At 56.8% G+C, this 42,871-nt stretch carries 47 protein-coding genes, 4 tRNA genes and 1 pseudogene; 29 read left to right on the top strand and 23 right to left on the bottom strand.

The features are described from left to right. The coding region (locus tag HY36_RS09285) for an antirestriction protein ArdA (protein WP_035551660.1) at window positions 1-208 on the bottom strand (208 nt) is incomplete at its 3' end. A gap of 422 nt (window positions 209-630) precedes the next feature. Between HY36_RS09285 and HY36_RS09280 the strand changes: the two genes are divergently transcribed. The 5 genes from HY36_RS09280 (at window position 631) to HY36_RS18135 (ending at window position 4,962) form a co-directional block, all read left to right on the top strand. Beyond that, entirely contained in the window at window positions 631-1,101 is a 471-nt protein-coding gene (locus tag HY36_RS09280) for a mobile mystery protein A (protein ID WP_035551657.1), read from the top strand. Beyond that, window positions 1,098-1,715 (top strand): mobile mystery protein B, encoded by a 618-nt coding sequence (locus HY36_RS09275; protein WP_035551656.1) that lies wholly within the window; start codon window positions 1,098-1,100, stop codon window positions 1,713-1,715. The genes HY36_RS09280 and HY36_RS09275 overlap by 4 nt, the downstream gene beginning before the upstream one ends. Window positions 1,716-2,115: 400 nt before the next feature. Beyond that, window positions 2,116-2,901 (top strand): DUF5131 family protein, encoded by a 786-nt coding sequence (locus HY36_RS09270; protein ID WP_035551654.1) that lies wholly within the window; start codon window positions 2,116-2,118, stop codon window positions 2,899-2,901. A gap of 16 nt (window positions 2,902-2,917) precedes the next feature. Then, a complete protein-coding gene (locus HY36_RS09265) occupies window positions 2,918-4,177 on the top strand; it encodes a three-Cys-motif partner protein TcmP (RefSeq protein ID WP_035551651.1) in 1,260 nt (419 codons plus the stop codon). After that, the gene (locus tag HY36_RS18135; protein ID WP_081806127.1) at window positions 4,177-4,962 is read left to right on the top strand and encodes a DUF4145 domain-containing protein; all 786 of its coding nucleotides are present in this window, start codon (window positions 4,177-4,179) and stop codon (window positions 4,960-4,962) included. Before HY36_RS09265 ends, HY36_RS18135 begins: the two co-directional genes overlap by 1 nt. Before the next feature lie 558 nt (window positions 4,963-5,520). Here the strand turns inward: HY36_RS18135 and HY36_RS18370 are convergent. Next, complete coding sequence (locus HY36_RS18370; protein ID WP_155841827.1) at window positions 5,521-5,697, bottom strand: hypothetical protein; 177 nt, start codon at window positions 5,695-5,697, stop codon at window positions 5,521-5,523. Between the two features lie 140 nt (window positions 5,698-5,837). On the opposite strand from HY36_RS18370, the gene HY36_RS09255 reads away from it, so the two are divergent. Together HY36_RS09255 and HY36_RS09250 are read left to right on the top strand one after the other, a co-directional pair. Next, window positions 5,838-6,740 carry a hypothetical protein gene (locus tag HY36_RS09255; protein ID WP_162175975.1) on the top strand — a complete coding sequence of 301 codons (903 nt, stop codon included), beginning with the start codon at window positions 5,838-5,840 and terminating at the stop codon, window positions 6,738-6,740. A gap of 197 nt (window positions 6,741-6,937) precedes the next feature. Beyond that, window positions 6,938-7,780 (top strand): hypothetical protein, encoded by an 843-nt coding sequence (locus HY36_RS09250; RefSeq protein WP_035551642.1) that lies wholly within the window; start codon window positions 6,938-6,940, stop codon window positions 7,778-7,780. Here HY36_RS09250 and HY36_RS09245 read toward each other — a convergent pair. Further along, a complete protein-coding gene (locus HY36_RS09245; RefSeq protein ID WP_035551640.1) occupies window positions 7,777-8,241 on the bottom strand; it encodes a hypothetical protein in 465 nt (154 codons plus the stop codon). The genes HY36_RS09250 and HY36_RS09245 overlap by 4 nt on opposite strands. 276 nt (window positions 8,242-8,517) lie before the next feature. On the opposite strand from HY36_RS09245, the gene HY36_RS09240 reads away from it, so the two are divergent. From HY36_RS09240 to HY36_RS09230, 3 genes are all read left to right on the top strand, one after another. Beyond that, entirely contained in the window at window positions 8,518-8,979 is a 462-nt protein-coding gene (locus tag HY36_RS09240) for a recombinase family protein (protein ID WP_051602667.1), read from the top strand. Window positions 8,980-9,507: 528 nt separating this feature from the next. Further along, the gene (locus HY36_RS09235; protein ID WP_035551638.1) at window positions 9,508-10,623 is read left to right on the top strand and encodes a hypothetical protein; all 1,116 of its coding nucleotides are present in this window, start codon (window positions 9,508-9,510) and stop codon (window positions 10,621-10,623) included. Between the two features lie 76 nt (window positions 10,624-10,699). Next, complete coding sequence (locus tag HY36_RS09230) at window positions 10,700-10,987, top strand: hypothetical protein (protein WP_155841825.1); 288 nt, start codon at window positions 10,700-10,702, stop codon at window positions 10,985-10,987. Between the two features lie 192 nt (window positions 10,988-11,179). Here the strand turns inward: HY36_RS09230 and HY36_RS18365 are convergent, their stop codons facing one another. Next, on the bottom strand, window positions 11,180-11,524 hold the full coding sequence (locus HY36_RS18365) for a hypothetical protein (protein WP_035551633.1): 345 nt from the start codon (window positions 11,522-11,524) through the stop codon (window positions 11,180-11,182). 115 nt (window positions 11,525-11,639) lie between these two features. On the opposite strand from HY36_RS18365, the gene HY36_RS09220 reads away from it, so the two are divergent. The 6 genes and pseudogenes from HY36_RS09220 to HY36_RS18880 all read left to right on the top strand — a co-directional run. Next, on the top strand, window positions 11,640-11,936 hold the full coding sequence (locus HY36_RS09220) for a hypothetical protein (RefSeq protein WP_035551630.1): 297 nt from the start codon (window positions 11,640-11,642) through the stop codon (window positions 11,934-11,936). 197 nt (window positions 11,937-12,133) lie between these two features. After that, window positions 12,134-13,738: a type IV secretory system conjugative DNA transfer family protein gene (locus HY36_RS09215; protein ID WP_035551628.1), complete on the top strand. Its 1,605-nt coding sequence runs from the start codon at window positions 12,134-12,136 to the stop codon at window positions 13,736-13,738. Between the two features lie 23 nt (window positions 13,739-13,761). Next, window positions 13,762-13,995 (top strand): hypothetical protein, encoded by a 234-nt coding sequence (locus HY36_RS18525; protein ID WP_162175974.1) that lies wholly within the window; start codon window positions 13,762-13,764, stop codon window positions 13,993-13,995. Window positions 13,996-14,021: 26 nt separating this feature from the next. Continuing rightward, window positions 14,022-14,453, top strand: a complete 432-nt coding sequence (locus HY36_RS09205; RefSeq protein ID WP_035551623.1) for a hypothetical protein — start codon at window positions 14,022-14,024, stop codon at window positions 14,451-14,453. Between the two features lie 165 nt (window positions 14,454-14,618). Continuing rightward, window positions 14,619-15,017, top strand: coding sequence for a hypothetical protein (locus HY36_RS09200; protein ID WP_035551621.1), 399 nt, complete (start codon window positions 14,619-14,621; stop codon window positions 15,015-15,017). Then, window positions 15,014-16,009: pseudogene (locus tag HY36_RS18880) on the top strand (recombinase family protein); the annotation flags it as partial. The gene HY36_RS09200 and the pseudogene HY36_RS18880, both read left to right, overlap by 4 nt. A 57-nt stretch (window positions 16,010-16,066) precedes the next feature. Here HY36_RS18880 and HY36_RS18645 read toward each other — a convergent pair. Together HY36_RS18645 and HY36_RS09180 are read right to left on the bottom strand one after the other, a co-directional pair. After that, window positions 16,067-16,315 carry a hypothetical protein gene (locus tag HY36_RS18645; RefSeq protein ID WP_035551608.1) on the bottom strand — a complete coding sequence of 83 codons (249 nt, stop codon included), beginning with the start codon at window positions 16,313-16,315 and terminating at the stop codon, window positions 16,067-16,069. Between the two features lie 265 nt (window positions 16,316-16,580). Continuing rightward, a tRNA-Thr gene (locus HY36_RS09180) sits at window positions 16,581-16,655 on the bottom strand. A 79-nt stretch (window positions 16,656-16,734) separates the two neighbouring features. Here HY36_RS09180 and HY36_RS18605 point away from each other — a divergent pair. The 9 genes from HY36_RS18605 to HY36_RS09140 all read left to right on the top strand — a co-directional run bounded on the left by HY36_RS18605 (window position 16,735) and on the right by HY36_RS09140 (window position 26,988). Next, window positions 16,735-16,875, top strand: a complete 141-nt coding sequence (locus HY36_RS18605; protein WP_164473914.1) for a hypothetical protein — start codon at window positions 16,735-16,737, stop codon at window positions 16,873-16,875. Next, window positions 16,872-18,077, top strand: coding sequence for a cytochrome P450 (locus tag HY36_RS09175; protein ID WP_051602666.1), 1,206 nt, complete (start codon window positions 16,872-16,874; stop codon window positions 18,075-18,077). Before HY36_RS18605 ends, HY36_RS09175 begins: the two co-directional genes overlap by 4 nt. Before the next feature lie 66 nt (window positions 18,078-18,143). Further along, window positions 18,144-19,424: a UDP-N-acetylglucosamine 1-carboxyvinyltransferase gene (gene murA, locus HY36_RS09170; RefSeq protein ID WP_035551605.1), complete on the top strand. Its 1,281-nt coding sequence runs from the start codon at window positions 18,144-18,146 to the stop codon at window positions 19,422-19,424. Window positions 19,425-19,444: 20 nt separating this feature from the next. After that, entirely contained in the window at window positions 19,445-19,894 is a 450-nt protein-coding gene (locus HY36_RS09165; RefSeq protein WP_035551602.1) for a DUF2948 family protein, read from the top strand. A gap of 2 nt (window positions 19,895-19,896) precedes the next feature. Next, entirely contained in the window at window positions 19,897-21,201 is a 1,305-nt protein-coding gene (gene hisD / locus HY36_RS09160) for a histidinol dehydrogenase (protein ID WP_035551599.1), read from the top strand. Beyond that, the gene (locus tag HY36_RS09155) at window positions 21,198-21,683 is read left to right on the top strand and encodes a UPF0262 family protein (protein WP_035551596.1); all 486 of its coding nucleotides are present in this window, start codon (window positions 21,198-21,200) and stop codon (window positions 21,681-21,683) included. Before hisD ends, HY36_RS09155 begins: the two co-directional genes overlap by 4 nt. A 109-nt stretch (window positions 21,684-21,792) precedes the next feature. Beyond that, window positions 21,793-23,577, top strand: a complete 1,785-nt coding sequence (locus HY36_RS09150; protein WP_035551593.1) for a carboxylesterase/lipase family protein — start codon at window positions 21,793-21,795, stop codon at window positions 23,575-23,577. A 174-nt stretch (window positions 23,578-23,751) separates the two neighbouring features. Next, window positions 23,752-25,176, top strand: a complete 1,425-nt coding sequence (locus HY36_RS09145; protein WP_051602668.1) for a DUF1593 domain-containing protein — start codon at window positions 23,752-23,754, stop codon at window positions 25,174-25,176. Between the two features lie 102 nt (window positions 25,177-25,278). Beyond that, window positions 25,279-26,988 (top strand): class I adenylate-forming enzyme family protein, encoded by a 1,710-nt coding sequence (locus HY36_RS09140; protein WP_035551589.1) that lies wholly within the window; start codon window positions 25,279-25,281, stop codon window positions 26,986-26,988. Between the two features lie 93 nt (window positions 26,989-27,081). Here the strand turns inward: HY36_RS09140 and HY36_RS09135 are convergent. The 4 genes from HY36_RS09135 to HY36_RS09120 all read right to left on the bottom strand — a co-directional run bounded on the left by HY36_RS09135 (window position 27,082) and on the right by HY36_RS09120 (window position 28,523). After that, window positions 27,082-27,158 (bottom strand) — tRNA-Arg (locus tag HY36_RS09135). A 21-nt stretch (window positions 27,159-27,179) separates the two neighbouring features. Continuing rightward, window positions 27,180-27,488: an ETC complex I subunit gene (locus tag HY36_RS09130; protein ID WP_035551586.1), complete on the bottom strand. Its 309-nt coding sequence runs from the start codon at window positions 27,486-27,488 to the stop codon at window positions 27,180-27,182. Window positions 27,489-27,516: 28 nt separating this feature from the next. Continuing rightward, window positions 27,517-27,593: transfer RNA gene (locus HY36_RS09125), tRNA-Pro, on the bottom strand. A gap of 54 nt (window positions 27,594-27,647) precedes the next feature. Then, window positions 27,648-28,523, bottom strand: coding sequence for an acyl-CoA thioesterase (locus HY36_RS09120; RefSeq protein WP_035551583.1), 876 nt, complete (start codon window positions 28,521-28,523; stop codon window positions 27,648-27,650). Between the two features lie 137 nt (window positions 28,524-28,660). Here HY36_RS09120 and HY36_RS09115 point away from each other — a divergent pair, with 137 nt between their 5' ends. After that, window positions 28,661-30,484 (top strand): long-chain-acyl-CoA synthetase, encoded by a 1,824-nt coding sequence (locus HY36_RS09115; RefSeq protein ID WP_051602665.1) that lies wholly within the window; start codon window positions 28,661-28,663, stop codon window positions 30,482-30,484. 3 nt (window positions 30,485-30,487) lie between these two features. On the opposite strand, the gene HY36_RS09110 is transcribed toward HY36_RS09115, so the two are convergent. From HY36_RS09110 to proB, 3 genes are read right to left on the bottom strand one after another with little or no spacing between them, the layout of a single operon-like run. Beyond that, a complete protein-coding gene (locus tag HY36_RS09110) occupies window positions 30,488-31,957 on the bottom strand; it encodes a RimK family protein (RefSeq protein ID WP_035551579.1) in 1,470 nt (489 codons plus the stop codon). Further along, the gene (locus tag HY36_RS09105) at window positions 31,954-32,421 is read right to left on the bottom strand and encodes a GNAT family N-acetyltransferase (RefSeq protein ID WP_035551577.1); all 468 of its coding nucleotides are present in this window, start codon (window positions 32,419-32,421) and stop codon (window positions 31,954-31,956) included. The genes HY36_RS09110 and HY36_RS09105 overlap by 4 nt, the downstream gene beginning before the upstream one ends. A 6-nt stretch (window positions 32,422-32,427) precedes the next feature. Next, window positions 32,428-33,546 (bottom strand): glutamate 5-kinase, encoded by a 1,119-nt coding sequence (gene proB / locus HY36_RS09100; protein ID WP_035551669.1) that lies wholly within the window; start codon window positions 33,544-33,546, stop codon window positions 32,428-32,430. A gap of 106 nt (window positions 33,547-33,652) precedes the next feature. Here proB and HY36_RS09095 point away from each other — a divergent pair, with 106 nt between their 5' ends. Further along, window positions 33,653-33,886: an MJ0042-type zinc finger domain-containing protein gene (locus HY36_RS09095; protein ID WP_035551574.1), complete on the top strand. Its 234-nt coding sequence runs from the start codon at window positions 33,653-33,655 to the stop codon at window positions 33,884-33,886. Here the strand turns inward: HY36_RS09095 and obgE are convergent. The 4 genes from obgE to HY36_RS09075 form a co-directional block, all read right to left on the bottom strand. Then, the gene (gene obgE / locus HY36_RS09090) at window positions 33,883-34,920 is read right to left on the bottom strand and encodes a GTPase ObgE (RefSeq protein ID WP_035551571.1); all 1,038 of its coding nucleotides are present in this window, start codon (window positions 34,918-34,920) and stop codon (window positions 33,883-33,885) included. The genes HY36_RS09095 and obgE overlap by 4 nt on opposite strands. A gap of 17 nt (window positions 34,921-34,937) precedes the next feature. Then, window positions 34,938-35,453 carry a GNAT family N-acetyltransferase gene (locus HY36_RS17800; protein ID WP_051602664.1) on the bottom strand — a complete coding sequence of 172 codons (516 nt, stop codon included), beginning with the start codon at window positions 35,451-35,453 and terminating at the stop codon, window positions 34,938-34,940. Window positions 35,454-35,578: 125 nt separating this feature from the next. After that, complete coding sequence (rpmA, locus tag HY36_RS09080) at window positions 35,579-35,848, bottom strand: 50S ribosomal protein L27 (RefSeq protein WP_027838753.1); 270 nt, start codon at window positions 35,846-35,848, stop codon at window positions 35,579-35,581. Window positions 35,849-35,887: 39 nt separating this feature from the next. Next, entirely contained in the window at window positions 35,888-36,535 is a 648-nt protein-coding gene (locus tag HY36_RS09075; RefSeq protein WP_035551565.1) for a 50S ribosomal protein L21, read from the bottom strand. Between the two features lie 184 nt (window positions 36,536-36,719). Between HY36_RS09075 and HY36_RS09070 the strand changes: the two genes are divergently transcribed. Together HY36_RS09070 and HY36_RS09065 are read left to right on the top strand one after the other, a co-directional pair. Further along, a tRNA-Ser gene (locus HY36_RS09070) sits at window positions 36,720-36,809 on the top strand. A gap of 136 nt (window positions 36,810-36,945) precedes the next feature. Next, a complete protein-coding gene (locus HY36_RS09065; RefSeq protein WP_035551663.1) occupies window positions 36,946-38,217 on the top strand; it encodes a DUF6538 domain-containing protein in 1,272 nt (423 codons plus the stop codon). A gap of 208 nt (window positions 38,218-38,425) precedes the next feature. Here the strand turns inward: HY36_RS09065 and HY36_RS09060 are convergent, their stop codons facing one another. From HY36_RS09060 to HY36_RS09035, 6 genes are all read right to left on the bottom strand, one after another. After that, window positions 38,426-38,737 carry a DUF736 domain-containing protein gene (locus tag HY36_RS09060; RefSeq protein WP_035551562.1) on the bottom strand — a complete coding sequence of 104 codons (312 nt, stop codon included), beginning with the start codon at window positions 38,735-38,737 and terminating at the stop codon, window positions 38,426-38,428. After that, entirely contained in the window at window positions 38,737-38,976 is a 240-nt protein-coding gene (locus HY36_RS09055; protein WP_035551559.1) for a DUF2274 domain-containing protein, read from the bottom strand. The genes HY36_RS09060 and HY36_RS09055 overlap by 1 nt, the downstream gene beginning before the upstream one ends. Next, window positions 38,973-40,232 (bottom strand): TrbI/VirB10 family protein, encoded by a 1,260-nt coding sequence (locus tag HY36_RS09050; protein WP_035551557.1) that lies wholly within the window; start codon window positions 40,230-40,232, stop codon window positions 38,973-38,975. Before HY36_RS09050 ends, HY36_RS09055 begins: the two co-directional genes overlap by 4 nt. Continuing rightward, window positions 40,229-41,236 carry a P-type conjugative transfer protein TrbG gene (gene trbG, locus HY36_RS09045; protein WP_035551554.1) on the bottom strand — a complete coding sequence of 336 codons (1,008 nt, stop codon included), beginning with the start codon at window positions 41,234-41,236 and terminating at the stop codon, window positions 40,229-40,231. Before trbG ends, HY36_RS09050 begins: the two co-directional genes overlap by 4 nt. After that, window positions 41,233-41,931, bottom strand: coding sequence for a conjugal transfer protein TrbF (gene trbF, locus HY36_RS09040; protein WP_035551551.1), 699 nt, complete (start codon window positions 41,929-41,931; stop codon window positions 41,233-41,235). The genes trbG and trbF overlap by 4 nt, the downstream gene beginning before the upstream one ends. Window positions 41,932-41,936: 5 nt before the next feature. Further along, on the bottom strand, window positions 41,937-42,871 hold a 935-nt coding region (locus tag HY36_RS09035), incomplete at its 5' end, for a P-type conjugative transfer protein TrbL (RefSeq protein ID WP_035551549.1).

The following is a 42,871-nucleotide window of genomic DNA, read 5'->3' as shown; positions in this document are numbered from 1 at the left end:
CACTCAACAGATGCGACTTTCTGGTCGCACCGTGAATTGCCCACTCTTCCGCCTCTTCAATCGGTGAGTCTTTGAGCATGTCTGAGACGAGCGCCCAGATTGCTGCGGCGCTTTGGTTGGCGTAGATCCAGCGCCCGTGCAGGTGTCCGTTATTGTAGCTGGCTAAGCAGGCGACATAGATTCTGATTTCATGTGTTTGGTCTTTCATTTCACTGATCTCCCGTAGGGTATGGGTTGCACATGCAACCGACGCCTCGTGGCGAACAGCGGGTGTCCAAGCGGAGTGGAAAATCGACGGCGGGCGCAAGGGCTTTGCCCTGAGCCTCGGGAGACCGTCTATTTTTTGCGAAGTGCGGCGAGGGCAGCGCCCTAAGCCCTTGCGCGAGGGATGGACGCCCAATGGCCAAGACCCTTGCGGGCTTGGTTCACGACAACCCGGGCTGGAAGGCGCGCCAGGATGATCTAATCGTGACTGATCTTTGCAAGTGCGATCTTGCGAGCCGCTTTTTTGTTTACATATATAAAGACATAATGGCCGTGTGTGTCTATAAATAGATTGACAAATAAGGTTGACTTGTCTATAAATATACGAACAATTGTGTATGATCTACAGCCATAAATGTGAACGCTATGAGTGTAAAAGACATCGCCAGAAAGCAAATGCTGAGCCGGATCAATGAGACGGCTGCTGCGCCTGTGGGGCAGCTTCATACCCCGAAAGAGGGGTGGATTTCCTTTGTGAGGAAAGCATTGGGCATGTCCGGCGCGCAGCTCGGCAAACGCTTGTCCCTCTCACGCGGACGCATCTCTCAGGCAGAGAAGTCCGAAATTGAGGGCGGCGTGACGCTGCGCTCGATGCATGAGATGGCTGAAGGTCTTGGCTGCCGTTTTGTCTATGCGATCATACCGGAAAGCGGTGATCTTAAGGATGTTATCGAGGCGCAGGCCCGCAAGAGAGCCACTGCGCTTGTGAAGCGCGCGGCAACGCACATGGCCCTGGAAAAACAATCCTTGAGAGATGAGCAGAACAAGGCCGAGATTGAGCGTTTGACCAGAGAGCTGATCCAGAATCCGCCTTCCAACTTCTGGGAGGCGGAATGAACGGAATACTCGGCGAACCCGATGGCGCAACACCGCTTGATCCTGACGAATTGGAGGGATTGAAGTTCGATCACATCACAACGCGCGGCGAATTGGATGAGTTAGAGCAGGCCAATATTCAAGCCGGCCTGTTGTGGCTTGGACGCCGCCGCAAAACCGATATCCTCACGGATGATTTTTTGCGCGAGCTTCACAGGCGGCTCTTTGGCGATGTTTGGGGATGGGCGGGAACATACCGCTTGCGGGAGAAGAATATCGGCATTGATCCGATGATGATCGGGGTGAGTATTCGCCACCTCCTGGGCGATGCTAAATTCTGGGTCGAGAACACCACCTATCCGCCTCTGGAAGCGGCGGCGCGTTTCCATCACCGCCTTGTGCAGATTCATCCATTTGCAAACGGAAATGGACGCCATGCACGGATAGCGGCAGATACCTATCTAACGGAGTGTTTTGAGCATGCGCCGATAGATTGGGAAAACGGTGCAGACCTGACCAACAACAACGAAAGACGGGACGCCTATATCGCGGCGCTCCGCGCTGCCGATGGTCACGATTACGACCCGCTACTGGAATTTGTCGGGTGTGGTGATTGTAACAACGACAATGGTTGATGGAATGGTAGATGGATCAACGACCTCGATGTTGACGTAGTCAATGACTTTTCACCATGCAATTTCACAAACTACTCAGATGGCGATGCTTCGACAAGTGAGCGCACAAGGTCTCTATACGCACATTTTTCTCCTTTGAGGATGGGTTGGACATGAAACCTTGGCTTGTGGCGAACATCGGGTATCCAAGCAGAGTACAAAACCAACGGTGGGCGTAGGCGCTTAGCGCCGAGCCTCGGGGTTCGTCTATTTTTAGGAAGTGCAGTGAGGACAGGTCCGGAAAGAAAATTATCGAATTGCAATGAGAGAAGCAAGCTGGTACAAATAGTGAACGTTTGGTCGTGGTTACAGAAATGTTAACGGAAAGAGAAGATGCTAAGGGCTTTGTTGGGAGGTCAGCATGGCGGAATCGCAAATTGAATGGACAGACTCGACTTGGAACCCAGTTGCAGGCTGTTCGATCATGTCTAGTGGTTGCACGCACTGTTACGCTATGCAGATGGCGAAGCGTCTGGAGGCAATGGGTGTCTCAAAATATGAAGGCCTGACGCGAAAGAGCGGTAAACGCACTGTATGGAATGGTGTGGTTCGCGAAGATCATAGCGCTCTCCAAATTCCGAGACGTTGGAGAAAGCCAAGAAAAATCTTCGTAAATTCGATGAGTGATTTGTTTCATCCTGAAGTGAGCGAAGATTTTATTCGGAAAGTTTGGGATGTGATGGAAGATACACCTCGCCATCACTACCAGATTCTCACTAAGAGACCTGACCGCATGGCCGCGATACTCTCTGACTGGGATCGCCCATCCTTACCGAATGTCTGGTTGGGGACAAGTGTTGAGAATAAAGAGGTTGTCGAACGAGTTGATTACCTGCGGGAAGTTCCCGCAGCTATACGATTTATATCTTTTGAGCCGCTGATTGGTTCAGTAGGCAAAGTTAATCTGAGCAGTATTGATTGGGCGATTGTCGGTGGAGAAAGTGGTCATGCTGCCCGCCCAATCAAAACTGAATGGATCGATGAGATTTATGAGCAATGCCGCGATGCGAAAACGGCATTCTTTTTTAAACAATGGGGTACTTGGGGGGCTGATAACAAAAAACGCTCCAAGAAAGCAAATGGACGTTCTTATCGTGGTAGGACGTGGGATGAGATGCCCACGGCGGTCCTCGTAGCAACATCATAACAGGATTGAGGGGCGAGTGGTTGCAAAAGTATACGAGTGGGAAGATGGCGCTGAGCTTGATGAACACTCCAAGCGTAAACACAAAGTACTCAGAGAGTATTTCTCTGACTACCTGCGCATTCGCTGTCAAAATCCGAACCAAGAGCGATTTCGGATGGCAATCGTGGATGGTTTCTGCGGTGCAGGGAAATATCGATGCGGCGCGCCTGGCTCACCTCTCATTTTTCTGGAAACCCTCTACGCTGTGTCCAATTCCCTAAATATTGAACGAGCGGCGCAAGGCTTAAGAGCTATCCAAATCGATGTTCTTCTAATCCTAAATGACGCGACTCCCGGCGTTGTTGATCTTTGTAAGGAAAACATTGCCGGACAGCTCGGTGAAATCAGGGAACAAGCCGACAAGCTCAATATTGAGGTATTTTATCTGAGCCAGGAGTTCGAGGTAGCATATCCGAGCATCAAGGCCACGATTGAAAATCGTGGTTATAAGAACTCTGTTTTCTTTAATTTGGATCAGTGCGGACATAGTCTCGTTGAGCTTGATACAATTTCAGACATTCTGACTTCTTTTGCTGCGCCAGAAATTATTCTAACGTTCATGATACAGGCGCTTCTTACCTATCTTCCAAAAACAGATCAGGACGCTTTGCAAAGGCGGCTAGAACGATTTGGCGTTAGCGTACCTTCCATAGACAACGTGGAAGAGTGCATGACTAATCAAGCATGGTTAGGTGCTGCAGAACGTACCGTTTACAATGCAATGTCGCGCTTTGGAGTCTATGTCAGTCCCTTTTCGATTAACAACCCCACTGGGTGGCGTTACTGGCTCATTCATTTCGCGAAGAAAACCCGAGCGCGACAAGTCTACAATAACATCCTTCATAGAAACAGCAGTGCGCAGGCCCACTTCGGACGTGCCGGCTTGGATATGCTGCATTATGATCCGAATGAGGATGCGACCTTGTACCTTTTCAAAGATGAGGATCGCAAACGCGCAACCGAGCAACTTTATGATGATATTCCAAGGCGTCTGGCCAATTCAGGGGACGCTATCCAAGTCGAAGACTTCTATCAGGATATCTACAATCACACGCCCGCACATTCGGATGATATTCATCAAGCTATAATCAAAAGTCCGGACTTAACCGTTATTACGCCCAATGGAGGGGAGCGGCGCGTTGCAAATACGATTCATCCTGGCGATACGCTCAAACTTAAGCCGCAGCGCAGCTTTTTCAGCATCCTCTTTCCAAACGGCAAGGCGGATAAAGAGTGATGTTTGATCGATCCCTTTGGGCCGAGCGCTACACAACCGTACCAAGTTGGCCTTGCCCGCGATGCGCTATTGGTCAACTTCAGCTTGTAGAAGGCAGCCTTGTAAATGAAGAAACAGGTTGGTCATCTACAGCACATTCACACGAGGCATGGGAGCCAGACTGGATCGAGAAGAGATACTCAGCACATTTGAGGTGTTCTGATGCTCAGTGCGGTGAGAGAGCTGTAGTCGTCGGCACTGTGAAATGTGATCTTGATTACGGATATGACTATGATGGCCAAACAACGATGGAGGTCGTGGAAATATTCTACCCGGAATTTATCCACCCAAGCCCATCTCTCATTGCGCTCGTAGAAGAAACGCCAACGGATGTTTTTGAAGAAATCCAGAGGGCCTCATCGTTGATTTGGATCGATACGTCTTCGAGTGCAAACAAGCTTCGTCTTGCCGCTGAGCGGGTTCTAACTGCGCTGAAAGTTAACCGCACAAAAATCCAAAAGAGTAAGCGTAGGCCGCTGATGTTGAACGAGCGTATCGGATTGCTTGGACCCCAGTATGCCGAAATCGCCGATCTACTACATTCAATTCGCTTTCTTGGAAATCACGGAAGTCACGAGAGTGCGGTGAGCGTAGATCGTAGTGATTTGCTGAACGCTTTCGAGATTATGGAACATGTGATTAGTATTGCGTTCAGCACCAAAGCCAAGCGAGTAAAAGCAGCTGCGAAGGACATAAAGAGGCGGAAAGGCAAGCCACCCGTACGCAACAAGAAGTCGACCTTATAGGCCTTTGTCGCTTGCGTTGTGTAATTGCTTCAAACCGATGTGCAATAGAAATTCTGTTGGGTATCGGGTCACGAAAGACCTGATCGGTATCCAATTCGCGCAGGGTTGGTCTCAATAAAATTGTCGCGCTGAAAGCGTCTCCATGAAATGGTCAGGGTTTCCAAAGGGGCTTGAAGGCTCCTTGGTCGATGGGTGCAGGGAGAGCGAAGTCTCCTGCTCGGGATCAAACGACGAAAGCGTTTGTCATGGGGTCTTTAGGGGTAGCACGAAGGCTCTCCTGAATGGCGGGTGTCGGGGGCCAAATGCCCTGACGAGTGATTGAACGGCGATACGTTCTGATGGCTCTGGATGGGTTTGTCCCCAGGAAGAGCCAGGGCCGGAGGGATGCAACGGGAACGCGCAGCGGGTTCCCTTGCCAAGGTGTCTGGTATTACCAGACTACACCTTGCGCATCACGCAAATGCCAACCCCGTGCATTGTACTACCAATTTGAACTCTGAACCCTGTCCCACGCACCGAACCGCTTATGACTTCGCCTTCAATACCGATATTCTCAGACTATAGATCGTCATTCGATTTCAGTTTTGCTTTTGCAGCCTGTCTGATCTCTTCCGGCGTCCTTTTAGAAAACCCGCTTTCCTCGGCTGCGATGAGTCGCGCCCGCAATGCTTCTAACTCGGCAGTCCGCTTTTTTTGCTGCTCGCTGATAGCGCTGTTCTCTTCGCTCATGCTCATTTCCGGCCCTCCTTGGCCGTAAGATAATTACCAGTTCATCCCACCATATCTCATGCGCTGTTGGAAAGAATTTCGTGCTTCTGTGGATGCCTTTGCGCGCATGATGGAAGTCTCTCCCCTCAATCAGTTATCATCACCGGATGAGACGGAAACTCAGCAAAGAGCTAAAACGAACAGGGCTGACCCTTCGGGAATTCGGGCATATGGTGGCCCGCAAATATCGCAAACATGTAGAAGCGGAAACGGTCAGGGCGCTTATACAAGAGCAAAGCTCTCAAATTTCCTCCAACGCGTTTGAAGCTCTGCTGTCGATTCTGTCTGCGCTGCCCGATAGACCTGCTCATGTTCCGAAATCGACATACAGCAAGGCATCCAGGCGTATCTCTTTCAATGAGGATATGCGGGTACAGCTCATTGCCGAACTTCAGCGCACACAGATTGTAATTTCTGATCTTGTCAAACGGCTTAAGCATGAGCGGGACCGCAAAGCCCTTGCGCATCGCCTTACGCGATGGAAGCGTGGCACGGTAGACACGGTTCCCGAGGATGAATGGTTGTCGGTGATAGAATATCTGGGAACAATACCGGATGCGATCAAATCTACCCCGTCTGTAACGCCCGTGGAATCGCAAAGCGTGGAGGTGGTGCGTTCCATGCCGCCGATTGCCAAGCCGGCCGGCGCGCAAAAGAAAGCGGCCCTGACGAATATGGATGATACGAGAGCGGTTCCCGACCTCGCCCTCAATGATGTAGGCCCTGCTAAACCCAGAGCGCGCATGAAACGCTATCGTCTCGGGGAGAGCTTAAAGCGGCTCGGCTATATCGTGATTTCCGACGAACTTTATAACCGTCTGCATGAAGAGCGAAAACGCACGCTTCTCTCACCAAGGCGGCTTCTGGCATCGGCAACGCGGCCCCCGCCGGATCTAACCTCAAAACAGGTTCGGGATTGGTTCCTGGGCAATACATTGGCTGCGGAGAAAGAGCATCTGGAGTGGGTGCTTAATGCTTACGCCGATCTGCCGGATGCCAATGATGTGTAAATAGATAAAAGTTGAAATAAATCCAACGAAATATTTACATATTACTAAAAAATACTCCCTATACTGACTAGGAAAGCGAAATGGTGCTGTGCATCAAAGTTCGCTTTTACTTGAAAATTATACAATCGAGCGCGTGAAAAGCCGCTTAAAAAGCCGACAAGCCCGATAAGAGGCAGGCATGGGGAGATATGTGTGGGATGGCAACGCCGGAAAGCAAAATAGAGGAATTTAAGGCCGTAGGCGCGTCGATCGCGGAGCCGATAATTGGAGCGATGGCACCGCCACCGTTAGAAACGCTTGTGAATGCATTTGCGGTGGCGCATGGCGGCGAAAGCCAGCTCTTCCAAACAAACCTTGTGCGTCAGGTCTGGGCGGGGATTATTGATCCGTCACAGATGAGTATCCGTGTGAACGGCGTGGACGCAGCAGCGTTAGCCGCGCAGGTGCAGGCATCAGAGGCCAAGCGGGCAACTGATAATCATATGTTCCTCATCACATTGAGCCAATTGAAGGACGCTATCGAGCGAATGGAGGCTCAGGCTGATGAAATGGAAAAAGGCTTTGAAGAAAAGTACGGGGATAGTTGGCGCGAAGATCTCGCTCTTGAGATTCTGGATGAAGACGAAATCCCGCAACGCATGGATGGTGAAAGCCTGGAGGATTATCGTGAACGCGTAGAACAAGCGCTCATCGATGAGATGATTGATGAGAACGGAAATATTAAGCCGGAATATAGGGATCATCCAAAATACGGAGATCGCGCGGAATGGGCAAAAACGCGTTGGGATATCAGGCAGGCTGAAATCGAAGCGCAGCAGCTGGAAGCGACCTATAACGACCCTGCAGCGACCGAGGCCGAGCGTACAGCAGCGCGTGAAAGCGCATCTCAGGCGGCTGTGAGGCTTGCTAAGCACAATGCCTCCGATGAGGACGTTGCGGCAGAAATGGATGCTGAAATGGATGCCAATACCGATAAACACCTTGAGGTGGCTCCGGCGCTTGATGCGAACAGCTTTATGTCACTGACAGGTCAGACCTAATCGTATGACACCTCAGATATGCTTGCAGTCTGAAGTAGCTCTTGATTGGTTTGAAGATAACGGGCAGCCTTTTGAGTTGAGGGAATTATCTCATCAAGGTTGAGGGGGCCTTCGAATACGTCATCGTAATACAAAGCAAAGCCAGTATGCGGAACGTCATTTTGTTCGAAAAAGAACTCAATATCTTCTATCCCCCCACTGTTCGCAATGTTTGTGAGACCTGTCCTTAACTGCTCAGGTGTGAGGTCGGTTTCAGTTCCCATGTAAACCGCAACACCGATACCCTCCGGATGAATCGCATTCCACGCGGTTGCGGCATTGTCTGCGTTTTCAACATAGCTGATGGTCGTGGCGGCCACCGCTGTTGTTGGCGCTGCGGGGGGAGCATCGTCGGCATGCGCTGCGAAGGGAAGCGACGACGCGGCGAGTGCCAGTAATCCTGCTTGTGCTGTTCGTTTCATGGGCAATAGCCTCAAATTCCATCGGGCTACTGCGCTGTAATCATTTGCAAATTCCGGTCAGAAAAGGACCGTTTTTCTTGCAAGGCAACTGAACTTTGTGTTACGTTCCGTATTGAATAAGAAGTCTTTGATTTAATTGGACTTCACAACAAGTGCGGGTCGTTGCGAATCGTAACCGTGCAAATTCAACAAAAACGGTCGTTTTTTCGGGTGTGTCGCCAGCGTTGCTTTGGTGGCCGCTGGCGTCGTTTCACATGACAAACAAGGACGCCCGAAATGACAAAGACATATGGCTATTACCGCGTCAGCACGGCTGACCAGAATCCTGAGCTGCAAATCAATGCGCTTAAAGATGCGGGTTGCTGTGAAATCCTCGGTGACATTGGGTTCTCCGGCGCGAAGACATCACGCCCTGCATTTGACGAGATCATGAACAAGATTGGCGAAGGCGATAAGCTCGTCGTTTGGCGGCTGGATCGCATGGGCCGCTCGCTCCGACATTTGGTGGAGGTCAATGAGACATTGGCTGAACGCGGGGCGCAGTTCGAGAGCCTGACCGAAAAGCTGGATACCTCAACCCCGATGGGGGAGTTCGTGTTTCATATCCTCGCTGCCGTAGCGCAGCTTGAGCGGCAGATTATTCGGGAGAGAACATTGGCGGGGTTGGCCGTCGCCGCCACGAAGGGGCGGTTTCCTGGGAGACCACGCAAAGATGAAAGGTGGCGCATGGCGGCTTAAACCCCTTCCATGATATTCCGATATGTTAGACACGCGCTATCGACAAATTAGAGGTCAAGATGAGTGACAAAAAGAACCAATCTCGTAGCGAGACATCGGGATACACGGTCCAGCATATTGAGACGTATACGCTTGTTGCTGGCGAGGCTTATAAACCGTGGTATGATGGATGGCAGGGAAAGAGAGTACGGCAGCGTCGTAGTCATGGACCCTGTGGATTCGTTGCGGTTTTACTCAAGGAAACACCAAAGCTCTACATCGCTACGAAAGAGCCGAATGAAGACAGCCCTGTGCATTATAGGATGCATCTAAAGAAGGAACGTTTTCACGTCGAGCCGTGCGCGAATTGTCCAGATTACTGAGAAGCCACATAGGGGCGCTCAAATGTTTCAAAGCGAAATACGAATGATTGCTTGCGCCCACAATTTCAGCTTTTAATCGCCAACACTCAAAAAAAACCGATAATTCAGGTTCTTTTTTTGTGGGGCGGCCTGATAGTCTCCGATTCCGGTCATTGGAGGTTGATGGATGAACATAGAAAACAGGGCCACGCTTTCCAAAGAGTCTTTGGCAACGCTGAACAGCGACCTCTACGATCTGAGCAACAAACTGTTAGCTGCGGATTTGGCCGGCTTGAAACGCTACGGAAAACTCACGGACTCCGAACTTGCACATCTGGTATCCAAGGCCTCGAAGTATACATATCGCGCAAACTCAAAAACCTCCAGCGCACCAAACATTGCGGAAGCAACAATCAAAACCTTCCTTGCTGGCAAAAGGCGTCCACAGAGAAGGATATCGAAGGCGATTCTGGATTTTCTTAGAACATCATTCTCAATTCCACAGCAGGCGTACGTTTTAGATAGCTCACTCGTCTTTCAAGCTAAATCTGAGTCCAGACGTTTTCAGACAAGCCATGCTAGCAAAAAATTGCTGAAACTTGCATCCGGATGGCTCTTGTTCGATTCCGGAATTCGTTCGAACGCATCTGCAATTCAACTAATTCATTTAGAAGACTGGAACGTAATTTTATGTAGGGGGATTCTTGTCTATGATGAAAATTGGGACGCCACTCAAAAATTCTACTTAACTGGTTTTGCGACCGTCACAAGAAACCACATTGTGTTGAATTTGGCGGATCATGAACTCAATAGCTTCATTATATATATTGACGTTTCCATGGGGCCTTTTGATCTTGATGATCAGGTAAGCCAAGAACCCTACTTTGCGATAAAGCAAGTTAGGATGGTTGCCCCTTCACATTACCATATATCAAGAACTCCGATATTTATGAGTCCGAGGGATTTTGAATCGCGCTTACAGTATATTGAAAAATTATCAGATGCTGCATGCAATGAATTCATGCCCATGAAATTTATTCATGTTGGCCCCGTCGAGGCCAAAGTATGCGTGCATTCTGCCGAAATTGACATGGGAACCGCAATTAATAACACCTTCCCACTACTTGTTTCGAATTCACAAAAGCTGCCACTCGAAAATAGAAACACGAAACTCGATGGGATGCTTACTCATAGAAAATTATCTGTTCTGATTCGGCGTGTCGAAGCCGAAATTCGGAGAGACTTCAGCGCAAGAAGTCGAGTATTACAGCAGTTTCCAGAATCGGATATTTTTATTCCCTAGGCAGAATAAACTAGTCCGTATAAAGATCGGTATGTTATACTGAGGCATGGACGTTAGATTTTGCCAGTTATTTCTTATGATATCAAATCGAGAAAATGAGAAATTTCAAAAAAGTATAATATTGCCTGATGATTTGAGGAAAGCAGATCCGTATTTTCAAGGTAGTCTTTTGCAAGAATCCATCAGAAGCGGCAATAGAGAGCTTTTCGAATGGCTTTTGCTTCAAGATGGACATGACTTTGATGTCGTTGATGCCAACAGTAATTCTCTGTTGGATATCTGCGACATGACAGGGCGCTTGGACTGGTGGCCGAAAATTCTTGAATCTTGGGAGCGTCCTGGCGAGCCAATGCCATCTCCTTAAAAAGACAAGAAACTTCCTATGGTTTTTTCTTAGCCCTCCATGTGAGTTTGATTTTATGGATCAACAAGAAACTCAGCGTGGGAGTCTAATTTGAGCATGTGTGTTGGATGTATTTCGAGGCAATACTGCAAGCGTCTAATTTCACCGATTTTCAGAGATGATGAATTACGGCGTCCATTCTTTCAGGCTGACTTAAAAGCCTTCCTGCTCGTCTACACATTCAAGCACCGCCTTTGCTTTAGCCAATGGCATGAACATCTGTGTGGGTTGTATCGGGACTACAGAGGATGGATATCTGACCAGGCTGGCGATGAAGTTTTTCTGGATATGGAAGTCTTCGAGCATCCCAATATCCGTGAATGGTTTCGTGACTACATCCGACCAGTACCGCTCGGCGTGAGGCCCCGATTGCGCAGAGAAAGCAAGGAACGGGTTCGCACCCTTGCTACCATTATGCGAGCCTATCATCCCGAAGAGGCGATGATGTGGGGCGTCCGCGCGGCCAATGACAATTAGTGCGAAGACGATCTTATTCAATGTCCTCAAATTGGAGCGCTTCGGCGCTCTTTTTTTGTTTATCGCCCTGACCGCGGGTTAGCGGCTGATACCTCTTTCGTCGAGCCAAGTTGCTCGGCAATCGAAAGGGACTGCCATGCTCACAAATGAGAAACACAAGGCCGCTGGGCAGTCGATCTTTATGGGATCGGTTGTTGGGTTGGCCAATACGCTTGCGGCGGTTGCGACATTTATTGGTGCGCCGCCGTTGTACGGGAGAACCGTGGAAATTGTGCAGGATTTTACGTCCAACAATTACGGCCACGGATATCAAGACGTAACGGCTTTCGCTTGGGGCGTGGTTTGCGCTGCACTCGTTTTCTTCGTCTCCCGCGCATCAATTTCAACCGCGTTGGTAATGGGCGGTCTCGCGCTCGCCAGCCGCATGTTCTGAAAAGAAAGGAGGTAAATCATGGCTAAATACGAACACGACCGATCAATCCACCTGTTCAAGAAAAAGAAAAATGACAACGGTTGGATGTGGGCCGTCGGCATTGTGGTCTTTCTGATCATTCTCGCCGCTGCGTAAGCGGGCAATTCAACTCATCAGGGCCGCCATTTTGGCGGCCCTTTTCTTTTGGAGACACCACAATGAAATTACGAGACAACCAAGCCGAACGTTTCGGCTCAGCCGCTTTTAGCATTGAGCAGGATCTCCGCCGTGCCGGTATGCTCAAGCAACATCCGCACTCGCTTCTGATCGGATTCTTGGGCAATGCGCCAATTTGGTATAGTGGCGCTGGTGGGCTGCTTCTGATTGCAGGCGCGCGGGGCGGAAAATTACGTGATTTGCTTTCCTATAATCTGTGTGCGGGCATCCACTCGCCTTCGATGCTTGTGCTGGATATGAAGGGCGAGCTGGCCGCGATTAGTCAAAATCAGACTGTGGACCAAAAACACTGCATCTATTGGAACCCTGCGGGCTTGCACGGCTTGCCGCAGCATCGGATCAACCCTGTCGATTTTGTGCGTATTGGAAGCCCTAGCCTGATCTCAGATGTCAAAGTATTGGCGCATAATCTTATCCCGCCTTCTGTGCGTTCGAATGCCGACTATTTTGAAGGGCGGGCGCGCGAATTTCTCGAAGGTATTATCCTGACACTGGTTCGATTGCATGGCGTTTTGACCTTCAAGCACCTCTATGATGCCGTGAATCTCATTCCAGGGGGCGGCGAGAAATGGCTCGATTTTGCGTTCGAGATGAGCCAGTCAGGCTTTGCGATCTCCGAGCGTATCGAAGAAGAGATTGCCAATGCGCGCGTGGATGGCGCAAGCACAGGCTATCAGGGGATTGTGGGGGAACTCTTCAAGGCACTATCGCCGCTATCTGATCCCGTCCTTATGGACGCTGTTTCTCCGCCTTTTGATTTTTCGATGGAGCAACTGTGCAGCGAGCAAGCGGTGCAGCTCTATATCATGCCACCTGCCGAATTTATCGAGCCGTGGGCGCCCGTGATCAAAGCCTTGTTCGTGGCGGGGATGATCTATAAGGCACGCATGCCGCAAGCCCCGCGCCAGACATGGATTTTGGATGAGTGCGCGCAGCTAGGCGGCTTTCCTCTGGTGGAGAAGCTGTTCACTTACGGCGCAGGGATTGGCATCCGTCCGTGGGCGGTGCTTCAATCCGTCTTTCAGATGGATCGTTTGGGTGGCGGCGCAAAAAACATCATCACTTCAAGCGCGCAAATCCAAAGCTACTTCGCTGTTCGTGATATCGATACCGCGCAGGCCGTGTCACGCATGCTTGGTTCGCAAACGCTCGAATATGATGATGAGCTGATGCAACAACGCGCGCGCCATGCCAAGCATCAGGCGATGCAGTCATTGATAAACGGCGGCGACCCCTTTGCCGCAGGCATGAGTATGGCGCATCATGCGCGGGAAGCGCAGCAAAAGAGTAAACAGCACCGCTTGCTCCGTACCGCCGATGAAGTGCTGAACACGCCTAAAGACCAGCAATATATCTTCACGGATGATCTTCCCAAGCCACTGCTTTGTAACCGTAAGCCCTATTACGAGCAGCGTTTCATGGCGGGGCGCTATCACCCCAATCCGTATCACCCTCCGCAGACCCGCGTGCGTGTTAAGACCCGCTGGGGCCATGCTTGGCGGCGTGTCGTCACAGAACCCGTGCCGGAGCGTTTTGCTCACTATCCGCAATACGCAAACGGCCTCTGGTCCCGCATTGAAGACTAATCCTCATTCAAGGAGCCATAGAATTGAGCCACCCGAAAATGGTCACATCTGCTGAAGCGGATCGGCTTGAGAGGCATCGCGCCGTGCCGGATGCGATTCCAACGCTTACACCAGGCGGAAGCCTCCAATACCAAACCGACTATGACATGCAGCGCATGCGGGAGCGAAGGATTGCTTTCATCCGCACTCGTTTGGCGCAGCAATCGGAGAAGAGCCACCGCGATCACAGGCAGGCTGTTTCTCACGACCCGTTTTAACCCCACCCACTCAATCAGGAGACATGATGAAAGAAGACAAAGCAAACACCCCTCAGAACAGTGAGAGTGCCCCCAATTTTGTTTTGCGTGATGGCGCGTTGCGCAGCGCGACATGGAGAAGCGAGGGAGAGTACGGCCCGCTTTTTAATACCCGTATCACCAAGCTCTATCGCGATGAGGATGGCAATCCCCGTGAGACTGCAACGCTTAACTCGAAAGACCTTCTTCAAGTCAGCGAGCTTGCCCGTGAAACCCATCGGGAAGTGCTGATGCGCAGGCGTGCGCATTCTCAAGAAAAACAAAAGTCAGAAACGAGAGATGAACAACGGGATTTTGCCGAAGACTGGCATGATGAGGAAAGCTCCCGCCAGGACATTGCGCGCGAGCGTTTCAAGGAGGAGCGCAAGCCCTCACGCGGCGCACGCCGTGCTAAACCGCGAGATAGGGCGGCCCGCTGAGAAGCGGGCCTAAAGCCACTTAGATTCTTCTTGCCAAAATTCAAAAGTGAGCGTATGTTCACTTTATGTTCTTTTTGCCCTTGGCGATCCCGTCACAGTGCAACGCAAGAAGAGGAAAGGACGAAACGAATGAAATCACCCTAGACGACAAGGACAACAAAAACGATGGCAAAGGACCACGCAAAGGAGACTATTCACCCACCTCCGCACAAAGAGGGTAAGACACGCGCAGCGGTAGGCGCGGATAAGACAATTCAAAGCGATACGAAACGCGTTGAATTTGACTACGACAAGTATGCAGACTTCTTGGCTGACGCCGATTTGAGCGAGGCCCAGAAGCTGGAACTTCTTCAAGCAATCTGGAACATCATGAGCGAGTTCGTCATGCTCGGATTTGGTGTTCATCCTATTCAGCAAGCCTGTGGAAAAGTCGATTTTGAGGACACGGCGCCCCCAAAGTCGCGGTCAATTCTGCTAGGCTCTGAGCATAAGCACCTCATAACTGAATTTGATGATGTCGCTGCTCATTTGGATGAAGCGGCTCAGGAAGGAGTCGAGGCATGACCAGAGCGCACTACCATTCAACCAAACCACAAAAGGCTGTCATTTACTGCCGTGTTTCGAGCAAGTCTCAGAGTACGGAAGGAAGCGGTCTGGATTCACAAGAGCATCTTTGCCGCGAGCATGCCGCCAGTAAAGGCTATGAGGTCGTTGCTGTCTTTCCTGACGATATCAGCGGCTATGGTGATTTTATGAAACGCCCCGGCATGGTGGCGCTTCTCAAGTTTCTCGATGATAATCCGTTCGATAATTTCGTGGTCATCTTTGATGATCTGAAACGCTACAGCCGCGATACGGAATTCTATCTCAAGCTCAAACGTGAGATGGAAATGCGCGGAGCTATCCGCGAATGCCCGAACTTCAATTTCGAAGACACGCCGGAATCCAAATTCGTTGAGACCGTGCTTGCGGCTCAAGGGGAGTTGGAGCGCGAGCAGAACCGCCGTCAGGTTCTCCAGAAAATGAAAGCCCGTGTAGAGCAAGGCTATTGGGTGTTTCACGCGCCTAAGGGCTACATCTATCAAAAGGCCCAATCTGGCGGGAAAGTGCTTGTTCCTGATCCTGTACTTGGCCCGATTGTGAAAAGCGCTCTGGATGGGTTTGCATCAGGCCGCCTTGGTTCGCAGGTCGAAGTTCAGCGCTTCCTTCAATCTCAGCCCGAGTTCGCTGCGCAGTCTCCCAAAGGGCGTGTGCGCCCGCAGGCCATCGTCCGACTTCTCAGCAACCCCGTCTATGCGGGGATGGTCTATGCCAAAGTCTGGGGCGTGTCGTTGCGTCCAGGCAAGCATGAAGGGCTTGTCTCGCCCACAACGCACCAGAAGATTTTGGAAATTCTTGAGCGCGGTGTCTATGCGCCCTCGCGCGTTGATACGACCGAGAAATTTATCCTGCGCGGGGCGGTAAGCTGCGCCTCATGTGGCAAGCCCATGACGGCGGGACACTGCAAGGGCAAGACCAAGACCTATGCCTATTTCTGGTGTGCGCAGAAAGGTTGTGATCAGCGCAGCAAGACGATCTCACGCGATAAGATGGAAGCTGAGTTCACGGACCTCCTAAAAGAGCTGCAACCCACTCAGTGGCTTCTGAGGCTCGCTGAGGCGATGTTCAAAGATCTTTGGGACCGTGAGAACAGGCAGGCGCATGAGCGCGTCCTTGCCTATCAGAAAGAGGCGGACGCGGCTGAGGCGGAAATTCAGGCGCTTGTGGACCGCATTGTCGAAAGCTCGAACGCGCGTGTTATCTCGGCTCTGGAGCGGCGGATTGATGCCGAAGAGCGCCGGAAGATCATCGCGCTGGAACACGCCAGAATAGGCGTAAAACCGTTGATACCTATGGAGAGAGTTTTTGAACTCTCCCTGAAGTTCCTGAAAGCCCCGTATTTACTATGGGAATCGGGGCGGCTGGACCTGCGCAGATTGGTGCTGAAACTGACGTTTTCGGAGCATTTGCGCTACCGCAAAGGAGAAGGCTTTAAACCCTCACCCTTGTCGTTACCATTCAATATTTTCAATGAGTTAGGAGAGAAAATGGCCCAAATGGAACCCGCTGTTGCGGGGAGTGATGCAATGGTGCCGCGAGGGAGAATTGAACTCCCGGCCTCATCATTACCAATGATGCGCTCTACCACTGAGCTACCGCGGCACATTGCAGGAATGGAAAGCGGGCTTTAGCTTATGCTGGCAGACATGAAAAGACCGTTTTGCCGCGAAAAGCACCTCACATGACAGACAAGCCAAACGAACAGGAAAAAGCCGCACGCCGGGCCGAGGCGTTGAGGGCCAATTTGCGCCGGCGCAAGGCCGCGACTCGCAAGGAGAAGGCGCCCTCGGCGACAAAGCCAGACAGCGGTGAAAAGGGGTGAGCCTTCCGCTCAACTCGCAGGCCTATCTGCGTGCGCCGCAGGATTTCCTCGTGCCTGCGCAAGGCGAAAGCTTGTTCATCACTCAGAAACTGCCCTTTCTGGGCCGCTGCACGCTGGTGCTGGGCCATGCGGAGTGCCAGGAATTCCTGAAGGATTCCGACCGCTTTGCCGTGGACGCGCGCAATGCGGGCGCGGACTCGCCCTTTGGCATGAAATTCCTGCCGAAATCCCTGAAGCGCCTGTCAAACAATCTGCTGTCACTCGACGATCCGGACCATCGACGGCTCCGGCGCTTGGTCGACCAGCCTTTCCGGCGCGTCTCCATTGATGAGCTGAAGCCGCGTATTCGTGAGGCTTGTGACGGGTTGGTGCATGACATGGTCAAATCAGGAGAGCCGGATTTGGTAGAAGGCCTGTGCCGACAACTACCCTTGATCGTGATCTATGACCTGCTGGGTTTTTCGGGAGCGCTGCGCGAGCGTCTGGACTCCCTGCTTCAGGGCCTCACAGCGACCGCGAACATCTTCAATGTGCTGCGTGGACTGACCCTGCTCGGCCCGGTCCAGCGTATGCTGGAAGACGAATTCGAGCGCGTGCGCCGGGAGCCGGGGCCTGGACTTGTGACGGAACTGGTCCATGCAGAGGCGGATGGCGAGCGCATGAGCGACGATGAGCTTGTCGCGATGGTGTTCGTCCTCTTCATCGCTGGGCACGAAACGACAAAGCATCTCATCTCGACCGGGCTGTATACGTTGCTCACGACGCCGGGGGCGGCGGACGCTTACCGCGCGATGGACGAGGATGGGCGCGGCATCGCTGTGGACGAACTTGTCCGCTATTGCGCGCCGGTTCAGATGACCAAGCCGCGCTACGCACGGGAAGACACGGAATTTCACGGCCTGCACTTGAAACAGGGGGATCGGCTGGTGGGGATGCTGGCTGCGGCAAATCTCGATCCCCGCGTCTTTGAAGACCCTGTGTCGCTAGACCTGACGCGCCGCCCGAACCGGCACATGGGATGGGGCGGCGGCCCGCATATCTGTCTCGGCCTGCATCTGGCGCGCGCCGAGGCGCAGGCTGCGTTCGACTGCCTTCTGGACGGATGGCCGGGTCTGACGCTGGGCGTTGATCCAGACAGGTTGAAATGGATCCCGCGATCCGGCCTGCGTGGCCTGAAACAACTGCCGGTAATATTTGGATAAACTCTGTGCAGCAGATGCCACATTCAGGCCCTTCCAAAGCCGCGAAGCGCTGTATAAGGGCAAGTCATGGATAGATTGCACATCAAGGGCGGCGCTCAGCTGAACGGCCGCATTCCGGTTTCCGGCGCGAAGAACTCCGCCCTGAAGCTGATGGTTGCGTGCCTGCTGACCGATCAGCCGATCACGCTCACCAATATGCCAAACCTCGCTGATACACGCTTTCTGGCGCAGCTGCTGGAGACGCTGGGCGTGGAAGTGTACTGGCCGAAGGGCGAGTCGACCTGCCATCTGAACGCCGCCGAGCTGAAAAGCACGATCGCGCCTTACGATCAGGTCCGCAAGATGCGGGCGAGCTTCAACGTGCTTGGCCCGCTTATCGCGCGGTCTGGTCACGCCACGGTATCGCTGCCGGGCGGGTGCGCTATCGGCGCGCGACCTGTGGATTTGCACCTTCAAGCGCTGGAAGCCATGGGTGCGGATTTGCGGGTTGAGCAGGGCTATGTGAAGGCGGCGGCCATTCACGGCCTGAAAGGCGCGCATATCAATTTTGCCATGCCAAGCGTTGGCGCGACCGAGCATGCCATGCTGACGGCGACGCTGGCGCAGGGCGTGACGGTCCTTGAAAACGCGGCTCGCGAGCCGGAAATCGAAGACTTGGCGAATTGCCTCAATTCGATGGGCGCCAGGATTACGGGGGCGGGCACGTCCAAGATCCGTATCGAAGGTGTCGAGACGCTTGGCGGCACTACCCACGCCGTGATGCCGGACCGGATCGAGGCTGGCACGTTTGCGATGGCAGCCGCGGCTGCCGGCGGGGATGTCACGCTTGAGGGCGCGCCGGTTGCTGCGCTCGGTGCGATGAATGCGAAATTGCGCGAAGCAGGCGTTACAGTTGAGGCGGATGAAGAGGCCGGCACGTTGCGCATCGTACGCAACGGATCGCGTCTGAAATCCGTCAGCGTGTCGACCCAGCCGCACCCCGGTTTCCCGACTGACTTGCAGGCGCAGTTCATGGCGCTGATGAGCCTTGCCGATGGCACGAGCATCATTCGCGAGACGATTTTCGAGAACCGGTTCATGCATGCGCCGGAATTGTCTCGCCTTGGCGCCGACATAACTGTACGCGGGCAGGAAGCTGTCGTGAAAGGGGTGCCGCAATTGACCGCTGCGCCCGTCATGGCAACAGATCTGCGTGCTTCAGTCTCACTCGTGATTGCGGGGCTTGCCGCAGAGGGGGAGACTGTGGTGAACCGTATCTATCATCTGGATCGCGGATTTGAGCGACTGGAAGAGAAACTTAACGCCTGCGGGGCGAGCATTGAACGCCGGTCCGAGGATGAAGACTGAGAACTGATCAAGGGGCGCTGATGGCCGACCAAACTTCACTGAGACTCCTCGCTGAGACAGCGGAGGATTTGGAAGTCATTTCGGCCGCCATTCAGGACAGCGTCGTGAAGGCCGGAAACCTGAAATATGAGTCCCGGCGCAACCGATTCACATTGGAAATCAACAGGTTCCGCTGGGAAGCTGGCGCGAAACGGGGCGATGGCGAACGCGTGCGTTCCCTGTTGGCGTTCGATGGTGTGATGGGGGTGAAAACCCGCGCCGTGAACAAGATCGACCCGGAAATGATCCTGTCGCTGCTTCAGGTCAGCTTTACCCCGGCGGATGAACCGCCGGGCGGGAAGGTGACGCTGCTGTTTGCTGGTGATGGGGAAATCGAACTGGACGTCGAAGTTCTGGATGCAACCCTGCTCGACAGTGACTATGTGTGGCCGACGCGCCATCTGCCCAATCATGAGCGGCGCCGGAGATAGACATGGTCCGCAGGTTTTACGCCTCCACTGATGCCTTTAATGGCGAATTTGCCCAATTCCTCGAACAGGAACGCGGCACAGGCGCCGATGTGGCTAAAATCGTGGCGGATATCATTGCAGACGTGCGCAAGCGCGGCGGTGAAGCTGTCGCGGAATACACGGCGAAATTTGATGGCTTGCAGCTGGATCCCTCCACGCTGAAGTCGGACAATGTAGATCTGCACGCGCTGGCGGCTGAATGCCCGCAGGATCTGCGCGACGCGATTGATTTCGCGCATGATCGTATCGCTGCCTATCATTCGGCCCAGCGCCCGAACGACCACAAATTCACCGACGATGCCGGGGTTGAACTCGGCTGGCGCTGGACCGCGCTGGAAAGCGTTGGCGTTTACGTGCCGGGCGGGCGGGCCAGCTATCCGTCATCCGTATTGATGAATGTCGTTCCGGCCAAGATTGCGGGAGTGGATCGCATCGTAATGGTCGCGCCAGCCCCGAAAGGCGAATTGTCGCCCGCTGTCGCCTATGCGGCGCTGAAGGCTGGCGTTGAAGAGTTTTACCCGATGGGCGGAGCACAGGCCGTGGCGGCACTGGCCTATGGCACGTCCAATCTTGCGCCAGTCGACAAGATTGTCGGGCCGGGAAACGCTTTTGTCGCTGAGGCCAAGCGCCAGGTCTTTGGGCGAGTGGGTATTGATACGATTGCCGGGCCTTCAGAGATTCTCGTCATCGCAGACCACACGGCGAATCCGGACTGGGTGGCCGCAGACCTGCTCTCGCAGGCAGAGCATGATCCGAGCAGCCAATCCATTCTGATTGTTGTGGATGAGGCTGTGGGAGATTCTGTGGAAAAGGCTGTGGAAAACCAGTTGAATTCCCTCGCCACAGGTGAGCGAGCGCGGGAGAGCTGGACAAATAATGGCGCCATCGTCGTGGCGCCTGATCTGGACGCTGCAGCAAGCATTGCCAACCGTATCGCTGCCGAGCATCTGGAGCTCTGCATCGAGGATCCCGACGCGCTTCTTCCGCTGGTACGTCATGCGGGGGCGGTGTTCCTCGGCCACCACACGCCGGAAGCGCTGGGCGACTATGTCACCGGGTCAAACCACGTGCTGCCGACCAGCCGCGCCGCGCGGTTCTCGTCCGGCCTGGGGCTATATGACTTTTTAAAACGGATGAGCGTACAGCGGGCCGGGCCGCAAGGCTTCGCTGCGATCGCGCCAGCCGCCTTGCGCCTTGCCGAGGCCGAGCGCTTGCCGGCGCATGCGCGATCCATTTCCATCCGAACGAACCGGGACGCCGACGGGTGAGTTCGGACAGGCTCATCGGTGTCGATATCGACGATGAGACCCTGGGCGCTTCCGGCCCGGACGCTGAGCATGAGCGCCGCGTCGCCATCTTTGACCTGTTGGAAGACAATCATTTCAAGGTGATCGACAAGGATGAGGGGCCGTATCAGCTCAACCTCTCCAAGGCCGAACGCCGGCTCGTCTTCGCCATCCGCAACGAAGCGGGCGAAGATGTTCATACCTTTATCCTGTCGCTTGGCCCGTTCCGGGGCGTGATCCGCGACTATTTCATGATCTGCGATAGTTATTACGACGCGATCCGGACGCAATCACCTCACCAGATCGAAGCTATCGATATGGCACGGCGCGGCATTCACAATGAGGGGTCTGAACTCCTCGCCGAGCGCCTTGAAGGGAAGATCGACGTCGACTTTTCCACGGCCCGACGCCTGTTCACGCTGATCTGCGCCCTCCACGCCGGACAAACCCGCGCCGCGGGATAGGGCGCGCTCACAGAAACATTGCAATTGAAATGTTTTTGGCTATCGTCGCGTGAAACGATGATGGGAGGAATATGCAGTGCTGAGACCTGCTTTTTGGGCGGGCCTGATAATGGCTTGCGCTCTTTTGGTTGCGTGCGAGTCCGCGGCGACGAAAGGCTACACCGCCTCGCTTGACCGCGTACCTCAGGCCTCAACGATCCGGACGATCGCGCAAGGTGAGGTGATTGGCACATTTGGCGCGGCGGATACGATGGCCTGGTATGGAATTCCATTTGCTGCGCCGCCGGTCGGAGAATTGCGCTGGCGCGCGCCGCGTCCGGCGGAAGCTTGGGCAGGCCGATATGAAGCTACCAAACCTGACCGCGAATGCGTTCAGTACAGCAATCTGTTTGGCAGCGCCGATGCGGACTGGACACTGACTGGCTCGGAAGACTGCCTCTATTTGAACGTTTGGGCGCCATCGGATGCGGGTGACCGGCCTTTGCCGGTGATGGTCTGGATCCATGGCGGCGCGAACATTGGCGGCTCGGCGGGCATGTATGAAATGGGCCATCTGGCGACGCAGGGAGATGTGATCATCGTCGCCATAAACTATCGCCTCGCCATGCTGGGCTGGTTCGCGCATCCGTCCCTGGTCGCGACGGCGGAGACCGATCTGGACCGATCCATGAATTTCGCGCTGCTGGATCAGATCGCTGCGCTGGAATGGGTGCAGGAGAATATTTCGGCTTTTGGGGGCGACGCTGAAAATGTCACAGTGTTCGGACAATCAGCAGGCGCGTTCAACATCGCTGCGCTGATGAGTTCGCCCCTCTCCGATGGCTTGTTCCACAAGGCAATCATGCAGAGCGGCGGGTTCCAGAGCGCCGCCTATGAAGACGCGGTGAGTGGCTCCGCCAGCAATCTGGCGAATAGCGTTTCAGCCGACACCTTCATTGAGGCCATGGTGGAGGCAGGCGGGTTGCCGCCTCAGAACGAGGTGACGCCAGAAACGCTGGCCGAGCATTTGCGCGCGCTTCCCCTCAAGGACATCTTCGACACCTACCAATCCTTTCCGGCGGCGATGGACATGCCCGGCCTGATCAGTCCCGTGGATACCGCGAATGACGGGATCGTCGTACCCGAAATGGGCATTCAGGCCGCTCTGCGTGAGACAGGCGGGTTAAGGGACCTTCCATTGCTGATCGGCACCAATCGCAATGAACTTCGCGGGCTTGGTTTTGCAGACAAGGAGATGATGCGTAGTCTGTTCAACCTTGCCTTCTGGCCAAGGGACAAGGGCGTTTACGCCGCCTTTGGGGATTATCCCGATACGGTCTGGGCGTATCACGGCGTGCGCGCACCTGCCGAAGCCTGGGCCTCTGTGCGTACAGCGCCGGTTTATACGTACCGCTTTGACTGGGACGAGCAGGGAAAGAAACTGCTGACAGATATCAGCTTTCTTGTGGGGGCTTCACACTCGCTGGAGATGCCCTTCATCATCAATGGGTTTGACCAGAAAGAGACAGACCCGGCTGGCATCTTTTTCTCGAAGAAGAACAAGGCCAGCCGCGAGACGCTGTCGGCACAGATGATAGAATACTGGTCCGCTTTCGCGCACCATGGTGCGCCGGGGCGGGGCTTGTCTGGCACTTTGCCGCGCTGGACCGCGTGGGCGGAGTCTCCGGTAGAGCAGAGCCTGATGCTGCTGGATGGCGAGAAGGATGGCGGCGTGCGAATGGGGCCGGCCACCCCGACCCCGGACACTCTGTTTGAGAGCTTTCTGAGCGACTCACGCATGAAGACGGATCATCAGCGCTGTAAGACGGCGAATATGGTGATCGACATGGTCAGCCGCGTGGGTGGCACGCTTGATGATTGGCGAGAGTTTGTCGAGGAAAGTTGCGAACAATAGAATTCGAACAGCAAGTTGAGCGAGGAAAGGGCCACGGCCTGGTGCCTTGCAAAGAGAGCTTCATCCGATAATGATACCGCTATCATAAAATAGCGGAGGATTGTCATGGTGAAGCGTATTCTGGCGGGAATGGTAGGGCTTGCGTCCGGTTTGGCGCTCGGCGGCTGCAACGCGATGGGAGAGGCTTTGCCGACTGCCGCGCCGCTGGAAGCGCCGACGGAGGCCGCGCTGGAACAGCACCGGGTTGTGATCCTGACGGATATGGAAGCTGATCCGGACGATACGCAATCCCTGATCCGCCTCTTGCTCTACGCCAACGAAATCGACATCAGGGCGCTGGTCGCCACGACTTCCATCTGGAAGCAGGAAAATCTCCGCCCGGACTCTATCCGTGCCACGCTGGGAAAGTATGGCGAGGTCTATGACACGCTGAGCCAGCATGCCCCGAACTATCCAACCGAGGCAGAGCTGCAAGGTCTCGTGATGAATGGCCAGCCCGGCTACGGAATGGAGAGCGTCGGGACTGGCCAGTCGACCGAGGGGTCAGAGGCGATTATCCGCCTGCTGGAAGAGGAAGATGCGCGACCGCTTTGGATTTCCGTCTGGGGCGGGGCCAACACGCTGGCGCAGGCGCTGCATGATATTCGCGAGACGCGCTCAGAAGCAGAAGCTGCGCGGATGATTTCAAAGCTCCGTGTCTATACAATCTCTGATCAGGATGACAGTGGCATCTGGATCCGCAGGGAGTTTCCAGACCTGTTCTACATTGTCAGCCCCGGCAAGTATGATCTCTCTACCTGGACAGCCATTACCCGTTCGTTCCCCGGCTTTGAAGATCACATCTCGAACCAGTGGATTGCCGAAAACATCCAGCAGGACCACGGGCCGCTCGGCGCGCATTATCCTGATGTTGTCTGGGGCATGGAAGGCGATACGCCGGCCTATCTCTCACTGATCCCGAATGGCTTGAATGTGCCGGACCATCCGGACTGGGGCGGCTGGGGTGGCCGGTATGAGCTTTATACACCGAGCGCGGATGAGATTGGTGTTGGCCCCGGAAAACTCGGATCGGGCGGTGTGCCGCTGGAGCCTGAGCCGCGCCCGATCTGGACGAATGCGACCGACACCTACACGCCCTGGGTGCCGCAAAAGGATGGCCGTGCTATCGGCCCGTCAGATGAGACGTATGAAGGCAACAAGGTTACGCTGCTGCGCTGGAAGAGTGATTTCCAGCGCGACTTCGCGGCGCGTATGGATTGGACCATTTCCGATTATGAGGACGCCAACCACCCGCCTGTGGTGAAACTGGCCCATGAAGCGCGGCTGACGGCAAAATCAGGCAAGCACATCGGTCTGGATGCCTTCGGCACGTATGATCCCGATGGCGACAGCCTCAGCTATCATTGGTTCAACTATGCCGAGGCGGGCACGCTGGAGGCGCCCATAGACATGGGCCATGCGGTGAATGATTTCGATGTCTGGTTCAAATTGCCGGAGGTAGAGCAGACGGAAACAGCCCACTTCATTGTGAAGGTGACGGACAAGGGCACGCCCGCTCTCACCCGCTATGCGCGTGTGATTGTCACAATCGTGCCTTAAGCTGAGGAAAGTTCAGGTAAATTGGGCATATCTTGCCCTTGCGTCCGGTCTTTGTGACGCAACGACAATGTGTATGATCGGACAAAACATTCCGGAGGAAACATGCACTACACTGAACTCCTGAAAGCACGGGAAGAACTGACTGGCCCCGGCGGCGAATTCGAGATCGTCGAGGCGGAGGTTCTGGGCAACCGGCTCCGCGTCTACAAGAACGCTCCGCCCAGTGTGCGGGAAGTCTGGCTGTCGACACTGCAATTCCCTGAGCGGGACTACCTCGTTTACCAAGATGAGCGCTGGACCTACGCCGACGCGCATCGCGATGTGGCGTCTGCCGCGGCGTGGATGGCCGAGCAGGGCGTGAAACCGGGCGACCGCGTGGCGATTGCGATGCGCAATTATCCTGAATGGATGTTGCTCTACTGGGCCTGCGTGGCGACGGGTGTTGTCGTTGTCGGCATGAATGCCTGGTGGACGCCAGAGGAAATGGACTACGCGCTGAAGGATTCCGAACCCAAAGTCCTTTTTGCGGACTCAGAGCGTCTGGAACGCGCCCTGTCCATCGATGGCGTAACGGACCGGATGAAAGTGGTCGGCGTTCGCGCGCCGGACGCGCCTGCGCCTGTGATCCAGTGGTCAGACGTGCTCGCGCATGGTGGGGATCTGCCGCAAGTGACCGTGGACCCGGATTCCGACGCCTGCATCTTTTACACGTCCGGCACGACCGGGTTCCCGAAAGGCGCGCAGCTGACACATCGTGGCTGCGTCTCCAATTTGCTGAACATGGCGTTCTCGGCAGCATCGACCATGCTTGCCACGGCTCGCGCGACTGGCGAAATGCCACCGCCACCGGAAGAGGCACCCGTACCGGTGGGCCTGATCACCACGCCGCTGTTCCACGTCACGGCCAATAATTGCGCGGCCTATCTGATCACGGCGGCGGGCGGAAAGATCGTGCTGATGTATCGCTGGGATGCCGGTGAAGCGCTGAAACTGGTGGAGACCGAGAAAGTCACGGCGATGAGTGGCGTGCCGATCATGGCGCGGGAACTGATCAACCATCCAGACTTCGCCACGACGGATACATCCAGCCTGCAGACACTTGGCGGCGGCGGCGCGCAATTGCCGCCGGACCTGGTCCACAAGATTGATTCCTCGGTTGAAACGGCTCGCCCGAATACCGGCTATGGCATGACTGAAACCTGCGGCATCATCACATCGGTGTCGGCGGACTTCTTCATCGACAAGCCGGACAGTGCTGGCCCGGCCATGCCGAACTTCGAGGCAAAATGCGTCAACGAGCTGGGCGAAACCCTGCCTCAGGGCGAGGTAGGCGAGCTTTGGGTGAAGGGGTCTTCCGTCATCAAGGGCTATATCAATCGTCCCGAGGCGACTGCTGAATCCATTACGGATGGCTGGCTGCACACAGGCGACATTGCGCGTATCGACGAAGATGGCTTCATCTTTATCGTCGACCGGAAGAAAGACATGGTGCTGCGTGGTGGCGAGAATGTGTATTGCGCCGAGGTGGAAGCCGCCGTCTATCGCCATCCATCAGTCGCTGAATGCAGCGTGTTCGGTGTGCCGGATGATCGTCTGGGCGAAGAGGTCGGCGTGGCCATCGTGCTGAAGCCGGGCGAAGACGTTTCCGCCGACGCCCTGCGCGAACATTGCGCCGGCATCATGGCGAAGCACAAGGTGCCGCGTTATGTCTGGTTCCTCACCGCACTTCCACGCAATGCCAGCGGCAAATTCGTGAAGCGCGATCTGAAGGAACAATTGACCAAGGATCTCGACAGCGCGCAGGTGAGCTGACGCCTGAACGATACTGAGAGACCACGACAGGGCTCCCGATTTCGGGGGCCTTGTCTCGTTTTGGAGAAAGTATTGAGCCAGATCGCAACGCAATGGCGACCCCGGCAGGATTCGAACCTGCGACCGTCCGATTAGAAGTCGGGTGCTCTATCCAGCTGAGCTACGGGGCCGGAACGCCGCCGGCGGGCACCCTAGTGTGTCCAGGGCTGCTTGCGATTTGCGTCGAAATTAGCGCTGTAGGACTTTACAAGCCGTTTCCGCTCCTCAGAGGGCGTGACGGTGAAGGTGAGGCCTTCGCTCTTGGCGTATTCGATGGCCTGTTCCTGTGTGTCGAAGGAGAGGCGGACCTGGCCAGACGTGTCGTCGATGCTGGTCCAGCCCATGACCGGGTCGGCAGAGCGCTTCGCGTCATTCTTCACGAATTCCAGCACCCAGGCCTTGGTCTTGCCGCGTCCTGAGGTCATCGCGCTTTTGGCGGGCTTGTAAATACGCGCTTGCATTGATCGACCTCACCGCTGCGAAAGTGAATGGTCGGAGCGAGAGGATTCGAACCTCCGACCCTCTGGTCCCAAACCAGATGCGCTACCAGGCTGCGCTACGCTCCGGACTCCCGTAATAATGGGGTCGCGCTATGGCGCAAGCCCCTTTCGGCTGTGAATTCAGTCTTTTGTGCGCAAGCGTCGCACCAGACCCTCTTGTGCAACACTCGCGACGAGGTCTCCGGCCATATTATAGATCATTCCGCGGTTCAGTCCGCGGCCTTTACCGGCGAACGGGCTGTCCATGGAGTAGAGGTGCCATTCATCGAACTTGATCGGCGCATGCAGCCACATGGCGTGGTCGAGGCTGGCAGACATCAATTCCTTGTGGTTCAGCCAGGTAATGCCGTGCGGGCGATAGCTGGAGCTGAGCAGGCTCATGTCAGACGCATAGGCCAGCAGGCAGTGGTGCAGGGCAGGCGGTACATCAATGGGGCGGCTGACGCGGAACCACAGATTATGGCGGTCATCCGCGATTTCTGGATGAATCAGGTCCAGCGGGTCTACATCGCGGATTTCGATATCGCGTTCGCGGGTGAAATCCTCGCGCATTGCCTCCGGCACCTTGTCGAGAATCTGCATGCGGCGTTCGCGCAGCTCTGGCAGTCCTTCCGGGCCTTCCACGTCCGGCATCTTGTGCTGGTGTTCCCAGCTGTCCTCGTCGGTCTGGAAGCTGGCGGCCATGTTGAAGATCTGCTTGCCATGCTGGATCGCAACGACGCGCCGCGTGGTGAAGCTGCCACCGTCGCGCGAATGGTCGACCTGATAGATGATCGGCACGGTCGGATCGCCCGGCCGGATGAAATAGGCATGCAGCGAGTGACAGGTGCGGTCGTCCGGAACGGTGCGATAGGCCGCGACAAGTGACTGCGCGATCACCTGACCGCCGAATACGCGCTGGCTGGCCCGCTCATCAGGGCTCTGGCCCCGGAACAGGTCCAGTTCCAGGCGTTCAATGTCCAAAAGGGCCAGAAGGTCTCCGACGGGGTCTGCCATGCGAGGGTCTCCAGATTGTGTTGGATGGAGCTAGCAGAGGCAGGAATGGATGCAAACTGTGCAAGTGCGCGCGTCCATTCGAATTTTGACCTTTCTGGTCACTACATGTTCACCACATTCGGGTATTGCCAGTTATTATGGTTAATGCTGCCTCACTCCGCACCGCCGTGCCGTTCCACGATTCCTTTTCCCAGATGAAGCGGGATCTGGATTTCCTGCGCATGGCGTATCGCATGCACAAGTTGATTGGCGATGTGACGCCAGAGACTGAGCAGCTGGTTGCGGATGATTTCGAGACTAGTGCGGACAAGTTTGCGGCCAATGTCGCCTTCCGGTTTGAAGGCGGGCTGACGACCTATGCTGAGTTCGACGCGCAAGCGAACCGCATCGCGCACTGGGCGCTGGCGCACAATCTGAAAGCGGGTGACCGTGTTGCGCTCTGCATGGAGAATTGCCCGGATTATGTGGCGATCTGGGTTGGCCTCGCAAAAGTTGGCGTGGTCACAGCCCTGATCAACACACATCTGGATGGCGACGCGTTGCGCCATTGCCTGACCATTTCCGAGGCAAGCCACATCATTGCCGGGGCGACTCGCGACAAGGCGGTCACGGAAGCTTCCGCCACGATGGACGGCCCGCCACAAGTCTGGACTTGGGGCGGGGAACATGGCGAAGACATCGCGGCCATGCTGCCAAGCCTGTCGGCCGAGCGGCCATCACGTGACCTGCGCGCGCATCTGCGCGGCAAGGATGACTGCCTCTTCATATATACATCAGGCACAACGGGCCTGCCCAAGGCGACGAAAATCACCAATTCCCGCCTGCAGATCATGATGCGGACCTTTATTGCGCCTTGCTACACAGGGCCACGTGATCGCGTTTACATCACGCTGCCGCTCTATCATGCGACGGGCGGCGCGTGCGGTATTGGTCAGGCGCTGATGACGGGTGCAAGTGTCATCCTGCGTCGGAAGTTCTCTGCGACCGCTTTCTGGGACGATGTCGTGGATGAGGGCGCAACCTCGATTGTCTATATTGGCGAGCTTTGCCGATACCTTCTGAACCAGCCGGTTCATCCGAAGGAGCGTCAGCATCGCCTGCGCACGGGGTTTGGCAACGGCCTTCGCGCTGAAATCTGGACGGAGTTCCGTGAGCGGTTCAACATTACCAATCTGGTCGAGTTTTATGGCGCGACAGATGGCAATGTGAATCTCATGAGCATTGACGGCACGGTCGGTGCTGTCGGCCGCATTCCCAAATGGTTGAAGGCGCGCTTCGATCATGTCGAGTTCGTGAAATACGACCTTGAGAAAGAAGATGTCGTTCGCGGTGAAGACGGATATGTGATCCGTGCGGCAGCGAACGAAGTGGGCGAGATGCTTGGCCGCATGTCCGACGAGGAATTCGAATTCGCCGGCTATCATGACCCCAAGGCGACCGAAAAGAAAATCCTGCGCAACGTGTTCGAGCAGGGCGACCGCTGGTTCAGAACGGGAGACCTCATGCGCAAGGACGAAGACGGCTACGTCTATTTCGTGGACCGCACAGGCGACACGTTCCGCTGGAAAGGCGAGAACGTCTCTACCAGTGAAGTCAGCAATGCCCTGTCACGCGTGGAGGGGATCGCCACCGCCAATGTCTATGGCGTCGAAATTCCCGGTACAGATGGCAAGGCAGGAATGGCCGCCATCACGCTGAATGGGGATGTAGACTTCGAAAGCCTGCACTACAATCTGTCAAACAGTCTGCCGGCCTATGCCATCCCGATATTCCTGCGCATCCAGCGCGAGGCAGACACCACCGGCACCCTGAAATTCCGCAAGGTCGAACTGATGAAGGAGGGCTTTAGCCCGGATCTCGTCGATGATCCGATCTGGATGTACCATCCCGAGCGTCGCCAATATGTGCCGTTCACTCAGGATCGCTACGACTCCTTGAAATCTGGCGCGTTCCGCTTCTAGACATCAGGTGACCCGGCCCATGCGCTGTTCCAGGCGTGTGGAGAACCAGGATATGATCCGTCGCCAGAGTTCGTCTTTCAGGACGGCGCCCTCAACATCATGATCGATCGAAGGGTTGTCGTTGATCTCGATGATCACGACGCCCTTGTCGGTCTCCTTCAGATCCACGCCATACAGGCCGTCGCCGATCAGGCGCGCCCCGCGCACCGCGGCGTCCACCACCTCGGGCGGGGCATCCTCGACCGGGAAGGTCGCGAACCCGCCTTCGGTCGTCTTGCCATCGGGCCCGTGCTTCACGATCTGCCAGTGCCCACGCGCCATACGGTACTGGCACGCATAAAGCGGCTCGCCGTTCAGCACGCCGATGCGCCAGTCGAACTTGGTTGGCACGAACTCCTGCGCGATGATCAGTGCCGTTTCCTTGAACATCTGCTTCGCCCCGGCGCGCAGTTCCTCAAGCGAACGGGCCTTGACCATATTCGTGCCGAACGACCCATCCGGCGTTTTCAGGACAACCGGGTTGCCCAGCTTTTCGAACACGGCGGCCAGGTCTGATTTCTCGTCAAGGATTTCCGTCCTCGGAATGGGCAGGCCCGCCTTCTCCAGAATTTCCTTGAGGAACACCTTGTTCGTGCACCGGATCATGGATTGGGTGTCGTCAATGACGGGCATGCCTTCCTGTTCGGCGCGGCGTGCGAATTTGTAGGTGTAGTTGTCGATCTGCGTCGTCGCCCGGATAAACAGGGCGTCGAACTCGGCGAGGCTGGTCAGGTCGGATGGCTCGATTGTTTCGACCTCCACACCCATCTTCGCGGCAACATCAGCCAGGCGTTTGATGGAAGAAGGCTTCGAGGGGGCAGTCTTCTCATGCGGGTCCACCAGCACGGCCAACGCCCATTTGGCCGGGGCCTTTGTTTTCGGTTCGCTGATCCGGCCGCTCGTATAGGTGCCCATTGCCTCAAGGAAAAAGTCCCGGCGCGCACCTTTCAGCTTGTGGGGCGGCACCATCCGGACACGGCCAATTCCGTGGGGAGATTTCGGATCGAACTCAACCTCCAGCGCTGGCACGCGGAACCAGTCCGAAACTTCCCGGGCAAGGCGTTCGTAGCCGGGCGTGTCCGGCTTCGAGAAGGCGACGAACAGGCTTTCCTGTTCTGGCGCGCCTTTCGAGATGGCTTCGCGCAGGCGTTCGCCAAGATCGGGCAGGGCGTGTTTGTAGAGGCCCTTGGCTGACAGCTCTACCATCGTCTGTACGCTGGGGCTGACCCGATGGCCGCGCGCTTCAGCGAGCAGGGAGGCGTAATAGCCCTCTGACTGATAGCCGTAGGATCGGCAGAGGTTCAGGATATAGGGCCGCCGTCCGCTGAACAGGGCGGGCTTGGTGATATAGTCTGCAACCTTGAGCACCTTGTGAGGCGTTTCAGCCTGCGAGATGTCGTTGGCGGATTCGACGAGTACGACCCAATCGGTCATTGATCCTCTCTCGAGAGGCCGACCAGCGGCTTCTCCATTCTAAGTGCGGCCTCCCCGTCCGGGTAATAGCCTGCGGCGCGCGCCATTACGCGATAATCATGGCGTTCGTAAAGACGCTTTGCGCGCGAATTTGTTTCGCGCACTTCCAGCCTTATCGCAACACAGCCCCGCTGCCTTGAAATCGCTTCGCTTTCGGACAGAAGTTTGTCGGACAGGCCCGTTCCACGCGCAGTTTCTGCGACGGATATCGAGTAGATTCGCGCAATGCGGCTGGTCTTGCGGAACAGGAGGACAAGCGCGCCATCGAGCCCGGCTTCTCCGTCGGATACGAGGATGGCTGAATTCCCGCGCAACAGCCTCTGCCAGGTGCGCCGGGAGAAGCGGTCTTCCTCTGGAAACGCCAGCTCCAGCTCGGTCAGCGCGGCGACGTCTTCCGGTGTGGCAGCGCGAACAGTCTGTGTCATGGCGGTCTAGCGAACCAGGACCATGTCGTCCCGGTGGACAATGGCTGGGCGTCCGCGATAGCCGAGGATTGCTTCGACTTCATCGCTCTGGCGGCCAATGACGCGGGCGATCTCGGCCGAGCCATAGGCGGTGACACCCTTGCCAACCATCTTGCCCGATGGCGCTTTCAAGGCCACCGCTGCGCCACGTTCGAAATTGCCGGTCACGCCGGTTATGCCCACGGCCAGAAGGCTCGCCCCGCCGCGCAGGGCCTTGGCCGCGCCTTCGTCCAGCGTGATCGCGCCTTCAGGGGTGAGGTGCCCGGCCAGCCAGGCCGCACGTGCGCTTGCCGGTGTGGTCGCCGCCGAAATCAGCGTGGCGCGGGCGCCGTCTTCAATCGAGAGCAGGGGATGGTCCCGATTGCCGAGTGTGATGAGAGTTGAGCAGCCCGCCGCATGAGCGATGCGCGCGGCGGCGAGCTTGGTCGCCATGCCGCCGGAGCCCACCCCGGCATCGGCATTCGCGCCCGTCGCCATGGCATCATGCTCCGCCGTCAGCTCGGCAAGATGAGGAATATGCGCCGCGTCCGGGTGGCTGCGCGGGTCAGCGGTGTAGAGCCCGTCTATGTCGGACAGCAGCACCAGAACATCCGCGCCCATCATCTGTGCCACGCGCGCGGCGAGTCGATCATTGTCGCCATATCGGATCTCATCCGTCGCGACCGTGTCATTCTCGTTGATCACCGGAACCGTCCCGGATTCCAGCAGCGTCTCCAGCGTCGCGCGCGCGTTCAGCCAGCGGCGGCGGATCTCGGTGTCGCTGAGCGTCAGCAGGGCCTGGCCGATGGTCACGTCGTGCGGCTCGAACGCGGTGGCGATGGCGGACATGAGGCGAAGCTGGCCGATGGCGGCCGCGGCCTGTTTCTGGTCGAGACGATTGGCGACAGATCCGGCGACACTCTGGCGACCCAGGGCGACAGCGCCTGACGAAACGAGCACGATCTGCAACCCGCGGCGACGCAGGGCGACAATGTCCGACGCCAGCTTTTCAAGCCATTCATGGCGCGGTTTTCCGTTTTCCGCTACGAGCGCCGAGCCGGTTTTCACCACGATGCGTTTGGCTGAAGAGAAGGGCGTGTCAGTCATGAAGCGGAGCGATACACTGCTGCGACAAATGCCGAAAGCGAAAATGAAGTCGTTGACAATCAACGGCTTTCGCCGTCACGACAGATGAAAAGAAGAGGTTTTCGCCATGCCCCAATTCGACATGATCCTTCTGACACCGGCTCAGGTACAAGGCGCCGAAGTGCTGGAGCACACGGCCGGATCGCCTGCGCGTGAAGGCGGTGGCGACGAAACCTATCGCTGCGGCTCTTGCAAGACGAAGCTGCTGGTCAACGTGGCCCATCATGATGCGCACGGCGTTGTCGTGAAGTGTGGCAAGTGCGGGCGCTTCAACACCGAACCGCACCACCATCACCACTAGAGCGGCGACCAGTCGGCATCCTCATCCTCGCCTTCCTCGGCGGCGATGATGCCCAGATGACGCGAGACTTCGGACAGCGCCTTCTTCACGCCTGCACCCGTGACACCTGAAATGCGCAGCGGCTCACCGCCATACACGGTTTTCAGCTGCGCAACCTGTTCGTCGACTTGTTCCGGCAGCAGCGCGTCAATCTTGTTCAACGCGACGACTTCAGGCCGTTCGGCCAGTTCGGGGCTGTAGGCCTCCAACTCGTTGCGAATTGTCGTGTAGGCGCCTGCCACATCGTCTTGCGTGCAGTCGATCAGGTGCAGCAGCACCTTGCAGCGCTCGACATGTCCGAGGAAGCGGTGGCCCAGGCCGGCACCATCTGCGGCCCCCTCGATGAGGCCGGGAATGTCCGCCATGACGAATCGGCTGCCGGGGCCGAGGTCCACAACGCCGAGGCCGGGATTCAAGGTGGTGAAGGGATAGTCTGCGATTTTCGGCGTGGCTGCAGTGACAACGCTGAGGAAGGTGGATTTGCCGGCATTGGGCAGGCCCAGCAGGCCCGCATCGGCGATCAGTTTCAGACGCAGCCAGATCCAGCGTTCTTCGCCCGGCTCGCCCGGATTGGCGCGGCGAGGGGCTTGGTTCGTGGAGGTCTTGAAGCGCGTATTGCCCCAGCCGCCATTGCCGCCGACGGCCAGCAGGACGCGTTGGCCGACTTCAGTCAGGTCTGCGACCAGCGTTTCCTGGTCTTCTTCAAAGATTTGCGTGCCGACCGGCAGTTTCAGCACGACATCATCGCCGCCAGCACCGGTGCGGTCCTTGCCCATGCCGTGGCCGCCGCGCTTCGCCTTGAAATGCTGTTTGTAGCGATAGTCGATCAGCGTGTTCAGGCCTTCAACGGCCTCCGCCCAGACGTCGCCACCCCGGCCCCCATCGCCACCATTCGGACCGCCATACTCAATATACTTCTCGCGCCGAAACGAGACACAGCCAGACCCGCCGGTGCCCGACTGAATGAAGACTTTGGCCTGATCGAGGAATTTCATGACGTACTATCCAGCTTTCAATCAATGTAGGACATGTTGATGTGATCTGAAGCTTCGCCCCGACCGAGACTGAACACTCTACCACGTCCGGAGGGGAGAAATCCGATCTTTTTCAGAACGCGCCCTGACGCGGGATTGTCAGCAAAGTGGCCTGAGGTGAACGCGCGTTCGCCGCGCCCCTTCAGCCAATTCTTCACGGCATTTGCGGCTTCGGTCATCAGGCCGCTGCCCCATTCGGTGGGGGCGAGCCAGTAGCCGATATCAAATGCCAATCCCGCACCCGGGCGGTCCGCGCCGATCACGCCCACCAGTTCAAGATCCTTCTGAAGGGCAAAGATGTGGTTTGTGTCGTTCGCCGCCCCGGCCTCATGTGTCGCAATCCATTCCTGAGTGCGCTCCAGGCTTTGATCCGGTGTGATGCTCGCGACCATGCGATAGATGCGCGGGTCGGCGATGCACTCAGTAATGCGCGGCGCATCCATTGGGGTGATGCGCCGTAAAACCAGTCTGTCTGTCTCAATCAATTCACACATGGTGCGTGCCCTTCCGGGGCAATTGCAGGGGAGACAAAACAAAGGGGAGGCAGTGGCCTGCCTCCCCTTGGAAACTGATCGTCTGAAGCGATCCGGCCACGTTCCCGCGGCCGCGCTGTCAGCCGCTATTCTGCTGCGTCTGCGACCGGCACAATGTTTACGTAGAGACGGCCGCCCGCCTTGCGCGTAAACTCAACCTTGCCTTCGGAAAGGGCAAAGAGGGTGTGGTCACGGCCCATGCCGACGCCGCGGCCTGGCCATTTCTGGGTGCCGCGCTGACGCACAATGATGTTGCCCGGAATGACGTGCTCGCCGCCAAATTTCTTGACGCCAAGATACTTCGGGTTTGAGTCGCGGCCGTTACGGGACGAACCACCTGATTTCTTATGAGCCATGGTTTGCTCCTGATCCTCTATAAAGGGCTTATAGCGCCCTTATGCGTCCTTGGCGAATTCTTCGGCCTGCTTGATCCACTCGTCGCGAGTGATACGGCCTGGGAAGCTCATCTCTTCTTCGAGATCAGCGATCTGGTCTTCTTTCAAGGCAGCGACCTGCCAGAAGAAGTAGATGCCGGCTTCATGCAGCTTTTTCTCCAGAACCGGGCCAACGCCGGAAATCTTTTTCAGATTGTCGGGCTTGCCTTCCAGATTGGCGATACGGCCGCGGGAATCGACTTCCGGCTTTGCGGCGGGTGCAGCAGCTTCTGCAGCAGGCGCTTCAGCTTTTGGAGCCGCTTTCTTCGCTGCAGCTTTCTTGGCTGGCTTCTTGCCGTCGGCGCTGATGCCGGTGATCTTGACGACCGTCAGGTGCTGGCGGTGGCCTTGTGTACGGCGATAGGTCTGGCGCTGACGCTTCTTGCGGATGATGATCTTGTCACCGCGCGTCTGCTCCTCGACTTCACCGAACACGCTTGCGCCGTCTACCAGCGGGGCGCCAACAGTTACGTCGTCGCCATTGCCCAGCATGAGCACGGTGTCAAAGGTTACGTCCTTGCCGGCTTCGGCGTCCAGTTTTTCGACGGTGATCGTATCGCCTTCCGCGACTTTATATTGCTTGCCGCCTGTTTTGATGACCGCGAACATGGGTCTCGTCCTTCCGGAATACTAATCGAAATGAATTGCGCGCGAAGCCGTTGCCGGATCCGCGCTCGAAGCGGGGGGTAAACACCAATCAGGCCGCGCTGTCAAATGTCATCTTCAGGCGATTTCAGGTGCTTGCATGACAGGCGCATATTATATAGTGCAGGCAGCCGTCCACGGGCTCCGCGGAGAGGTGCTAGAGTGGTTGAATAGGCTAGTCTCGAAAACTAGTGAACTCGCAAGGGTTCCGAGGGTTCGAATCCCTCTCTCTCCGCCAGCCCGCCTCCCTCAACATCCTGATACATCCCTGAATATACTGAAACTATTCGGTATTTCGGAATATCCGCGCTTCTGGGAATCTTGATTTGCTGCACATTTTGCTGCACAATTTGCTGCACAAAAGGGATTCGGACATGCCCGTATTCAAGCGTGGGACGACCTACCAGCTGCGTCGGCGTGTTCCCCGCCGGTATCATGGCGTTGAGACAAGACGCACCGTCTGGATCAGCCTGCATACAGATTCCGAAAGCCTTGCGCAGAGCAAGGCAATCCATGCTTGGGAACAGCTCATCGAGGCGTGGGAGGCGCGTCTGGCAGGCAGGTCAAGCGATGCTGACGAACGCTATGCCGCTGTTCAGGAACTCGCCAGCCTGCGGGGATATCGCTATCTGCAGGCGGACAGGGTTTCGCAATTGCCGCTAGAAGAACTGGTTGAGCGTATCGAAGCCATACAAGGTGGGGGCGACGTGCCGGATGCGGTCGAGGCTGCCTCTTTGCTGGGAGGTGTCGAGAAGCCGGAGCCGACGCTTGAAGCAGCGCTCGACCTTTATTGGTCCCTGGCCCGGGAAAAGGTAATCGGTAAGAGTGAGGACCAGATCAGGCGCTGGCGAAATCCCCGTATCAAAGCAGTGCGCAATTTCGTGTCCGTGATCGGCAACAAGCCGATTGCAGCCATCACACGCGATGACATGCTGGATTTCAGGCAGCACTGGCTCGAACGGATCGAGGCAGGCGAGGTTACGCCCAATACCGCAAACAAGGACCTGATCCATCTCGGTGATATCCTGAAAACGGTGAACAGGATGAAGCGGCTCGGGATTACGCTGCCGCTCGGGGAATTGTCCTTCCGGGAAGGTGAGAAGCGGACTCGTCCACCATTCAGTAAAAAATGGATTCGTGAGAAATTGCTGGCCCCGCATGCGCTGGACGGCCTGAATGAGGAAGCCAGAGCCTTGCTGCTCGGCATGATCAATACCGGATACAGGCCCTCGGAAGGTGCAGCTCTGACCTCCGACACGATCCGGCTGGATCATGACGTGCCGCATGTCTCGATCGAACCGGCGGGCCGGCAGCTCAAGACCCATTATTCCAGGAGGATCATCCCCCTGGCCGGTGTGTCCCTGGAGGCATTCAGAGCCTTCCCGAATGGTTTTCCGCGCTACCGCAACAGCAGTGCCACCCTGTCTGGGGCCGTCAACAAATTCCTGAGAGAGAATGCCCTCCTGGAAACACCGGAGCATTCTTTCTATTCTATCCGTCATGCGTTCGAAGATCGCATGATCGCAGCTGGCGTAGATGACCGTATCCGCCGGGACCTGTTCGGCCATCGCCTGGATCGCGAACGCTATGGGAAGGGCGCGTCCCTTGAACATTTGGGCCGGGTCGTGAAAGACCTCGCCCTCTAGGGGGCAAGGTCTTCTGGCTCGATGCGAGATAATTGGACAACCGGATCTGGCGGGACTGACGCAGATCCCGCTCTAACTCGAGGCGTTCGAGGATGGGCCAATACATCTCCCCTGTTTCCTGGATCAGGAGCGCGACCGTCTGAATGGCCCGTTCAATCCGGTTCAGTTCGATCATATCCAATCCTGATCCGCTGCTGCCGCTCCCGGCTCAGTTCAGTTTCTGCCGGTTCCAGACCAGCACGCCGCTGCCATCTTCTTCCTTTTCAAAGAACGCAGCCCGCAGGGGCTTGTCGAATCCCGGATCGTCAAGCTTGACGGCGAGATAAGGCGTCTCGCCATCCTTGCTCTCCTCGCGCCAGGCCGCGCCGAGTTCTGCGCCTCCTGCGAAGATGCGGTAGTCCGGACCGGCCTCTGCCTTGTCGGTCACCGGGACCATCTGGGCCTTCACATTGATCGTCATGGTCCGGATCGTTCCGGTCCATTTGCCATCCTTCTGGCGGAATGTGCCAATCGTCGCCATCATGTATCTCCTTTGCTGGCTCTGGCATGAAGGGCCTTGCGGGCCCGCTTGAACCCGGCATCCGAACTGAGGAACATCTCCAGCATGACGGGTACCAGGGTTTCGGGTTTCTCTTGCGCGCCATAGGTTTCGGCATAGATCGCGGCATAATCGGCGAGTGCGCAAGCGAGGTCTGGCTCGACGGACACGCTAAGTTTCACAGGCGTCCTGTCCGGAAGTTGTCCTATGCGAAGACTCATGGCCGGCCTCCTTCGGAATAGGGCCATAGCACCAGATCACGCGTCACGATCACCCGAACGGGCCAGCCGGGCCGGATACGGATCGTCGGCTGAATGCCAAGGTTTCGGTCTACGACGCGCTGACCGGCCTCGGAGACGCTATCCCCGAACCCGCGCCGGATCGCCCGCTCGATATCATCGGCATCGGAACCGAGTTCCGACCCGATGCCGAGCAGGGTCGCCAGTCCTGCGGCAGCAAACACGCGGTCCCAGTGATGGTCCGTCCGGTCAGACACGCCCGCATATCCCTGCGCATCGGCCGCCGGTTCGGAAATCTGTAGCGAGCTGCCATCCGGCAGGATGATCCGGTCCCAGACCAGCAGCGCGCGTTCCTGACCGAACGAGACGTCGGACTGGTAGCGCCCGATCAGGCGCGCCCCCTGGGGGATGAGCAGATGCGCACCGCTCACCGTGTCATAGACCGGCTGGGTTACCTGCGCGATGACATTGCCGGGCAGATCGGAGTTCAGCCCTGTGACAAGCGAGGCCGGGATCAGTGTACCTGCCATCACCTGATAGGGTGAGACCGGGGTCTCGACATCATGCGGGTTGTAGATGTCGCCATCCCGCTTCTCCGCCGCGAACGCGATCTTCTCCGCCTGAAGATTCTGGTCCGGCGAGTTCCCAAAACCTGGCGCGCCTGTGCTCTGGGCAGCCAGCGCCAGCCGTTCCGAGCCAAGCGTGTTCGAGAGGCCGCCCGGTGCAGACACCGACCCAGCAATTGACTGCCGGTTACCGACATCGAAGAAGACACCCGCCTTGCCAGCTGCATCTGCGAGTTTGGCATCCGCCAGCCTCTGCGCGCGGATGGCCTCATCCTCGGCCGAGGGCCGGAAATCATCAGACGGCGCCACATTCCAGTCGGGCTCAAGACCCCATTCTTCCTCTTCCGACACCATGGTGCCGCCAAGATCACCCGCCATGGGCGCCCCGAGTTTCGGCGTGTCGCCAGCCGGTTGCCAATTGAGATAGGAGTTTGGCAGGTCCGCCAGACCGTCCGGCGCGCGCTTGGTCGCCGTATTGTAGAGTTCCTGCCTGTCTGCCGGATCGACAGCCTTGGGTGGACCGAGCGCGATGGAGGCGGCGGCGAACAGGCCCAGCACGCCAAGACAGGCGCCCGCCATCAGGACCTTGCGGTTGATCCGCGTGACAGGCCGGGGCCTGGCACGGAGCTTCAACTCGTCCGTCTGTTTCGGAAAGGGGGCCGGCTCGTTCATCCCTCGCCCCCGAACAGGCTGGCGAGGCCGGAGCGTCGCACCCTTTTGCGGATCCGGACAATGGTCTGATCCTTCTCGCCGATCCGGAGTTCGGCGGCCCGGAAGAGATGATCGACGATGTAGTAAGTGCCGCGCAGGCGATAATTGACGAGCTCGGCATCGCCGGATGGGCCAAGTACAAATAGCGGCGGCGCTTCCATGCTCGCGAGACCCGCCGGCATCTGGATGAAGACCTGCCGGCCATCATCGAACACGCGTACGGGCCGCCAGGCCGGCGTGTCGCCCTCTATGACATAATCGAAATCGAGCCGGTCCACAGCCACCCCAGGAGCGATGAGGGCATCTTCGCGACGGGAGGCCACCTTGTTGCGCAAGATGAGTTCGGCGAGCTCATCGGCCGGATAGCGCCAGGACAATGCGGCCATATAGGCTGCTTCCACGCTTACCAGTTCGAGGTGATAGGTCCGCCGGTCGGTCGCGATCATGAGATTCGTCGAAAGGCCCGCCGCGACCGGTTTGACGAGCACATGCGCCCGCCCTGTGTCGCCAGAGCCGGATGACGTGTCGCCGACTATCCAGCGAACCGTGTCCCCGGCCGACACTGAGACCAGAATCTCACCCGGTTGCAGCGCAATGTCGGAGACCTGACCCGGCGCGGCATAGAGCCGGTAGAGGGCGCCTTCTGTATAGGGATAGATTTGGATCGCGTTCACATAGCCATCGACGGAAGGTTCGATCCGAGCCTCGGTCGTGCCCTTGCGGATGGTCTCCGTCGGCGAGGTATAAACCCGCGTCACTGTGCGTTTCGTACCGTCGACCGGTTTCATTTGGCCTGGGAGCGGCAGGACCGTCGGCGTCTCGACAATCTCGACAGGCCGCACTGGCATGTCTTCGACGAAGGCCGCTTCGACAAAGGGCGTATCCTCGATAATGGGCTCGGGCGGCACGCTCGCGCAGGCCGTCGTCAGGGCGAGGACAGATGCAAGGCTCATTATGCGGATCATTTCGTGTCTCCTGTGACAAGGTCTTCGCCCCAATTGAAGCTGTGGATGTAAAGGCCGAGAGGATTGGCGCGGAGCGTTTCGGCATCGCGGGGCGGGGAGTTCACAATGGTGAAAAGCCCGGTGAAGCGTTTGACCCCGGTGAGCGCGCCATTCTCATAAGTCTTCTCGAGCCATCGGGCCTGGAAGGACTCGTCCGACACCCGCACGACACTCACCACATCGACACTGCGCGAGCGCCGTCCGATCTCGGCAAAGGGATCGTTGTCGCGGGCATAGTCGCTGAGTGTGATCGCTGCCTTGTCGGTGACATAGTCATAGGCGGCGAGCCAGTTCTGGCGGACAATGACCGGATCGATCGACAGGCTGCGGACATCGGAAATGAAGTTTGCAAGGTGATGCGCGATCTGCGCGTCAGTCGGCTCATAGCGCGCAAGCGCAGGCCCGACCGCCTTGACGGCCCCTGTATCGTCAACCTCGACCACATAGGGGGTGACCGTCGACTGCAGGCTGCGCCAGACAAGGGCAGCAGAGGACGCCGCCAGAAGCCCGAGCAGTCCCAGTGCCATCAGCCGCCAGTTCTTGGCCTGAACGCGGGCCGAACCAATCCGCTCGTCCCAGACCTGGCCCGCCTTCTGATATGGCGTTTCGGGGTGGGGGCTTAGTCCGTAATGGGGTGAATTGCGCCAGAAGGCCATGTGGGTCAGTCCTCTTTGTCCTCGAGTTTCGGATTGTCGCCGGACATGCCGCGATCACCGTCCTTCAGGGCATGAAGTGTGATGGCGCCGGCATGCTGAAGGCGTTGCTCTGTACGAAGGCGCCTTGCCCAGGCCGGCTTTTCAGAGCCGGGCGCAGACGCATCCCCAGACGCTGCCGCCATGGTTCCGCCCGTTGCGGCAAAAGCCGCCTCGCTACCGCGCCGATGGGCATCGCCGACAGAGGCCAATGGCCGTCCCGCCATCCGGTGCAGCGTATCGCCGCCAGCCTGCGCGACGCCGGCCATGCCGGCTGCCGCCCCGCGCCATCCAGAGTGACCGGACGCCATGCGGCCAAGATCGTAGGAAGTGCGGGCGCCGCCGGTCGTGGATGCGCCGGCCTTCACAGCGCCGGACACGCCGCCGAGCGTTGCGCGTCCCGCCGCAACCGTACCGGTCGTCGCCAGTACCGTGCCTGCGCCAACAGCCGCGGTCGTGCCGACCACTGAGCCGGCGCCAAGCTGCGGCGCGCCGGTCACGAGGCCAGAGGCAATGCCGGGCGCGAACACGCCCATCCAGAGAAAGACAATCGAGGCGAGCACCGTGCCCATCACTTCAGCGAGTGTCACATCGCCCGGCCCGCCAAAGGCCTCGGTGATCGACGTGAAGAGCGTCGAGCCGATGCCGATCACGATGGCGAGCACCATCAGCTTGATGCCAGAAGTGACGACATTGCCGAGTACGCGTTCAGCCAGGAACGAGGTCTTGTTCCAGAGCGCGAAGGGCACGAGCACGAAACCTGCCAGCGTCGTCAGCTTGAACTCAAGGATGGCAACGAAGAGCTGAACCGCCAGCACGAAAAAGGCGACGAGAATGATCGCCCAGGCAATCAGCATGACCGCGATCAGGATAAAATTATGGAAGAAGCGGATCGGCCCCAGCA

Origin of the sequence: Hyphomonas atlantica corrig. (assembly GCF_000682715.1) — a bacterium.
Lineage (GTDB): Bacteria > Pseudomonadota > Alphaproteobacteria > Caulobacterales > Hyphomonadaceae > Hyphomonas > Hyphomonas atlantica.
This window is presented reverse-complemented; position numbering and strand designations above follow the sequence as displayed.

Excerpts from the sequence above, each read along its gene's own strand:
- HY36_RS09165 (WP_035551602.1), top strand. The coding sequence starts at position 19,445 with ATGGCCGACCAAACTTCACTGAGACTCCTCGCTGAGACAGCGGAGGAT.
- HY36_RS09130 (WP_035551586.1), bottom strand. The coding sequence starts at position 27,488 with ATGCAAGCGCGTATTTACAAGCCCGCCAAAAGCGCGATGACCTCAGGA.
- HY36_RS18135 (WP_081806127.1), top strand. The coding sequence starts at position 4,177 with ATGTTTGATCGATCCCTTTGGGCCGAGCGCTACACAACCGTACCAAGT.
- HY36_RS09145 (WP_051602668.1), top strand. The coding sequence starts at position 23,752 with ATGGGAGAGGCTTTGCCGACTGCCGCGCCGCTGGAAGCGCCGACGGAG.
- HY36_RS18605 (WP_164473914.1), top strand. The coding sequence starts at position 16,735 with ATGACAGACAAGCCAAACGAACAGGAAAAAGCCGCACGCCGGGCCGAG.
- HY36_RS09060 (WP_035551562.1), bottom strand. The coding sequence starts at position 38,737 with ATGGCGACGATTGGCACATTCCGCCAGAAGGATGGCAAATGGACCGGA.
- HY36_RS09140 (WP_035551589.1), top strand. The coding sequence starts at position 25,279 with ATGCACTACACTGAACTCCTGAAAGCACGGGAAGAACTGACTGGCCCC.
- HY36_RS09095 (WP_035551574.1), top strand. The coding sequence starts at position 33,653 with ATGCCCCAATTCGACATGATCCTTCTGACACCGGCTCAGGTACAAGGC.
- murA (WP_035551605.1), top strand. The coding sequence starts at position 18,144 with ATGGATAGATTGCACATCAAGGGCGGCGCTCAGCTGAACGGCCGCATT.
- HY36_RS09055 (WP_035551559.1), bottom strand. The coding sequence starts at position 38,976 with ATGAGTCTTCGCATAGGACAACTTCCGGACAGGACGCCTGTGAAACTT.
- HY36_RS09240 (WP_051602667.1), top strand. The coding sequence starts at position 8,518 with ATGACAAAGACATATGGCTATTACCGCGTCAGCACGGCTGACCAGAAT.
- HY36_RS09280 (WP_035551657.1), top strand. The coding sequence starts at position 631 with ATGAGTGTAAAAGACATCGCCAGAAAGCAAATGCTGAGCCGGATCAAT.
- HY36_RS09230 (WP_155841825.1), top strand. The coding sequence starts at position 10,700 with ATGATATCAAATCGAGAAAATGAGAAATTTCAAAAAAGTATAATATTG.
- hisD (WP_035551599.1), top strand. The coding sequence starts at position 19,897 with ATGGTCCGCAGGTTTTACGCCTCCACTGATGCCTTTAATGGCGAATTT.
- HY36_RS09200 (WP_035551621.1), top strand. The coding sequence starts at position 14,619 with ATGGCAAAGGACCACGCAAAGGAGACTATTCACCCACCTCCGCACAAA.
- HY36_RS18370 (WP_155841827.1), bottom strand. The coding sequence starts at position 5,697 with ATGAGCATGAGCGAAGAGAACAGCGCTATCAGCGAGCAGCAAAAAAAG.
- HY36_RS09050 (WP_035551557.1), bottom strand. The coding sequence starts at position 40,232 with ATGAACGAGCCGGCCCCCTTTCCGAAACAGACGGACGAGTTGAAGCTC.
- HY36_RS09065 (WP_035551663.1), top strand. The coding sequence starts at position 36,946 with ATGCCCGTATTCAAGCGTGGGACGACCTACCAGCTGCGTCGGCGTGTT.
- HY36_RS09105 (WP_035551577.1), bottom strand. The coding sequence starts at position 32,421 with ATGACACAGACTGTTCGCGCTGCCACACCGGAAGACGTCGCCGCGCTG.
- HY36_RS09245 (WP_035551640.1), bottom strand. The coding sequence starts at position 8,241 with ATGAAACGAACAGCACAAGCAGGATTACTGGCACTCGCCGCGTCGTCG.
- HY36_RS09255 (WP_162175975.1), top strand. The coding sequence starts at position 5,838 with ATGAGACGGAAACTCAGCAAAGAGCTAAAACGAACAGGGCTGACCCTT.
- HY36_RS09150 (WP_035551593.1), top strand. The coding sequence starts at position 21,793 with ATGGCTTGCGCTCTTTTGGTTGCGTGCGAGTCCGCGGCGACGAAAGGC.
- HY36_RS09115 (WP_051602665.1), top strand. The coding sequence starts at position 28,661 with ATGGTTAATGCTGCCTCACTCCGCACCGCCGTGCCGTTCCACGATTCC.
- HY36_RS09220 (WP_035551630.1), top strand. The coding sequence starts at position 11,640 with ATGCTCACAAATGAGAAACACAAGGCCGCTGGGCAGTCGATCTTTATG.
- HY36_RS09120 (WP_035551583.1), bottom strand. The coding sequence starts at position 28,523 with ATGGCAGACCCCGTCGGAGACCTTCTGGCCCTTTTGGACATTGAACGC.
- HY36_RS09205 (WP_035551623.1), top strand. The coding sequence starts at position 14,022 with ATGAAAGAAGACAAAGCAAACACCCCTCAGAACAGTGAGAGTGCCCCC.
- HY36_RS09275 (WP_035551656.1), top strand. The coding sequence starts at position 1,098 with ATGAACGGAATACTCGGCGAACCCGATGGCGCAACACCGCTTGATCCT.
- HY36_RS09250 (WP_035551642.1), top strand. The coding sequence starts at position 6,938 with ATGGCAACGCCGGAAAGCAAAATAGAGGAATTTAAGGCCGTAGGCGCG.
- HY36_RS09075 (WP_035551565.1), bottom strand. The coding sequence starts at position 36,535 with ATGTTCGCGGTCATCAAAACAGGCGGCAAGCAATATAAAGTCGCGGAA.
- obgE (WP_035551571.1), bottom strand. The coding sequence starts at position 34,920 with ATGAAATTCCTCGATCAGGCCAAAGTCTTCATTCAGTCGGGCACCGGC.
- proB (WP_035551669.1), bottom strand. The coding sequence starts at position 33,546 with ATGACTGACACGCCCTTCTCTTCAGCCAAACGCATCGTGGTGAAAACC.
- trbF (WP_035551551.1), bottom strand. The coding sequence starts at position 41,931 with ATGGCCTTCTGGCGCAATTCACCCCATTACGGACTAAGCCCCCACCCC.
- HY36_RS09110 (WP_035551579.1), bottom strand. The coding sequence starts at position 31,957 with ATGACCGATTGGGTCGTACTCGTCGAATCCGCCAACGACATCTCGCAG.
- trbG (WP_035551554.1), bottom strand. The coding sequence starts at position 41,236 with ATGATCCGCATAATGAGCCTTGCATCTGTCCTCGCCCTGACGACGGCC.
- rpmA (WP_027838753.1), bottom strand. The coding sequence starts at position 35,848 with ATGGCTCATAAGAAATCAGGTGGTTCGTCCCGTAACGGCCGCGACTCA.
- HY36_RS17800 (WP_051602664.1), bottom strand. The coding sequence starts at position 35,453 with ATGTGTGAATTGATTGAGACAGACAGACTGGTTTTACGGCGCATCACC.
- HY36_RS09215 (WP_035551628.1), top strand. The coding sequence starts at position 12,134 with ATGAAATTACGAGACAACCAAGCCGAACGTTTCGGCTCAGCCGCTTTT.
- HY36_RS09270 (WP_035551654.1), top strand. The coding sequence starts at position 2,116 with ATGGCGGAATCGCAAATTGAATGGACAGACTCGACTTGGAACCCAGTT.
- HY36_RS09235 (WP_035551638.1), top strand. The coding sequence starts at position 9,508 with ATGAACATAGAAAACAGGGCCACGCTTTCCAAAGAGTCTTTGGCAACG.